Source organism: Delftia sp. WY8, assembly GCF_018437695.1.
GTDB classification, from domain to species: Bacteria; Pseudomonadota; Gammaproteobacteria; order Burkholderiales; family Burkholderiaceae_C; genus Comamonas; species Comamonas tsuruhatensis.
In genome coordinates, this window is sequence record NZ_CP049795.1 from 5034036 (window position 1) to 5091544 (window position 57509).

General features: G+C 67.3%; 46 protein-coding genes and 3 tRNA genes (2 of these 49 cut by a window edge). 30 read left to right on the forward strand and 19 right to left on the reverse strand.

The annotated features are described in order from the left end of the window. A protein-coding gene (locus G4D77_RS23145) for an inorganic phosphate transporter (protein ID WP_016445779.1) crosses the window boundary here: on the forward strand, nucleotides 1-1007 show its 3' portion. It extends 4 nt beyond the left edge of the window; the window shows 1007 of its 1011 coding nt (coding positions 5-1011); its start codon lies beyond the left edge, outside the window; it ends in the stop codon at nucleotides 1005-1007. Between the two features lie 76 nt (nucleotides 1008-1083). Here G4D77_RS23145 and G4D77_RS23150 read toward each other — a convergent pair whose 3' ends face one another. Together G4D77_RS23150 and G4D77_RS23155 are read right to left on the reverse strand one after the other, a co-directional pair. Next, on the reverse strand, nucleotides 1084-1587 hold the full coding sequence (locus G4D77_RS23150; RefSeq protein WP_047217410.1) for an NINE protein: 504 nt from the start codon (nucleotides 1585-1587) through the stop codon (nucleotides 1084-1086). A gap of 7 nt (nucleotides 1588-1594) precedes the next feature. After that, nucleotides 1595-2119 (reverse strand): GNAT family N-acetyltransferase, encoded by a 525-nt coding sequence (locus G4D77_RS23155; RefSeq protein WP_016445781.1) that lies wholly within the window; start codon nucleotides 2117-2119, stop codon nucleotides 1595-1597. Nucleotides 2120-2264: 145 nt separating this feature from the next. Here G4D77_RS23155 and rpsP point away from each other — a divergent pair, with 145 nt between their 5' ends. The 6 genes from rpsP to G4D77_RS23185 all read left to right on the forward strand — a co-directional run bounded on the left by rpsP (nucleotide 2265) and on the right by G4D77_RS23185 (nucleotide 6360). Further along, entirely contained in the window at nucleotides 2265-2519 is a 255-nt protein-coding gene (rpsP, locus tag G4D77_RS23160; protein ID WP_012207143.1) for a 30S ribosomal protein S16, read from the forward strand. Nucleotides 2520-2642: 123 nt separating this feature from the next. Further along, nucleotides 2643-3212, forward strand: a complete 570-nt coding sequence (gene rimM / locus G4D77_RS23165; RefSeq protein ID WP_016445782.1) for a ribosome maturation factor RimM — start codon at nucleotides 2643-2645, stop codon at nucleotides 3210-3212. 12 nt (nucleotides 3213-3224) lie between these two features. Continuing rightward, a complete protein-coding gene (gene trmD / locus G4D77_RS23170; RefSeq protein ID WP_154833657.1) occupies nucleotides 3225-3995 on the forward strand; it encodes a tRNA (guanosine(37)-N1)-methyltransferase TrmD in 771 nt (256 codons plus the stop codon). Between the two features lie 110 nt (nucleotides 3996-4105). After that, nucleotides 4106-4486, forward strand: coding sequence for a 50S ribosomal protein L19 (gene rplS, locus G4D77_RS23175; RefSeq protein WP_016445784.1), 381 nt, complete (start codon nucleotides 4106-4108; stop codon nucleotides 4484-4486). Nucleotides 4487-4573: 87 nt separating this feature from the next. Beyond that, nucleotides 4574-5302 carry a CoA pyrophosphatase gene (locus G4D77_RS23180; protein WP_016445785.1) on the forward strand — a complete coding sequence of 243 codons (729 nt, stop codon included), beginning with the start codon at nucleotides 4574-4576 and terminating at the stop codon, nucleotides 5300-5302. A 68-nt stretch (nucleotides 5303-5370) separates the two neighbouring features. Beyond that, complete coding sequence (locus G4D77_RS23185; protein WP_026062341.1) at nucleotides 5371-6360, forward strand: CobD/CbiB family protein; 990 nt, start codon at nucleotides 5371-5373, stop codon at nucleotides 6358-6360. Nucleotides 6361-6451: 91 nt separating this feature from the next. Here G4D77_RS23185 and rsgA read toward each other — a convergent pair whose 3' ends face one another. Genes rsgA through G4D77_RS23200 form a run of 3 tightly spaced genes read right to left on the reverse strand, consistent with a single transcriptional unit; the run spans nucleotide 6452 to nucleotide 9089 of the window. Then, a complete protein-coding gene (gene rsgA, locus G4D77_RS23190) occupies nucleotides 6452-7420 on the reverse strand; it encodes a ribosome small subunit-dependent GTPase A (RefSeq protein WP_016445787.1) in 969 nt (322 codons plus the stop codon). Between the two features lie 18 nt (nucleotides 7421-7438). Further along, the gene (locus G4D77_RS23195; RefSeq protein WP_016445788.1) at nucleotides 7439-7771 is read right to left on the reverse strand and encodes a 4a-hydroxytetrahydrobiopterin dehydratase; all 333 of its coding nucleotides are present in this window, start codon (nucleotides 7769-7771) and stop codon (nucleotides 7439-7441) included. Between the two features lie 16 nt (nucleotides 7772-7787). After that, nucleotides 7788-9089: a M48 family metallopeptidase gene (locus tag G4D77_RS23200; RefSeq protein ID WP_016445789.1), complete on the reverse strand. Its 1302-nt coding sequence runs from the start codon at nucleotides 9087-9089 to the stop codon at nucleotides 7788-7790. Between the two features lie 30 nt (nucleotides 9090-9119). Between G4D77_RS23200 and orn the strand changes: the two genes are divergently transcribed. The 3 genes from orn to G4D77_RS23215 all read left to right on the forward strand — a co-directional run bounded on the left by orn (nucleotide 9120) and on the right by G4D77_RS23215 (nucleotide 13728). Next, nucleotides 9120-9725, forward strand: coding sequence for an oligoribonuclease (gene orn, locus G4D77_RS23205; RefSeq protein ID WP_016445790.1), 606 nt, complete (start codon nucleotides 9120-9122; stop codon nucleotides 9723-9725). A 331-nt stretch (nucleotides 9726-10056) separates the two neighbouring features. Then, a complete protein-coding gene (locus tag G4D77_RS23210) occupies nucleotides 10057-12108 on the forward strand; it encodes a DEAD/DEAH box helicase (protein WP_016445791.1) in 2052 nt (683 codons plus the stop codon). 150 nt (nucleotides 12109-12258) lie between these two features. Continuing rightward, complete coding sequence (locus G4D77_RS23215; protein WP_016451114.1) at nucleotides 12259-13728, forward strand: sensor domain-containing diguanylate cyclase; 1470 nt, start codon at nucleotides 12259-12261, stop codon at nucleotides 13726-13728. A gap of 28 nt (nucleotides 13729-13756) precedes the next feature. On the opposite strand, the gene G4D77_RS23220 is transcribed toward G4D77_RS23215, so the two are convergent. Next, the gene (locus G4D77_RS23220; protein ID WP_016445793.1) at nucleotides 13757-14989 is read right to left on the reverse strand and encodes a multidrug effflux MFS transporter; all 1233 of its coding nucleotides are present in this window, start codon (nucleotides 14987-14989) and stop codon (nucleotides 13757-13759) included. Between the two features lie 267 nt (nucleotides 14990-15256). Between G4D77_RS23220 and G4D77_RS23225 the strand changes: the two genes are divergently transcribed. Next, nucleotides 15257-16255, forward strand: a complete 999-nt coding sequence (locus tag G4D77_RS23225; protein WP_213757742.1) for a TRAP transporter substrate-binding protein — start codon at nucleotides 15257-15259, stop codon at nucleotides 16253-16255. Nucleotides 16256-16291: 36 nt separating this feature from the next. Here the strand turns inward: G4D77_RS23225 and G4D77_RS23230 are convergent. From G4D77_RS23230 to G4D77_RS23245, 4 genes are all read right to left on the reverse strand, one after another. Continuing rightward, nucleotides 16292-16367 (reverse strand) — tRNA-Lys (locus G4D77_RS23230). A 47-nt stretch (nucleotides 16368-16414) separates the two neighbouring features. Further along, a tRNA-Lys gene (locus G4D77_RS23235) sits at nucleotides 16415-16490 on the reverse strand. A 55-nt stretch (nucleotides 16491-16545) separates the two neighbouring features. Further along, nucleotides 16546-16621, reverse strand: a tRNA-Lys gene (locus G4D77_RS23240). A gap of 178 nt (nucleotides 16622-16799) precedes the next feature. Beyond that, on the reverse strand, nucleotides 16800-17777 hold the full coding sequence (locus G4D77_RS23245) for a GMP reductase (protein WP_016445795.1): 978 nt from the start codon (nucleotides 17775-17777) through the stop codon (nucleotides 16800-16802). A gap of 318 nt (nucleotides 17778-18095) precedes the next feature. Between G4D77_RS23245 and G4D77_RS23250 the strand changes: the two genes are divergently transcribed. After that, entirely contained in the window at nucleotides 18096-20564 is a 2469-nt protein-coding gene (locus tag G4D77_RS23250; RefSeq protein WP_154836323.1) for a UvrD-helicase domain-containing protein, read from the forward strand. 24 nt (nucleotides 20565-20588) lie between these two features. Here G4D77_RS23250 and G4D77_RS23255 read toward each other — a convergent pair whose 3' ends face one another. The 5 genes from G4D77_RS23255 to G4D77_RS23275 all read right to left on the reverse strand — a co-directional run bounded on the left by G4D77_RS23255 (nucleotide 20589) and on the right by G4D77_RS23275 (nucleotide 26180). Next, the gene (locus G4D77_RS23255; protein WP_213757743.1) at nucleotides 20589-21221 is read right to left on the reverse strand and encodes a hypothetical protein; all 633 of its coding nucleotides are present in this window, start codon (nucleotides 21219-21221) and stop codon (nucleotides 20589-20591) included. Nucleotides 21222-21496: 275 nt separating this feature from the next. Continuing rightward, a complete protein-coding gene (locus G4D77_RS23260) occupies nucleotides 21497-23449 on the reverse strand; it encodes a PhoX family protein (protein ID WP_154833660.1) in 1953 nt (650 codons plus the stop codon). A 297-nt stretch (nucleotides 23450-23746) separates the two neighbouring features. Beyond that, nucleotides 23747-24580: a BPSS1780 family membrane protein gene (locus tag G4D77_RS23265; RefSeq protein WP_012207126.1), complete on the reverse strand. Its 834-nt coding sequence runs from the start codon at nucleotides 24578-24580 to the stop codon at nucleotides 23747-23749. Nucleotides 24581-24726: 146 nt separating this feature from the next. Then, nucleotides 24727-25683, reverse strand: a complete 957-nt coding sequence (locus G4D77_RS23270) for a homoserine kinase (RefSeq protein ID WP_097201524.1) — start codon at nucleotides 25681-25683, stop codon at nucleotides 24727-24729. Nucleotides 25684-25808: 125 nt separating this feature from the next. Further along, a complete protein-coding gene (locus G4D77_RS23275) occupies nucleotides 25809-26180 on the reverse strand; it encodes a hypothetical protein (protein WP_013800945.1) in 372 nt (123 codons plus the stop codon). 72 nt (nucleotides 26181-26252) lie between these two features. Here G4D77_RS23275 and polA point away from each other — a divergent pair, with 72 nt between their 5' ends. The 3 genes from polA to G4D77_RS23290 all read left to right on the forward strand — a co-directional run bounded on the left by polA (nucleotide 26253) and on the right by G4D77_RS23290 (nucleotide 31201). Next, on the forward strand, nucleotides 26253-29096 hold the full coding sequence (gene polA, locus G4D77_RS23280) for a DNA polymerase I (protein WP_154833661.1): 2844 nt from the start codon (nucleotides 26253-26255) through the stop codon (nucleotides 29094-29096). Between the two features lie 57 nt (nucleotides 29097-29153). Then, nucleotides 29154-30050 (forward strand): dienelactone hydrolase family protein, encoded by an 897-nt coding sequence (locus G4D77_RS23285; protein ID WP_016451120.1) that lies wholly within the window; start codon nucleotides 29154-29156, stop codon nucleotides 30048-30050. Nucleotides 30051-30367: 317 nt separating this feature from the next. Beyond that, nucleotides 30368-31201 (forward strand): ZIP family metal transporter, encoded by an 834-nt coding sequence (locus G4D77_RS23290; protein ID WP_034396735.1) that lies wholly within the window; start codon nucleotides 30368-30370, stop codon nucleotides 31199-31201. Nucleotides 31202-31229: 28 nt separating this feature from the next. Here G4D77_RS23290 and G4D77_RS23295 read toward each other — a convergent pair whose 3' ends face one another. Together G4D77_RS23295 and G4D77_RS23300 are read right to left on the reverse strand one after the other, a co-directional pair. Beyond that, complete coding sequence (locus G4D77_RS23295; protein WP_097201526.1) at nucleotides 31230-31892, reverse strand: response regulator; 663 nt, start codon at nucleotides 31890-31892, stop codon at nucleotides 31230-31232. Next, entirely contained in the window at nucleotides 31889-33301 is a 1413-nt protein-coding gene (locus tag G4D77_RS23300; protein ID WP_154833662.1) for a cache domain-containing protein, read from the reverse strand. The genes G4D77_RS23295 and G4D77_RS23300 overlap by 4 nt, the downstream gene beginning before the upstream one ends. 638 nt (nucleotides 33302-33939) lie before the next feature. Here G4D77_RS23300 and G4D77_RS23305 point away from each other — a divergent pair. Continuing rightward, on the forward strand, nucleotides 33940-34410 hold the full coding sequence (locus tag G4D77_RS23305; RefSeq protein ID WP_154833663.1) for a Rid family detoxifying hydrolase: 471 nt from the start codon (nucleotides 33940-33942) through the stop codon (nucleotides 34408-34410). Nucleotides 34411-34437: 27 nt separating this feature from the next. Then, nucleotides 34438-35922, forward strand: coding sequence for an aminotransferase class V-fold PLP-dependent enzyme (locus G4D77_RS23310; RefSeq protein ID WP_016445808.1), 1485 nt, complete (start codon nucleotides 34438-34440; stop codon nucleotides 35920-35922). Between the two features lie 173 nt (nucleotides 35923-36095). Here the strand turns inward: G4D77_RS23310 and G4D77_RS23315 are convergent, their stop codons facing one another. Both G4D77_RS23315 and G4D77_RS23320 read right to left on the reverse strand, forming a co-directional pair. Further along, complete coding sequence (locus G4D77_RS23315) at nucleotides 36096-36857, reverse strand: LytR/AlgR family response regulator transcription factor (RefSeq protein WP_154833664.1); 762 nt, start codon at nucleotides 36855-36857, stop codon at nucleotides 36096-36098. Beyond that, entirely contained in the window at nucleotides 36838-37992 is a 1155-nt protein-coding gene (locus G4D77_RS23320) for a sensor histidine kinase (protein WP_016451124.1), read from the reverse strand. Before G4D77_RS23320 ends, G4D77_RS23315 begins: the two co-directional genes overlap by 20 nt. Before the next feature lie 191 nt (nucleotides 37993-38183). Between G4D77_RS23320 and argH the strand changes: the two genes are divergently transcribed. The 13 genes from argH to G4D77_RS23385 all read left to right on the forward strand — a co-directional run. Beyond that, nucleotides 38184-39665, forward strand: a complete 1482-nt coding sequence (gene argH, locus G4D77_RS23325) for an argininosuccinate lyase (protein ID WP_016445811.1) — start codon at nucleotides 38184-38186, stop codon at nucleotides 39663-39665. Between the two features lie 25 nt (nucleotides 39666-39690). Continuing rightward, nucleotides 39691-40689, forward strand: coding sequence for a Bug family tripartite tricarboxylate transporter substrate binding protein (locus G4D77_RS23330; RefSeq protein ID WP_016451125.1), 999 nt, complete (start codon nucleotides 39691-39693; stop codon nucleotides 40687-40689). A gap of 450 nt (nucleotides 40690-41139) precedes the next feature. Then, nucleotides 41140-47202 carry an alpha-2-macroglobulin family protein gene (locus tag G4D77_RS23335; RefSeq protein WP_213757744.1) on the forward strand — a complete coding sequence of 2021 codons (6063 nt, stop codon included), beginning with the start codon at nucleotides 41140-41142 and terminating at the stop codon, nucleotides 47200-47202. A gap of 89 nt (nucleotides 47203-47291) precedes the next feature. Then, the gene (locus G4D77_RS23340; protein WP_154833666.1) at nucleotides 47292-47819 is read left to right on the forward strand and encodes a DUF2867 domain-containing protein; all 528 of its coding nucleotides are present in this window, start codon (nucleotides 47292-47294) and stop codon (nucleotides 47817-47819) included. 206 nt (nucleotides 47820-48025) lie between these two features. Beyond that, nucleotides 48026-50113 carry a BCCT family transporter gene (locus tag G4D77_RS23345; protein ID WP_026062436.1) on the forward strand — a complete coding sequence of 696 codons (2088 nt, stop codon included), beginning with the start codon at nucleotides 48026-48028 and terminating at the stop codon, nucleotides 50111-50113. A 95-nt stretch (nucleotides 50114-50208) separates the two neighbouring features. Then, the gene (locus G4D77_RS23350; protein WP_016445818.1) at nucleotides 50209-51153 is read left to right on the forward strand and encodes a helix-turn-helix domain-containing protein; all 945 of its coding nucleotides are present in this window, start codon (nucleotides 50209-50211) and stop codon (nucleotides 51151-51153) included. Nucleotides 51154-51284: 131 nt separating this feature from the next. Continuing rightward, nucleotides 51285-52685: an amidase gene (locus G4D77_RS23355; protein ID WP_154833667.1), complete on the forward strand. Its 1401-nt coding sequence runs from the start codon at nucleotides 51285-51287 to the stop codon at nucleotides 52683-52685. Between the two features lie 66 nt (nucleotides 52686-52751). Beyond that, nucleotides 52752-53819: an ABC transporter ATP-binding protein gene (locus tag G4D77_RS23360; RefSeq protein WP_154833668.1), complete on the forward strand. Its 1068-nt coding sequence runs from the start codon at nucleotides 52752-52754 to the stop codon at nucleotides 53817-53819. Nucleotides 53820-53910: 91 nt separating this feature from the next. Further along, nucleotides 53911-55206, forward strand: coding sequence for an ABC transporter substrate-binding protein (locus G4D77_RS23365; protein WP_154833669.1), 1296 nt, complete (start codon nucleotides 53911-53913; stop codon nucleotides 55204-55206). Nucleotides 55207-55227: 21 nt separating this feature from the next. After that, entirely contained in the window at nucleotides 55228-56124 is an 897-nt protein-coding gene (locus G4D77_RS23370) for a carbohydrate ABC transporter permease (RefSeq protein ID WP_154833670.1), read from the forward strand. Continuing rightward, nucleotides 56121-56969, forward strand: a complete 849-nt coding sequence (locus tag G4D77_RS23375) for a carbohydrate ABC transporter permease (RefSeq protein WP_012207102.1) — start codon at nucleotides 56121-56123, stop codon at nucleotides 56967-56969. The genes G4D77_RS23370 and G4D77_RS23375 overlap by 4 nt, the downstream gene beginning before the upstream one ends. 48 nt (nucleotides 56970-57017) lie before the next feature. Next, nucleotides 57018-57407, forward strand: a complete 390-nt coding sequence (locus tag G4D77_RS23380) for a VOC family protein (RefSeq protein WP_154833671.1) — start codon at nucleotides 57018-57020, stop codon at nucleotides 57405-57407. Further along, nucleotides 57404-57509, forward strand: partial view of an endonuclease/exonuclease/phosphatase family protein gene (locus G4D77_RS23385; RefSeq protein WP_154833672.1) — the 5' portion only. The gene runs 764 nt beyond the window's last position; 106 of the gene's 870 nt are visible here — the first part of the coding sequence; the start codon lies at nucleotides 57404-57406; the stop codon falls past the right edge of the window. Before G4D77_RS23380 ends, G4D77_RS23385 begins: the two co-directional genes overlap by 4 nt.

Below are 57509 nucleotides of genomic sequence, written 5' to 3' on the forward strand. Positions count from 1 at the left end.
AATCCGTACAAGCGGCCCTGTGGGTCGTGATCCTGCTGGTGGTGCTGGCCCTGCTGTTCGACTTCATGAACGGCTTCCACGATGCTGCCAACTCGATCGCCACCGTGGTCTCCACGGGCGTGCTCAAGCCCACGCAGGCCGTGGCCTTCGCGGCCTTCTTCAACGTGGTGGCGGTCTTTGTCTTTCACCTGAGCGTGGCAGCCACCGTGGGCAAGGGGATCGTGCAGCCCGGCATCGTCGACACGCATGTGGTCTTCGGTGCCCTGGTCGGTGCCATTGCCTGGAACGTGATCACCTGGCACTACGGCATCCCCAGCAGTTCCTCGCATGCGCTGATCGGCGGCATCGTGGGCGCGGTGATGGCCAAGGCCGGCGCAGGCGCGCTGATTGCCAGCGGCATCGGGAAGACCGTGGCCTTCATCTTCGTCTCGCCGCTGCTGGGCTACCTGCTGGGCTCGCTGATGATGGTGCTGGTGGCCTGGGTCTGCCGGCGCGCCGCGCCCAACAGGGTGGACCGCTGGTTCCGCAGGCTGCAGCTGGTCTCCGCCGGTGCCTATAGCCTGGGCCACGGCGGCAATGACGCGCAAAAGACCATCGGCATCATCTGGCTGCTGCTGATCGCCACCGGCTATGCCAATGCCGGCGACGCCGAGCCGCCGCTGTGGACCATCGTCAGCTGCTACCTGGCCATCGGCCTGGGAACCATGTTCGGCGGCTGGCGCATCGTCAAGACCATGGGCCAGAAGATCACCAAGCTCAAGCCCGTGGGCGGCTTCTGCGCCGAAAGCGGTGGTGCACTGACGCTGTTCTTTGCAACCTTCCTGGGCGTGCCGGTCTCGACCACGCACACCATCACCGGCGCCATCGTCGGCGTGGGCTCCACCCAGCGCGCCAGCGCCGTGCGCTGGGGCGTGGCAGGCAACATCGTCTGGGCCTGGGTGCTGACGATCCCTGCCAGCGCCTTCGTGGCATCGATTGCCTACTGGATCAGCCTGCAGCTGTATTGAGCCGGGGCTGCTGCCGCCAAAAAGAAAGACCGCCCATGGCGGTCTTTCTTTTTTCGGGGGAGGCGTTGGCTGCGCCTCACTGCGAAATCTTGCGCGCCTCCTCCACCTGGTGCTCGAAGTAGTGCTGGAAGCTGTAGGCAATGCTGGCCATGAGCACGGCGGCGCCCAGCATCAGCGACAGCGCAATGGCAAAGATGGCTGACCAGCCCGTGCGTCCGGCCTGCGCCTGCACGTCAATGCCGGGGTTGTGGCGCCGGTTCCAGGCTTCGGTATCGGTCAGCCCGTAGAGGATGGCGCGCAGCGCGCAGCCGGCGATGGTGAAGCCCAGCAGCGGAATCAGCAGCCAGCTGAGCTGGTCGTCCTGTCCCAGTTGCTGCACGCGTTCGATGCCGTACACGCCCAGCGCCGTGGGCACGGGCAGCAGCCAGCCCAGCCAGTCGCCGAGCCCATGCAGGTAAAAGCGATGCAGCCCCAGCGGCCCGCCCACAAAGGCCAGCCAGGCGGCCAGTGTCTTGTTCCTGGGGCGGGGAGCCCGGTCGGCGCCGGTGGTCTGGGGCAGGGGCGTGCTGGGTCGGTTCATGCGCCCATTATTCGGGCGAACTGCGGTCGCCGTCTCCCAGGGTCTTCTCCATGAGCACGATGTCCAGCCAGCGGCCGAACTTCCATCCCATGGAGCGCAGCGTGCCCGCAGGGGTGAAGCCTGCAGCGCGGTGCACCCCGATGGAGCCGGCATTGGCCGAGTCGCCGATCACCGCCAGCAGCTTGCGCACGCCGGCCGCCTCGCAGTCGTGCGACAGCGCATCGATCAACAGGCGGCCCACGCCCTGGCCGCGTGCCGCGTCATGCACATAGATGGAATCCTCGGCAGAAAAACGATAGGCCGGGCGCGGCTTGAACCAGTTGGCGTAGGCAAAGCCCAGCACCTGGCCCTGTGCGTCCACTGCGACCAAATAGGGCAGGCCCTTGGCCAGCACATCCGCGCGGCGCGTGGCCATGTCGGCTTCGGAAGGGGGATCGGTCTCGAACGTTCCTGTGCCATGCAGCACGTGGTGGCGGTAGATGGCGGTGATGGCAGCGAGATCGCTGTCCTGGCTTGGGCGGATGGTAGGCATGAGAAAAGAAGTTCGATATAATCGCTGGTTTTACGGCGTGTCGCTGGCCGGGTGGCCATGTCGCGTGTCTCAAACGCCGCAAAACTCTGTGCAGCCATTTATTGTGTGTTAATTACGTGGTGGCTGCGCCACCCGAAGGAAAATCATGGTCGTCATTCGACTCTCTCGCGGCGGTTCCAAGGCCCGTCCGTTCTACAACATCGTTGCTGCTGACAAGCGCGTTCGCCGCGATGGTTCGTTCATCGAACGTCTGGGCTTCTACAACCCCAACGCCCGTGGTGGCGAAGAGGGTCTGCGCGTTGCTCTGGACCGCGTGAACTACTGGAAGGGCGTTGGCGCGCAGGCTTCCGAGACCGCAGAGCGCCTGATCAAGCAGGCCACCCAGAAGACTGCTGCCTAATTCAGCACCCCTTCTGAAATCGGGTTCCGTTGGCTTGTCTGACGGGGCCCGTTTTTGTTTTCCCCCTCCGGATCGCCTTGCACCGATCTGCATTGACCGTCCACCTACTGCCTACCGACTGCCATGAGCCACATGCCTGAACTCGAAGCCAGCGTCCTGCCTGCCGATGCCGTGGAGGTCGGGCGCATCGCCGATGCCTGGGGCATCAAGGGCTGGTTCAAGGTGGCGGCCTTCAGTTCCGACCCCGAGGCCCTGTTCACGGCCAAGCAGTGGTATCTGCAGCCCGCCGAAAAAGGCGCCCGGCAGTTCACCGGAACCGTGCTGCTGCCGGTCAAGCAGGCGCGCGTGCACTCCGACTCCGTCGTCGCCACCTCGCCCGCCGTGAATGACCGCAACGCTGCCGAGGCCCTGCGCGGTGCGCGCATCTTCGTGGCGCGCAGCGATTTTCCGCAGCCCGAGGATGGCGAGTATTACTGGGTCGACCTGCTGGGCCTGTCCGTGGTCAACCGCGAAGGCGTGGCCCTGGGCATCGTCCGAGACCTGCTGTCCACCGGCCCGCAGACCGTGCTGGTGCTGGCCTATGAAGAGGATGGCAAGGAGCGCGAGCGCATGATTCCCTTTGTCGACGCCTATGTGGACAAGGTGGATCTGCCGGGCAAGACCATCGTTGCCGACTGGCAGCCCGACTACTGATCGCCGACATCCATGCGCTTCGACATCCTCACGCTGTTTCCCGAGCTGTTCACGCCGTTTCTCGAAAGCGGCGTGACGCGCCGGGCCTATGCCTCGGGCCAGGTCGGCGTGCACCTGTGGAATCCGCGCGACCATGCCCAGGGCAACTACCGGCGCGTGGACGATCGCCCCTTCGGCGGCGGTCCGGGCATGGTGATGATGGCCGAACCGCTGCAGCGCTGCCTGGAGGCGGCCCGGCAGGCGCGCCGCGAGGCCGGCGAGCCCGAGCCGGCTCCCGTGGTGCTGTTCTCCCCGATCGGCACCACGCTGCGCCATGCCGTGGTGGCCGAGTGGGCGCAGGGGCAGGGCGCAATCTTGCTGTGCGGCCGCTACGAGGGCCTGGACCAGCGCTTCATCGATACCCATGTCACGCACCAGTTGAGCCTGGGCGACTTCGTACTGTCTGGCGGCGAGATCGCTGCCATGGCCCTGCTGGATGCCGTCGCGCGGCTGCAGCCCGGCGTGCTCAATGACGAAGGCAGTTTCCAGCAGGACAGCTTCAATCCGGCGCTCGACGGCCTGCTCGATTGCCCGCACTACACCCGCCCCGAAGTCTGGGAAGGGCGTGAAGTGCCGGCGCCACTGTTGTCCGGCCACCACGCGCAGATCGAGCGCTGGCGCCGTGACCAGCGCCTGTCCATCACGGCCAGGCACCGGCCCGAGCTGATAGAGCAGGCGCGCGCCCAGGGCCTGCTCAACGCCAAGGACGAGGGGTTTTTGGCAAAAAACGTCTCCGGGCTATAATCCGCGATTCTTCGATCCTCTATCCGGCCGCTGCTACGAACAAAGCAGCCATGGCGCCAATCCCGGCGCTTGCCAATCCTGGCGCGGACAAGATCGATTGGATGTTGACCATGAATCTGATCCAGACCCTCGAGCAAGAGGAAATCGCCCGTCTGAACAAGACCATCCCCCAGTTCGCCCCCGGTGACACCGTCATCGTGAGCGTGAACGTGGTCGAAGGCAGCCGCAAGCGCGTGCAGGCCTACGAAGGCGTCGTGATCGCCAAGCGCAACCGTGGCCTGAACAGCGGCTTCACCGTGCGCAAGATCTCCAGTGGTGAAGGCGTGGAGCGTACGTTCCAGACCTACTCGCCCCTGATCGCCGGCATCGAAGTCAAGCGTCGCGGTGATGTGCGTCGTGCCAAGCTGTACTACCTGCGCGAGCGCAGCGGCAAGTCGGCCCGCATCAAGGAAAAGCTGCCGTCGCGTGTCAAGGTTTCTGCCGAAGCCTGAGCACCTGCGTCACAGCTGGAAAGCCGCTACAGTCGCCTGTAGCGGCTTTTTTGTTGCCCGGTCGTTTCTCACCACATTCCTTCATTCGTGTCCTCTCTGCCCGATACCGCCATACCCGTGCCGACCGGCGGCCCGACGCCAGCGGCCGTCGCCTCGGTCGCCGACCCGCGCATGGCGCAACTGGTGGGCAGGGACAGCCACCTGCCCGCCGTGCCTCTGGAGGCCCGCGCGCCGGATGCCCTGCGCCAGCGCTTTGCGCGGCCGCCCCGCTGGGCTCCCGAGGTGGTGCGCGAGAAACGCTTCAGTGATCGCCAGCCCACCGATGCCGCCGTGCTCGTGCCCATCGTGCTGCGCTCCGAGCCCACGGTGCTGCTGACCGAACGCACGGCCCATCTGTCCACGCATTCGGGCCAGGTGGCCTTTCCGGGTGGCAAGCGCGATCCTGAGGATGTGTCTGCCCAGGCCACGGCCCTGCGCGAGGCGCAGGAGGAAGTCGGGCTTGCTGCCGGCGATGTGGAAGTGTTGGGCACCCTGCCCATCTACACCACGGGCACGGCCTTTCTGATCACGCCGGTGGTGGCCCTGGTCGATCCTCGGGCGCGCCTGCATCCCAATCCCTACGAGGTGGCGGACGTGTTCGAGGTGCCGCTGTCCTTTTTGCTCGATCCTGCCAACCATGAGCGCCACGCCATGGTCTGGAACGGCGTGCCGCGCGAATGGTTTGCCATGCCCTACCAGGATGGAGACCGCCAGCGCTACATCTGGGGCGCCACGGCCGGCATGCTGCGCAATCTTTACCGATTCCTGTCGGCCTGATGCCCGGATGGGGTGCCGTGCCACCCCGGGGTCACGGGCCTGCCCGCATGCGCCAGTATGATGGCCGGATGAGTTTCTTTGCCATTCTGATCGCCTTGCTGATCGAGCAGGCGCGCCCCCTGACGCCGGCCAACCTGGTGCACACAGGCTACAGGGCCTGGACGGTTTCGGTGCGCCGCAACTTCGATGCCGGCCAGGCGCACCACGGCTGGCTGGCCTGGACCGTGGCGGTGGCGCTGCCCTGCGTGCTGGTGACGGGCATCTATCTGCTGCTGCTGTGGGGCGTGGGCTGGCCGCTGGCCATGGTCTGGAATGTGGCCGTGCTCTACGTCACGCTGGGCTTTCGCCAGTTCAGCCACCACTTCACGCGCATCCGCGATGCGCTGGATGCGGGTGACGAGTACGCGGCGCGCGAAGCCCTCGCCCACTGGCAGCAGGTGGACGCCAGCGAAGTGCCCCGCAGCGAGGTGGTGCGCCATGTGATCGAGTACTCGGTGCTGGCAGCGCATCGCCATGTGTTTGGCGTGCTGTTCTGGTTCTCTGCACTGGCGGCGCTGGGCCTGGGTCCGCTGGGCGCCGTGTTCTACCGCATGACCGAGCACCTGTCGCGCTCCTGGTCGCGCAAGGGCCTGCTGGGTGGCAGCCAGGTCAGCGTCCAGTTGCAGCACGCCTCACGGTTGGCCTGGACCGTGATCGACTGGCTGCCCGCACGGCTGACGGCTCTTTCCTTTGCCGTGGTCGGCAGTTTCGAGGAGGCCATCGAGGGCTGGCGCTTCCATGCCCAGCGCTTTCCCAACGACAACGACGGCGTGATCCTGGCCGCCACCTCGGGCGCCATCAACGTGCGCCTGGGCGGCGAGGCACTCAAGCGCCGCGAGGGCATCTCGGTGACCCGTGACGACGGCGAGGAGATCGACCTCGACGTGGACAGCGAAGCCACGCCGGGCCGTGAGCCCGAGATCGGCCACCTGCGCAGCGTGGTCGGCCTGGTCTGGCGCTCGGTCGTGGTCTGGCTGCTGCTGCTGGCGCTGCTGTCGCTGGCGCGCCTGTTGGGCTGAGTGCGGAGCCTGCGGGCGAGTCCTGGATGACGCCCCTTTGGAGGCGTCGTTTCCTCCCTCACGGAGCGGCCCGGTGGCGTTTGGGGGAGGCTCAATACTTCGTGGCCTGACTCAACTCATCAAACAGCTCGGCATAGATGCAGTACCGGTTGGCACTGATGTCATGGTCGGCGTCCATGCCGTGTTCCTCATCCTCCACGCGCGGCATGACCGCGCATCCGGGCTCGTGCAGGTGGGTGCAGTTGTAGAACTTGCATTCCTGCGCATGGGCGCCGATGTCGGGCATGCAGCGGGGCAGGTCGGTGGGTTCGATGTGGCGCAGGCCGAACTCCTGGAAGCCCGGCGAGTCGATCAGGGCTGTCGTGCGCTCCTCGTCCATCCAGTACCAGCTGGTCGTGGTGGTCGTGTGCTTGCCGGAGTTCAGTGCCTGCGAGATCTCGTTGGTGGCCGCGCGTGCGCCGGGCACCAGCAGGTTGATCAGGGTGCTCTTTCCCGAGCCGGAAGGGCCCAGCACCAGAGTGGCCTTGCCCTTGAGGTGCTTCATCAGCAGCTGCCGATCGGCCTCGCCCTCATTGGCCAGCGACAGCGACAGCACCTCGTAGTGCGGCTTTTCCTGGCCCAGGTACATCTCGCGATAAGGCTCCAGGCGCTCCCAGGCGTCGGCAAAGGGCTCGGCCAGGTCACGCTTGTTGAGGGCAATCAGGGGCTTGATGTGGGTGGCTTCGGCAGTGATCAGGGCGCGGGCCAGCTGGCTTTCGGAGAAGACTGGCTCGGCGGCGATCAGGATCAGCACCTGGTCGATGTTGGCTGCAAAGGACTTGGTGCGTATCTCGTCCTGCCGGTAGAACAGGTTGCGCCGCTCCAGCACCTTTTCTATGGTGCCTTCCTCCCCCTGGCCTGGGGGCGGAAGTTGCCAACGCACGCGGTCGCCCACCACGGTCTGGCTCTTCTTGCCGCGCGGGTGGCAGATGTGGCGCGAGCCGTCTTCGGTCTCGACCACGCAATGGCGGCCATGGCTGGAGACGACCAGGCCTTCGTGCAGTGCGGAGCGCTCAGCCATGGGTCAACGGGGTGCGATTCATGGGCGCGCCAGCAACGCATCGATACGCCTTGCGCACTCGATGTCGGTGGACGAGATGCCGTTCACGTCATGCGTGTTCAGGCGTACACCGCAGCGGCCGTAGCTGACGGTCAGGTCGGGATGGTGGTCCTGCTGGTGGGCGATCAGGGCCAGCGCATTCACGAAGGCCATGGTCTCGTAGTAGTTGGCGAAGGCGTAGCTCTTGGCGATGGCATCGCCATCGAGCTGCCAGCCCGGCAGGGCGGCCAGTGCGGTGTGCAGTTCGTCGGAAGTCAGCGCGCGGCGCTGCTGGTTGGACCAGTCCTGTTGTTGCAAGCGTTGTGTGCTCATGGTGAGTGCGTATGGTTCAGGTCGGAGAGGGCATGCGCGCCAGCCGGGCGAGGGCGGGCGGATGCGAGTAGTAAAAGCTCACGTACCAGGGATCGGGCGTGAGCGTTGAAGCATTGTCCTCGTACAGCTTGAGCAGTGCCGAGGCCAGGTGGGCGCCGCTGGCCTGTTGCATGGCGTAGGCATCGGCTTCGAACTCGTCGCGGCGCGACAGGGCCGAGAACAGTGGGGTGACAAAGAAGCTGAACACCGGCACGGCCAGCAGGAACAGCAGCAGCGCCACGGCCTCGTTGCCGGCGCCGATGCCGCTGTGTCCCAGCGCAAGGTCCAGACCCGGACGCACGCCCAGGCCCAGGTAGAACCACAGCTGCTGCGACAGCCAGCCCAGCAGCGCAAAGCCCGCCAGGCTGGCGGCAAACATCAGCAGCATGCGCTTGAGGATGTGGCGGTGCTTGAAATGGCCCAGCTCATGCGCGAGCACGGCCTCCACCTCGTCGGCGTCCAGCTGCTTGAGCAAGGTGTCGAAGAACACCACGCGCTTGGAGTGGCCGAAGCCCGTGAAATAGGCATTGGCATGTGCCGAGCGGCGGCTGCCGTCCATCACGAACAGGCCCTTGGCCGTGAAGCCGCAGCGCTGCATCAGTGCGCTCACGCGCTCCTTGAGCGGGCCGTCCTCCAGTGGATCGAACTTGTTGAACAGCGGTGCGATGAAGGTCGGGAAGATCCACATCAGCAGCAGGTTGAAGCCCGTCCAGACGGCCCATGCCCAGAGCCACCACAGGTCGCCGGCCGAACCCATGAGCCACAGGATCAGTGCCGCAATCGGAAGGCCGATGGCTGCGCCCATGGCCGTGGACTTGGCGGCATCGGCCAGCCACAGCCGCAGCGTCATCTGGTTGAAGCCGAAGCGCTGCTCCAGCACAAAGGTCTGGTAGAGCGACAGCGGCAGCTCCACCAGGCCGGAGATCAGTGCAAAGCTGGCCAGCAGCGCCAATTGCTGCCACAGGCCGGCGCCCATCCATTCCAGCAACTGCTGGTTGAGTGCATCCAGCCCGCCCAGCAGCGTCCATGCGAGCAGCACCACGGCGCCCAGCGTCATGTCGATCAGGGCAACGCGTGCCTTCGCCAGTGTGTAGTCGGCGGCCTTCTGGTGGGCGGCCAGGCTGATGCGCTGCGCAAAGGCCTCGGGCACCTGCGCTCTGTGGCCTGCCACATGGCGAACCTGGCGCGAGGCCAGCCAGGCGCGCAGCAGCCACTGGGCCAGCACGGCTGCGGCAAACAGCAGGGAAAGCGTCGAGGAAAAATCGGGGTTGAAGACCATGTGGCCGCAGTGTAGGCGACAATTTGGGCCATGTCCGAAGCCTCCAGCGCCTGCATTCCCGTCCCCGCCGAATCCGGCACGCCCGTCACCCTGAGCAAATCCGACCTCAATCTCGTCTGGCTCGACTGCGAGATGACCGGGCTGCAGCCCGACACCGATCGCATCATCGAGATCGCCGTGGTCGTCACCAGCCCGGACCTTGCCACGCGCATCGAGGGTCCTGTGTTCGCCATCCATCAAAGCGATGCCCTGCTCGACGGCATGGACGCCTGGAACAAGGGCACGCACGGCAGGAGTGGCCTGATCGAGCGCGTCAAGGCATCGACCACCACCGAGGCCGATGCGGAAGCCGCGCTGATCAAGTTCCTGGCGCAGTACGTTCCCAAGGGCAAGGCGCCGCTGTGCGGCAACAGCATTGGCCAGGACCGGCGCTTCATGGAGCGCTACATGCCCAAGCTCAACGACTTCTTTCACTACCGCAACGTTGATGTCAGCACCCTCAAGGAACTGGCCAGGCGCTGGAAGCCCGATGCCTACGCATCCTTCAAGAAGGCCCAGCGCCACACGGCGCTGGCCGATGTGCATGAATCCATCGATGAGCTGGCGCACTATCGCGCACGCCTGCTGAGCGTCTAGCTCCCGGAGCCGGGCCCTCCGGCCATTTTTGTGCAGGGGGGCTTGCGGGAAAACCCCAGGAGTGCGACAATCTACAGCTTGCCTCCATCAACAAGGGGCAATTTGCACATCTCCATCACACAAGGGCTCCTGCGCTGTGTGTCTGAGGTCGATGTCCACAGACATCCATGAAGGCTTTCATGGATGGCGGGACCATCGGTTTCGGACCAGCCGAAAACGCCCATCCGCCCTTTTGCGAAGGGCCGGTCAAGTCTGACGGTGGATGTTGACCCAACCGTCGAGAAAAGCGTGGCAGATCGCTGACTGCGCGTGCTTTTCGTTAGAGCCATTCATGAACGACATCTCTCAAGAGCAGGGCATCATTGCCGCTGCCGATTCCTCTTTTGCTTGCGCTGCCCAAGCCTCTTCCGTGCTGGACGCCGCCGTTGCCGGTGCCGAGCAGGCCGCCGAGTCGCAGGCCGCTGCTGAAACCGTCGAGGGCGCCGAAGCCGCTCAGGCAGCTCCCGAACTCCCCAACGCCTTCGTCGAGCTGGGCCTAGCTGAAGAGCTGGTCCGCGCCGTTGCCGATCTGGGCTACACCCAGCCCACGGCCGTGCAGGCGCAAGCCATTCCCCTGGCCATGGGCAGTGGTGATCAGGCCTTCATCGACCTGATGGTTTCCAGCCAGACCGGCTCGGGCAAGACCGCCGCCTTCCTGCTGCCCGTGCTGCACACGCTGATCCAGCAAAAGGCTGACGAGGAAGCCGCCATCCGCGCCGAATATGACCGCCAGTGCGCCGAGGCCACTGCCAGCGGCCAGCCCACGCCCAAGCGCAACAAGCGCAAGGACCCCACCAATCCCCGCAACTTCAAGGCGGCCGTTCCCGGCGCCCTGATCCTGTGCCCCACGCGCGAGCTGGCTCAGCAGGTGGCGCATGACGCCATCGAACTGGTCAAGCACTGCCGTGGCATCCGCATTGCCAACGTGGTGGGCGGCATGCCCTACCAGCTGCAGATTGCCAAGCTGCAGAACGCCAACCTCGTGGTGGCCACGCCTGGCCGTCTGCTGGACCTGCAGCGCTCGATGCAGATCAAGCTCGACCAGGTGCAGTTCCTGGTGGTCGACGAGGCCGACCGCATGCTGGACCTGGGCTTCTCGGACGATCTGGCCGAAGTCAACGACCTGACGGCCCAGCGCAAGCAGACCATGATGTTCAGCGCCACCTTCGCGCCCCGCATCCAGCAGCTGGCCATGCGCGTGATGCATGACGGCGGATCGGGCGTGAAGAAGGTCACCATCGACACGCCCCAGGAAAAGCACGCCAACATCAAGCAAGTGCTGTTCTGGGCCGACAACTCCCAGCACAAGCGCAAGCTGCTGGACCACTGGCTGCGCGACACCACCATCAACCAGGCCATCGTCTTCGCATCGACCCAGGTCGAGTGCGACGGCCTGGCCAACGACCTGCAGCAGGACGGCTTCTCGGCCGTGGCGCTGCACGGCGCCCTGAGCCAGGGCCTGCGCAACCGCCGCCTGATGGCGCTGCGCAGCGGCCAGGTGCAGGTGCTGGTGGCGACCGATGTGGCGGCACGCGGCATTGACGTGCCCTCCATCACCCACGTCTTCAACTACGGCCTGCCCATGAAGGCCGAGGACTACACCCACCGCATCGGCCGCACGGGTCGTGCCGGTCGCGAAGGCGTGGCCGTGACGTTCGCGGAATTCCGTGACCGCCGCCGCATTTTCGATATCGAAGGCTACAGCCGTCAGCAATTCAAGGCCGAGGTGATTCCTGGTCTCGAGCCTGCACAGCGCGCACCCAGCGGCAACGAAGGCCGTGGCGGCCGTCGTGGCGGCGGCTTTGAAGGCCGTGGTGGTGATCGCCGAGGCTCCGCCGGCGGTGGTCGTGGTGGTTTCGGCGGCGACCGCGGCTTCGGCGGTGGTGACCGCGAGCGCAGCTTTGGTGATCGCGGTGGCGACCGTGGCTTCGGCCCCCGCCGTGATTCGGAAGGCTATGGCCGCAAGGCCGGCTTCGGCAGCTTCGGTGGCGGCCAGCGTGAAGGCGGCTTCGGCCAGGGTCAGCGCGAAGGCGGCTTTGGCCAGGGCCAGCGTGAAGGCGGCTACAGCCAGGCTCCGCGTGAAGGCGGCTTTGGCCGTGGCGGCGAAGGCCGTGGCTTCGGCGGCGACCGTGGCGCTGCGCGCGGCGGCGACCGTCGTGAGGGTGCTCCCCGCGATGGCGGCCACCGCGATGGCGGCTTCCGTGGTGCATCCGGTGAATCGCGTGGCTTCGGCGGTGAATCCCGCGGCGGCTTCGGCGGTGGTGAGCGCCGTCCGGCCTTTGGCAAGAGCGCTCCCAAGCCTTACTCGCCCCAGGGCGGCGATCGCAAGCGCGCCGTGCGCTGATCGATTCCGGCTTTGCATGCAGACCGGCCCTTCGGGGCCGGTTTTTTTTGGGCAATCCGCCTGCCTGCCTGGCGCTGCCTGTGTTCGTGGCGCAGAACCTGCTGTCTGGCGGGCTCTGCGACTGCCATAATCGCGGCGCGGAGGTGCCCTGTGGAGTCTTTGATCGCGTCCAGTGTGGATTTTGAGCACATGTTCGAACTGGCCCCCGTCTCGCTATGGCTGGAGGACTACAGCGCGCTCAAGCGCCTGCTCGACCAGTGGCGAGCACAGGGCGTGACCGATCTGCAGGCGCATTTTTCTGCCCATCCGCAGGCACTGCAGCAGTGCAGTGCCGCGCTCAGGGTGGTTCGCGTCAACCAGCGCACGCTGGACCTGTTCGGCGCCGCGGACCAGCAGACCTTTCTCGACAGCCTGGGCCAGGTGTTCCGTGACGACATGCATGCTGGCCTGGCCTGCGAGCTGCAGGAGCTTTGGAAGGGCTCGCCGACTTTTGCCAACCGCACCGCCAACTACACGCTGGACGGGCGCCGGCTGGACGTGCAGATCCGTGGCCGCATCCTGCCCGGCCATGAGGAGCTTTGGGACTGCGTGCTGGTGTCGCTGGAAGACGTGACGGCCGAGATGCGCAGCACGCGGCAGCTGCACCGCAGCGAGCAGTACTCGCGCGACCTGTTCGAGTACTCGCCCGTGTCGCTGTGGGTCGAGGACTTCAGCTCCATCAAGCGCCTGCTCGACGATGTGCGCGCCCAGGGCATCAGCGATTTCGCCACCTTCCTCAAGGTGCATCCGGAATTCATCTCGCGCTGCATGCAGGAGATTCGCGTCATCGACGTGAACCGCCAGACGCTGCGCATGTTCGGTGCCACCGACAAGCTGCAGCTGCTGAGCCGGCTGGGCCGCATCTTCCGCGATGAAATGATCGACTCCTTTGCCGATCAACTCCAGGACCTGTGGAACGGCAAGCTCGTGCAGCACCGCGAAGTGGTGAACTACGCGCTGTCGGGCGACACGCTGCACATCCACATGCAGCTGGCCGTGCTGGACGGCCATGCGGACGACTGGGGGCTGGTGCTGCTGTCCCTGGTGGATATCACGGCACGCAAGAAGGCCGAGGCCTATCTGGAATACCTGGGCAAGCACGACGTGCTCACCCAACTGCGCAACCGCGCCTTCTATATCGAGGAATTGAACCGCCTGGCGCGCAAGGGGCCGTGGCCGCTGGCCGTGATCGCCATCGACATGAATGGTCTCAAGGAGGCCAATGACGAGCATGGCCATGCCGCAGGCGACGACATGCTTCGCCGCGTGGGCGAAGTGCTGACCAAGGCCGTGGATGCGCCCGCTTGTGCGGCACGCGTGGGCGGCGACGAATTCATGGTGCTGCTGCCAGCCTCGGACGAGCGCGGCGCCGAAGCCGTCAAGGAGCGCATCCTGTCCCTGCTGGAGCTCAACAACCAGTTCTATCCGGGTCAGCTGGTCAGCCTGTCCATGGGCGTGGCCTGTTGCAACGAGGGCAGCCAGCTGGAGGCCACCGTGTCACGCGCGGACCAGGCCATGTATGCCGAAAAGGCGCGCTACTACAAGGAAAAAATGCTGGACCGCCGCGCGGGCCGGGCATAGACGCCCGGGATCCCGGGAGCAGTGGCCTTCAGGCCTCCGAGGCATGCCGCCCGATTTCGGGCCAGCGGTGATGCAGGTAGATCCACGACGCCAGCCCGATCAGCATCATGCTGATCGAGCCCAGGGCCAGCAGCACCGTCGAATGCATCACCAGAGGCGCCAGCACGCCGGCCACGATGCCATTGGCCGTGGAGCCCACCACGGCCTGCAGCGATGAGGCCAGGCCGCGCCGCTCGGGATGGATGTCCAGCACCAGCAAGGTCACGACGGGCACCATCATGGCCCAGCCGAAGGCGAACACACCCACGGGAATCAACGCCCAGCTCACATGGGCAGGCCAGATCAGGTTGGCAACCAGGTTGACGATGGACACCACGAACATGATCACGAAGCCGTGGCGGATCTGGTGCTTGGGTGGAATGCGCCCGGCCAGCCGGCCGCTCACCCAGGCGCCGCCCATGATGCCCGAGATCGAAATCACGAAGAACCAGAAGAACTGCTGCGGCTGCAGGTGCAGCAGGTCGCCCAGGAAGGCGGGGGCCGACAGCACGTACAAAAACATGCCGTTGAACGGCACGCCGCTGGCAAAGGCCAGCAGCACAAAGCGCGGATCGCTGCACAGCGCCTTGTAGCCCTGCATCAGTGGCTTGAACCGGAAGGGCTGGCGCTGCGCCTGCGGCAGAGACTCGGGCAGAAAGCGCCAGTTGATGCTCCACAGCAGCACGCCCACCAGCGTCAGGAACCAGAATACGGCCGCCCAGCCCAGGTGCACGAACAGCCAGCCGCCCAGCACCGGCGCCAGCGCCGGGGCAATGCCGAAGAAGATGGTGATCTGGGCCATCACGCGCTGGGCCTGGGCAGGCGGAAACAGGTCGCGCACCACGGCGCGCGACACCACGATGCCGGCGCCCGTGGACAGGCCCTGCAGCGCCCGGAACAGCACCAGTTGCGTGATGTTCTGCGACAGCGCGCAGCCTGCCGAGGCCAGCGTGAACACGGCCAGTCCCCATAGCACCACGGGGCGACGGCCAAAGCTGTCGGCCATGGCGCCATGGAAAAGGTTCATGAAGGCAAAGCCGAACAGATAGGCCGACAGCGTCTGCTGCATCTGCAGCGGCGTGGCGTTCAAGGCCTGGGCGATGCCCGAGAAGGCCGGGATGTAGGTATCGATCGAGAACGGCCCCAGCATGCCCAGGATGGCAAGCAGGACGGCCAGGGCCCAGCGCGGGCCCTGCCAGAGCGGGGAAACATTTTGTGGCATGCAGGCGAGGCGGTTGTGCGCTGCAGGCGGGCCGCAGGCGCAGAAAAAGGCCGCGCGCCCTTGCGCCTGCGGCAGGGTGACACTGTAGCGGCTTGGCCGGAATCCGGTGTGACGGATGGCTTGGCGAATGACCTGGGCGATGGAATGGAGCGATAGTTTGTATCTAAATAATATAAATATCGATAGAATTTATCTTTTGCGCCAGCATGCACAGGTCCGCCGTGGGGTGGATGGCATGGTTCTGGGCGCTTTCGCCAAGGATCTTTCATGACTGTTTCTCGCCGCACGTTGATATCGGGTCTGGCCCCGGCTGCGTTGCAACTGACCGCAGGCGCTGCCTGGTCCAAGGGCCACCGACTGCAGCTGTCGGCGGCCTATGGCGATGGCATCTTCCACACGCAGAACCTGCGCAACTTCGCGGCGCGCGTGGGTGCCGATACCCAGCATGCGCTGGAGATCGATGTGGTGTCCAACTCGGCGCTCAAGCCCATGGCGCAGGTGCTTCCAGCGCTCAAGCGCAATGAAATCCAGTTCGGCGAAGTGCTCATGTCGTCCTATGTGGATATCCATCCGCTGCTGGCCATGGACTCGCTGCCTTTCATCGTGCGTGGCTTTGACGAGGCTGCGCGCCTGTGGCAACTGACCCGTCCCGTGCTGCAGGAGTTTTTGCTGGCTCAGCAGGGTGTGCGCCTGCTGTTTGCCGTGCCTTGGCCCGCGCAGGGCCTGTTCTGCCGGCGCCCGGTCAACAGCATCGTGGATCTCAGGGGGCTCAGGCTGCGTGTGCAAAGCGATGCGACCAAGCGGCTGGCGGAACTCTGGGGAGCGCAGCCGGTGGTGCTCGCGGCCGGTGATCTTGGCATGGTGCTGGAGCAGGGAGGTATTGACGCCATGGTTGCATCCAGTGCCACCGGCGTCGACAGCCAGGCTTGGAAGACCATGAAGGTGTTTCTGGACATCAAGGCCTGGATTCCCAAGAACATGTTGTGCGTCAGCGAACTTGCCTGGAAGGGCTTTGCCGAGCCGGAACGCCAGGCCATCAGCCGCGCCGCCGCGCTGGCCGAGAAAGAAGGCTGGGCGCTGGCCCAGCAGGCCGATGAGCTGGGCAAGAAGGTTCTTGTCGACAACAAGATGTCCGTCACCGCGCCATCGGCGGACCTGCGCCGCATGCTGGATTTGATGGGGGAGCGCTTTGGCCGGGAGTGGGTGGCCAAGGCTGGCAGCAGCAATATGTCTGTGCTGATGGAATACAACAAGAAAAGGCACTGAGCGCTGTCGCGCCGAGTGCCTTGTTCTGGGTATTGGTGGTGGGCCCTGAGTGATTCGAACACTCGACCAACGGATTAAGAGTCCGCTGCTCTACCAGCTGAGCTAAGAGCCCCACGTATTTCTGCGTGGCTGCCTGAAGAGATCAGGCAAAGGAATTCTTGGTGGGCCCTGAGTGATTCGAACACTCGACCAACGGATTAAGAGTCCGCTGCTCTACCAGCTGAGCTAAGAGCCCCCTCGGGTATTCCGAAGGAATCAGCCTGGATGAATCCAGGCTGAAAAGGAATTTTTGGTGGGCCCTGAGTGATTCGAACACTCGACCAACGGATTAAGAGTCCGCTGCTCTACCAGCTGAGCTAAGAGCCCCAAAAACAAGTCTGCGCTGCAAACGAGACCGCAATTATGCGGCATTTTTGGCATGCTTGCAGGAAGACACGCCAATTTTTTGGTTCATGGCGCGATCTCGGCATGCGCGGCCTGCGTGACGTCGGGAACGCAGGCACAAAAAAAGGCGGCCGAAGCCGCCTTGCCTTGGTGTCTGCGCTTACATCAGCAGATGTTCGCCTGCGTTGTCACCGCCCAGGATCACGTAGTTGACCTTGCGGATGTCCATCAGCTTCTTGCCGCCCGAGTAGCTGATGGAGCTTTGCACATCCTGCTCCATCTCGATCAGGGTGTCGGCCAGAAGTCCCTTGACGGGCTCGAGGATGCGCTTGCCTTCGACGTGCTTGTACTCGCCCTTGTTGAAGTCCGAGGCCGAGCCGTAGTACTCCTTGAAGCGCTGGCCGTTTTCCTCGACCGTCTGGCCCGGCGATTCCTCATGGCCCGCGAACAGCGAGCCGATCATCACCATGGTGGCGCCAAAGCGCACGCTCTTGGCGATGTCGCCGTGGCTGCGGATGCCGCCGTCGGCAATGATGGGCTTGGTGGCCACGCGCGCGCACCACTTGAGCGCCGACAGCTGCCAGCCGCCCGTGCCGAAGCCCGTCTTGAGCTTGGTGATGCAGACCTTGCCGGGGCCGATGCCGACCTTGGTCGCGTCGGCGCCCCAGTTCTCCAGGTCGATCACGGCTTCGGGCGTGCCCACGTTGCCGGCGATCACGAAGGACTTGGGCAGCTTTTCCTTGAGGTAGCCGATCATGTTCTTCACGCTGTCGGCATGGCCGTGGGCGATGTCGATGGTGATGTATTCGGGGCACAGGCCTTCGGCGACGAAGCGGTCCACGGTGTCGTAGTCGGGCTTCTTGACGCCCAGCGAGATGGAGGCGAAGCAGCCCTTGCCCTGCATCTCGCGCACGAACTGCACGTTGTCCAGGTCAAAGCGGTGCATCACGTAGAAGTAGCCGTTGCGGGCCAGCCAGGTGCAGATGCTTTCATCCACCACCGTCTTCATGTTGGCCGGCACGGCCGGGATGCGGAAGGACCGACCGCCCAGCTCCACGCTGGCATCACACTCCGAGCGGCTTTCCACGCGGCACTTGCGCGGCAGCAGCAGGATGTTGTCGTAGTCGAAGATTTCCATTTGATTCCAAGCTCCATGAAAGGTCGCGGCAGGAACATCCCTCCGCGATGGGGCGCTTGGCTTGGAGGCCGGTCTTGCGGGCGGCGCGGGCGGGCCGCGTCGCCAGGGCGGCTGTGGCCCGGGCACAAAAAACCGGACCGCAAGAAACTTGGGCCCGGTGATTGATTCTATACGTTGCCGGCGGCGGGCCCGGGCGCCCTGTCGATATAGCGGTTATAGCAATGGCGTTATGGACCGGGAAGATGCGCTGCATGTGTCGAATGCGGGAAATGCAGCATGGCTTTCCCCGCAGGCCAGGGCGCTTCCTACAATGCCGGGATGTTCCCGATCGATCTGCTCGACGGCGCCTCCGGTGCCGCACCCGCCTCCAACTCCCCTTTGCTGGCCAACCTCAACGAGGAGCAGCTCGCTGCCGTCACGCTGCCGGCCGGCCATGCGCTGATCCTGGCCGGCGCCGGCTCGGGCAAGACGCGGGTGCTGACCACGCGCATCGCCTGGCTGCTGCAGACGGGCCAGGCCACGCCGGGCTCCATCCTGGCCGTGACCTTCACCAACAAGGCGGCCAAGGAAATGCTGGCGCGCCTGTCGACCATGCTGCCCTACAACGTGCGCGGCATGTGGATAGGCACCTTCCACGGCCTGTGCAACCGGCTGCTGCGTGCCCACCACCAGGCGGCAGGGCTGTCGTCCACCTTCCAGATCCTGGACACGCAGGACCAGCTGTCGGCCGTCAAGCGCCTGTGCAAGCAGTTCAACGTGGACGACGAGCGCTTCCCGCCCAAGCAGCTGCAGTACTTCATTGCCGGCTGCAAGGAAGAGGGCATGCGCCCCGGCGACGTGGTGGCCAATGACCCGGACACGCGCAAGAAGGTCGAGATCTACCAGCTCTACGAGGAGCAGTGCCAGCGCGAAGGCGTGGTCGATTTCGGCGAGCTGATGCTGCGCTCCTTCGAGCTGCTGCGCGACGATGCCGCGCTGCGCGCCCACTACCAGCGGCGCTTTCGCCACATCATGGTCGACGAGTTCCAGGACACCAACAAGCTGCAGTACCAGTGGCTCAAGCAGCTGGCGGGCGACATGGTGGATGGCCGCCTGCAGGCCACGGGCAGCGTGATCGCCGTGGGCGACGACGACCAGAGCATCTACGCCTTTCGCGGTGCGCGCGTGGGCAACATGCAGGACTTCGTGCGCGAGTTCGACGTGCGCCAGCAGATCAAGCTGGAGCAGAACTACCGCTCCTACAGCAACATCCTCGACTGCGCCAACGCGCTCATCAGCCACAACAGCCAGCGCCTGGGCAAGAACCTGCGCACCACCCAGGGCCCGGGCGAGCCCGTGCGCATCTACGAAGCGCCCACGGACATGGCCGAGGCGCAGTGGATGGTCGAGGAAATCCAGCAGCTCGTGAAAAAGGACGGCTGGCAGCGCCAGGAAATCGCCGTGCTCTACCGCAGCAATGCGCAAAGCCGGGTGATCGAATCGCAGCTGTTCAATGCCGCCATTCCCTACCGCGTGTACGGCGGCCTGCGCTTTTTCGAGCGCGCCGAAATCAAGCATGCGCTGGCCTACCTGCGCCTGCTGGAGAACCCGCACGACGACACCAGCTTTCTGCGCGTGGTGAACTTCCCGCCGCGCGGCATCGGCGCGCGCAGCGTGGAGACGCTGCAGGACGCGGCGCGCAGCGCGGGCTGCTCGCTGCACGATGCCGTCTCGGCGGTGCCGGGCGCGCCGGGCACCAAGCTCGCAGGCTTTGTCGCCAAGATCGACGTGCTGCGCGAGCAGACCCAGGGCCGCACGCTGCGCGAGATCATCGAGGCCATCGAGGAAGAAAGCGGCCTGCTCGAGCACTACCGCAACGAAAAGGAAGGCGCCGACCGCATCGAGAACCTGCAGGAACTCGTGAACGCGGCCGAGAGCTTTGTCACCCAGGAGGGCTTTGGCCGCGACGCCGTGGCCCTGCCGCTGGACGAGCACGACGGCGCCAGGGCGCTGACGCAAAGTCCCGCCAGCCAGGGCCTGGACCCTGCGCTGCCGCTGCTGGACACGCCGCTCACGCCGCCGGCCGGCACCGTGGCCGGCATGGTCGATGCCGATACCGGCGAGACACTGTCGCCGCTGGCCGCCTTCCTGACGCACGCGGCGCTGGAGGCTGGCGACAACCAGGCCCAGGCCGGCCAGGACGCCGTGCAGCTGATGACCGTGCATGCCTCCAAGGGGCTGGAGTTCGACGCCGTCTTCATCGGCGGCGTGGAAGAGGGCCTGTTCCCGCATGAGAACGCCATGATGGACCGCGGCGGCCTGGAGGAAGAGCGCCGCCTGGCCTATGTGGCCATCACCCGCGCGCGCAAGCGCCTGTACCTGAGCCATTCGCAGACGCGCATGCTGCACGGGCAGACGCGCTACAACGTCAAGAGCCGCTTCTTCGACGAGCTGCCCGATGAGGCGCTCAAGTGGATCACCCCCAAGCAGGGCGGCTTTGGCAGCTACGCGCCCCGCCCCGGTGGCGGCGGTGGTGGCGGCTATGGTTCACGCGATCGCGGCGGCTTCGGCAACAAGGCCGAAGGCTGGCGCAGCGAGGTCTTCGCCAGCCCGCCCGTGCCGCCGCAAAAGGCCGCTCCGGGCCACGGCCTGCGCGTGGGCCTGAACGTGTTCCACAACAAGTTCGGCGAAGGCAAGGTGCTGGCCCTGGAAGGCACGGGCGACGACGCGCGCGCCCAGGTCAGCTTTGGCCGCCACGGCACGAAGTGGCTGGCGCTGTCCATTGCCAAGCTCACGGTCGTGGAGTGAGGCGCGGGCTGCCGCGCCCGGCGCTCAGGGCTTGACTTCGAAGCTCAGCGTCGTGGTGTGGCGCACGTCGGTGTACTTCTTGCCGTCCAGCGTGACTGAGCCGTTGTCCACGCGCGCCGTCACCTCCAGCACGTACAGGCCCGGGAAGTAGGGCTTGAAGCTCACCGTGCCGTCCTGCGATGGCGTGAGCGTGCGGTACCAGCCCTCGCTGGTCTGCACGTTGACCTGGCTGGCCGCGACCTTGCGGCTCTTGAACACCAGCTGGAACGTATCGCCTCCCGCCGTGGTGGGCACCAGCTCCAGGTCGTTCACGGCCTTGGTGTCGTTGCGGCCGAAACGGGCCTGGTAGTAGGTCAGCACGCCATTGGCGCCGGGGCGCGTGGCGGCGATGCGCACATCGCCCTGGCCTGCGTCCGCGGTGAAATGATTGGCGTCGGCCTTCAGGGGAAGGCTCTTGCCGTCGGGCAGGACCTGCTTGGCGTCTTCCAGGGCCGGCAGCTGTTCCAGCGGCTTGCGCAGCTCTCCGGCATAGGCCCGGGCCTGTCCTGCGTCCTGCTGCAGCCAGAGATAGTCGGCATGCGCGGCCGGCACCGCCAGTGCGGCGGCGGCGGCCAGCCACGCGGCGGTGCTGCGAAGGATGCGGGAAGGTTCGGTCATGGAGTCTCTCCTGTAGTGTGGCTCTGCGTGCGCCTGCCGGGCCTTGAGGGGCGTGATCCGGCGGGGCTGAAGATGGTGCGATGGCGGGCGAGCGACGCCGCAATGCATCAGAAATTATAGCGATCAGGTGAGAATGACTCTTGTTTTGCACGCTAAGAGTCGGGTTCATGACATCCATGCAATTGCGGCGCAGACATGCAAAAAGGCCATGGAAATCCATGGCCTTTTTGTGGCTGCGCCACTCGCCGCAGGGCGGCGGAGCGCTGGGGCAGCGGTCAGGCCGACAGCTTGGGCTGGGCAGCGGTGCCCGTCAGGTAGCCGACGGCGGCGCCGAACTTGCCACGATAGTTGGCGCTGATCAGCGGGTCCAGCGTGGGCTTGACCACGTTGTGGATGGCGCCCCAGTCACCGGCGTGCTGGAAGTTGCTCATGATGTAGGTCCAGCCGTTGATCTCGTCCACGGCATGCAGGCCGGTGGATTCGCCGCCGGCGGGAATCGACATCAGGCGCGACAGCTGCTTGGTGTCGATGTTGTAGGCCCACAGGAAGTTGTTCACGTGCTGGCCGCTGTCCTCGCCGATGAACAGGGTGCGCATCTTCTCCGAGAACTTGAGGTTGTCGGGGTTGCAGATCTTGTTCGGGTTGCCGGTGTTGCCCAGCGCGTCGGCGCTGATGTCTTCGCCGGCCAGCAGGGCCTTGGTGTCCACGGGCATCCACTCGCTGTTGATGGCGGCGCCTGCCGTGTCCTTCTGGCCGCCGCGCAGGTTCAGTGCCATCACGGCGCCGGCCTTGAGCTGCTTGGGGATGGACACGCCGTTGCCGGCCACGTTCAGCGCATCACCGGCCACCATGGACTTTTCGCAGTTCTGCAGGGCCGAGTAGGCCACCTTGTCCTTGGCGTTGACGGTCGTGCCTTCCATCTTGGTGAAGCCCATGCTTGCGCCCTTGAAGGCGGCGTAGCGGTGGGTTTCCAGGAAGGCGGCAGCCTTGTCCATGCCGGGGTTGATCTTGATCCACTCGACCTTGCCGTTGGCCGTGATCTTGGTGTAGCTGGCGTCGCCCGGATCGGTCTTGGCCACGGTCATGATGTCCGTGGGCTTGAGCGTGTTGGCCAGTTGCTCGATCTCGGCGCTGGTGGCCGAGCCCAGCTTGATCCAGGTCAGCGCGGCGGCGCTGCCCGATGCGGGGTCGATGGAGAAGCCCGCGCCCACCTTGGCCACGTACAGCGAACCCGAGGACAGGTCCTTTTCCTTGTCGGCCACGAAGACGAAGTAGCCGCTGTTGGTGGCGTCGTCGCCCATCAGCGCCGTGCGCTGGTCGGGCATGACCTGGACCAGCTCGTGCGAGATGCGGCCCATGCAGAAATGCTTCTTGATGCTGGCCGTGCCGTCCACGTTGACCGTCACTTCGGGCATGTGGCCGTAGTGGTAGGGGTTGGCCTTGTTCTGGTCGCCATACAGGTTCTGGCTGAAGGCCAGCAGCTGGGCATTGCCGGTGGTGAAAGCGTCGGGCTCGTACTCTTCGCTGGACAGGTGGGTGCCCCAGGGCGACAGGCTGGCGCCGCAGGTGATCCACAGGCCGTGCACCTTGGAGGTGTCCACGTTGTGGTACTTGACCAGGCTGAGCTTGCCGGTGGTCTGGTCCTGGTCCAGCGTCAGCACGGCGATGGGCGAGGGCAGCTTGCCGTACATGTCGGTCTTGCCGTCCTGCGCCCAGGTGGTGTATTCGAACTGCACCACGGCGAACACGGGCTTGCCCTTGACGCCGTCCACCTTGGCATTGGGCACGGTCAGCAGCGAGGTGCCGTCGGGCGAATCGGAGAAGAAGTGGCGCTCGCTGCCGGCCACGGTGCGGTCGATGATCTTGTTGTTGTTGATGTCGTAGTAGCCGCCGGCCAGGATCTTGCCGCCCTTGCCGTCGGACACTTCATCGCCGGTGACGAAGAAGGGCTGGTAGCCCAGGTCGAAGCTCTGCTCGCTGTTGTCGCTGAACTGCACCTTGAGCTGCGAGGCCACGGTCATCCTGGCCATGGCCTGGGGGTTGGCCAGCGTGGGCGCTGCCATGGAGGTGAAGCTGGCCGCCACATAGTTCTTCGCGGGGCCGTCGTCACCGCCGCCGCAGGCGGTCAGCAGGCCGGTGGCGGACACGGCGGAGCCGAGCGGCAGCAGGGGGGCGCCGGTCAGGAATTGCAGCGCCTTGCGGCGGGAGAGCATCGTGGATTGGGACATGGGGCTTCCGTTATGGGTTTGTCAGCGTCAACCCATCGGGGGCGGGATGGGCCGGGATGCTGCCGCGCACTCGCTGGCTTGACATCCGCACGGCATGCTAGGCAGCCGGTGTGACACAGCGATGGCATCCGCATGACGGAACAGTGACAGCGTCATATGACAGCCGCCAGGCGAGGGGTGCCAGGCGATCGATGCGGCCAGTCAAAAAAACAAAGAAGAGGTGCGAAGAGGGGGCCGAAGAAAGGTCCAAAGAAAAAGCCCCTTGAAAGGGGCTTTGGGGGTGCAGTGGCGAAGCGCTCAGCCGGACAGTCCGGGCGGCGCAGGCGGCTCGGTGCCAATGGCGTCGCTGCCATCGCTTTCATCGGGCGCTGCAAAGCAGTCGCGGAAGGTGAAGACGATGGAGGTGAAGAACATGGCGGCCAGCAGCATGGCCGTGCCGATCATCAGGCCGTTGGCAATGCTGCCCAGCACCTGGGCCAGCACGGCCGAGATCAGGGCCATCACGATGCCGGCCACGATGAACACGCCCATCCAGCTCAGGCCGAAGACCACCAGCGCGCCGATGTTGCGCACACAGGCCACCAGGCTGAAGAACACGGCCTTGACCGGGGGCACGTTGTGCCAGTGCACCAGCCCCGGCGCGTGCCAGAACAGCAGGGACAGCGGCAGGTACAGGCCCATGCTCAGCCACATGGCGGCCTGGAAGTCGGGCGACTCGGCGATCTCGCGCGTCAGCGGCTCGCCGCCCAGGTAGACGTTGGCAAACTGGCCGTCGTCCACCAGCATGGACAGGCCCATGATCAGCAGGAAGCCTGCCGCATACATGGCGCCCAGCGTGAGCATGGAGTTCAGGCGCTGGCGCCCGGTGCGAAAGGCCACCAGCAGCAGGGCCGGCGTGGGCGCACGCCCGTGCGATGCCTCGGCCGCCGCCACCATCATGGCCAGCGAGGTGGCCGGCAGCAGGCCCAGCGCGATCACGGGGCCGATCAGCGGCAGCACCGTGACCAGCGACATGGCCGCCATCGACAGAAAGAACAGCGCCGCCAGTGCCAGCGGCTGCTGGCGGAAGGTGCGGATGCCCTGCTGCACCCATTGCAGGCCGGTACGGGCGGGAACGATGAGAAGTTTCATGGGGTGAGGAAGTCGGGGCGCCTGGATGGGGCATGGCCTCTGGCATGGGCCGCGCCGCTGGCGCCCGAACGGGGACTGTACCCGAGGACGCGCGGCCCGTGGACCGCAAAGCCCTCTGTCGGCCGCGCTGTGGCGGTCTTCGGACGTCAGTCCAGCGCCACCGGGTGGGCCAGGCGCTGGCGCAGCACGCGCTCGAAATGGGTGGGGTCGTGAGGCACGAGCATGGAGGCCTCGCGCGGCAGGTGGAAATCCCACAGGCGGGAAATCCAAAAGCGCAGCGCGCCCGCGCGCAGCATGGGGTTGAACAGCTCGCGCTCGGCGGCGGTCAGGGGGCGTACCGATTGATAGGCATCAATCATGGCCTTGGCCTTGGTGGCGTCATGGGCGCCGGTGGCGTGTTCGATGCACCAGTCGTTGAGGCACACGGCCAGGTCGAACAGCCAGCTGTCCACGCCTGCGAAGTAGAAGTCGAAGAAGCCGGTCAGGCGCTCGCCATCGAACATCACGTTGTCGCGGAACAGGTCGGCGTGCACGGGGCCGCGTGGCAGCGCCGCATAGGCGGGCGAGGCGGCCACATGGTTCTGGAAGGCCAGCTCGGAGCGCAGCAGGTCGGCCGTGGGGGCGTCTATGTGCGGGATGACCGTGGGCACGGTCTCGTTCCACCAGGGCAGGCTGCGCAGATTGGGCTGCTGGCGATCGTAGTCGCGTCCGGCCAGGTGCATGCGCGCCAGCATCTCGCCCACGGCGGCACAGTGCGCGGGCTGGGGCGCCAGCTCGCTCTTGCCGGGCAGGCGGTTGACGATGGAGGCCGGCTTGCCGCACACGCTCAGCAGGATGTCGCCGCTGCGCGTCTCGGCCTGCGGGTCGGGCACGGGAATGCCGGCCTGCGCCAGGTGCTTCATCAGGTACAGGTAGAAGGGCAGTTGCTCGGCCGTCAGGCGCTCGAACAGCGTCAGTACCCACTCGCCCTGTTCGGTGGTGAGAAAGTAGTTGGTGTTCTCTATGCCGCCCTGGATGCCGCGCAGCTCCTTGAAGGAACCCAGGGACATGCGGCGCAGCAGCTCGCGCGCGTCTTTGTCGGAGACTTCGGTGAAAACGGCCATGTTGCATTGCCGGCCTTCAGGGCGCGGCGGAAATCGTTGTCGTCAGATATGGAAAGAGGGCAGCGCCGTCAGGTGCTGCCCCCTGGGATGCCGCCGGGCCGGGGGCCCGGACAGTCCGGTGAGGATCAGAACTTCTTGAGGTTCCAGACGCGCGTGCCGTTGGTGCCGTCGCCATCGCCGCGGTTGCGCGAGGAGCGGGCGCCGTCGTTGGACTGCACTTCATACGAAGGCATGTCGCCGACCTTGGGCTGCACGGTGATGCTGCGGGTCTGGCCGCCCACGCGCAGCTCGTCAACGCGGCTGCCGCCATCTTCCACATGGATGTGTTCCACGCGCTGGTTGGTTCGATCGCGCCCCTCGGGCTTGGCCGTGTCCGGCGCGGTCTGCTCGGTCGCCGCCGCAGGAGCGGTGGAGGCAGCCGGGGCAGGCGTGGGGTTCTGGGCCAGCACGGAGCTGGCGGCCAGGGTCAGGAAGATGAAAAGTGGAGCGGCGCGCATAGGCTCCATTGTAGAACTTGCAGCGGGCGCTGTCCCGCCCTGTCACCCTGCCGGCGCGTGCACAATCGGCGCATGAGCAATTCCAAGACCCTGGTGCTGATCGACGGCTCCAGCTACCTCTACCGCGCCTACCACGCCATGCCGGACCTGCGCGCCGAGCCCGGCAACCCGGAAAGCCCTGCCACGGGCGCCATCCGCGGCATGATCAACATGCTCCAGGCGATCAGGAAGGAAGTGGCGGCCGACTACGCCGTCTGCGTGTTCGATACCAGCGGACCCACCTTCCGCGACACGCTCTACCCCGAATACAAGGCGCACCGCTCGCCCATGCCCGACGATCTGCGCTCGCAGATCGAGCCCATCCATGAAGTGGTCCGCCTGCTGGGCTGGCCGGTGCTGGCCATCCAGGGTGTGGAGGCCGACGACGTGATCGGCACCCTGGCCAAGACGGCCGCCGCCCAGGGCGTGAACGTGGTGATCTCCAGTGGCGACAAGGACCTGTCCCAGCTGGTGGACTCCCACATCATGGTGATGGACACCATGAGCGGCAAGCGCCGCGACGTGGCCGGCGTGACGGCCGAGTTCGGCGTGCCGCCCACGCAGATGATCGACTACCAGGCCCTGGTCGGCGATGCCGTGGACAACGTGCCCGGCGTGTCCAAGGTGGGCCCCAAGACGGCCGTCAAGTGGCTGGCCGAGCACGGCTCGCTCGACGGCCTGATTGCTGCGGCCGACGGCATCAAGGGCGTGGCCGGCCAGAACCTGCGCGATGCCATCGCCTCGGGCCAGCTGGCGCTGAGCCGCCAGTTGGTCACCATGAAGACCGACTGCGACCTGAGCGCCGAAGTGCCCACCCTGCCGGTGCTCGACGCGCTGGCGCCGCGCGAGCCCGATACCGCGCCGCTGCGCGACTTCTATGAGCGCTACGGCTTCAAGGGCCTGGCGCGCATGCTCGGCGGTGCCGCGCCCGAGCCCGATGCGCTGGAGGCCGTCAAGGCCGGCCGCAAGCCAGCGGCCAAGCCGCGTGCCGACCAGTCCACGGGCGACATGTTTGCCCAGGAGCAGGCCGAATCCGACGAAGCCACCACCGAGGCCGAGGCCGTCCAGCAGCGTCCGCTGGACTATGACGTGGTGCTGACCTGGGAAGCGTTCGACCAGTGGCTGGCCAAGATCAACGCCGCCGAACTCACGGCCCTGGATACCGAAACCACCTCGCTGGACGAGATGCGTGCCGAGATCGTGGGCATCTCGCTGAGCGTGGAGCCCGGCGCCGCTGCCTACATCCCCCTGCGCCATGCCGGCCCCGACGCGCCAGAGCAACTGCCTGCCGACGAAGTGCTGCAGCGCCTCAAGCCCTGGCTGGAGGATGCGGCCCGGCCCAAGCTGGGCCAGCACGTCAAGTACGACCGCCATGTCTTCGCCAATGCCGGCATCGAGGTGCACGGCTATGTGCACGACACCATGCTGCAAAGCTATGTGCTGGAAGTGCACCGCCCGCACGGCCTGGCCAGCCTGGCGCTGCGCCACACCAACCGCACGGGCATCAGCTATGAAGACCTGTGCGGCAAGGGCGCCCACCAGATCCCGTTCGCCCAGGTGCCCGTGGACAAGGCTGCCGCCTATGCCTGCGAGGATGCCGACCAGACCCTGGACGTGCACCGCGTACTGTGGCCGCAGCTGCAGGCCAACGACGGCCTGCGCGGCGTCTACGAGCTGGAGATCGCCACCAGCGAGGCCCTGTTCCGCATAGAGCGCAACGGCGTGCTCATCGATGCCGCCACGCTGGCCAAGCAGAGCAACGACCTGGGCCAGCGCATCGTGCAGCTGGAGCAGGAGGCCTACGACATCGCGGGCCAGCCCTTCAACCTGGCCAGCCCCAAGCAGCTGGGCGAAATCTTCTTCGACAAGCTGGGCATGCCCGTGGTCAAGAAGACGGCCACCGGCGCACGCAGCACCGACGAAGAGGTGCTGGAGAAGCTGGCCGAGGACTATCCGCTGCCCGCCAAGCTGCTGGAGCACCGCAGCCTGTCCAAGCTCAAGGGCACCTATACCGACAAGCTGGCCCAACTGGCGCTGCCGCGCACGGGCCGCGTGCACACGCACTACGCCCAGGCCGTGGCCGTGACGGGGCGCCTGTCCAGCAACGACCCCAACCTGCAGAACATCCCCATCCGCACGCCCGAAGGCCGGCGCGTGCGCGAGGCCTTCATTGCCGCGCCCGGCCATGTGATCGCCAGCGCCGACTACTCGCAGATCGAGCTGCGCATCATGGCCCACCTGTCGGGCGACGAGTCCCTGCTGCGCGCCTTCCACGAAGGCCGCGACGTGCACCGTGCCACGGCATCGGAAGTCTTCAACGTGGAGCTGGAGCAGGTCAGCAGCGAGCAGCGCCGCTATGCCAAGGTCATCAACTTCGGGCTGATCTACGGCATGAGCAGCTTTGGCCTGGCCAAGAACCTGGGCATAGAGACCAAGGCTGCGGCCGCCTACATCGACCGCTATTTCCAGCGCTATCCGGGCGTCAAGCGTTACATGGACGAGACGGTGGAATTCGCGCGCGACCACGGCTACGTGGAAACCGTCTTCGGCCGCCGCCTGTACCTGGTGGACATCAACGGCGGCAGCGGCCCGCGCAAGAAGGCGGCCGAGCGCCAGGCCATCAACGCGCCCATGCAGGGCACGGCGGCCGACCTGATCAAGAAGGCCATGGTGGCGGTGCAGGCCGAGCTCGATGCCAGGCAGTCCGAGGTCCGCGTCATCATGCAGGTGCACGACGAACTGGTGTTCGAGCTGCCCGAAGGCGAGTCGGACTGGGTGCGCACCGAGATCCCGCGCCTGATGGCCGGCGTGGCGGAACTGAAGGTTCCCTTGCTCGCCGAAGTGGGCGTCGGCCCCAACTGGGACAAGGCACATTGAGCTTCACGCGCGCATCGTAGACTTGGCCGGTTCTCAAACACCACCAAGGAGAGATGCATGCGTGACGATCAGCAGCAAGACCTGAAGGCCCTGGTTCCGGGGCGCAGCAGCGAAGAGGGGCCCACGCGGCGCCTGGCATTGCAGACGGCCCTGGGCCTGGGCTATGCCGCAGCGGCCACGCCGCTGATGGCGCAGACCGCCATCTCCACGCCGGCCGACGGCCTGACGGCCGGCGAGGTGCATTTCACCGTGAACGGCTTCAAGGTGCCGGCCTACCGCGCCGCACCCGCCGGCAAGAAGAATGTGCCCGTGGTGCTGGTGATCTCCGAGATCTTCGGCGTGCACGAATACATTGCCGACACCTGCCGCCGCCTGGCGCGTGCCGGCTACCTGGCCATCGCCCCCGATCTGTATGCACGCCAGGGCGATCCCAAGACCTATACCGAGATCGCCAAGCTCATGAGCGAGCTGGTCTCCAAGGTGCCCGACGAACAGGTCATGGCCGACCTGGACGGCGCCGTGCAATGGGCGGGCACGCAGGGCGGCGATACTGCGCGCGTGGCCATCACGGGCTTTTGCTGGGGCGGGCGCATCACCTGGCTGTATGCGGCCCATGGCCCGGTCAAGGCCGGCGTGGCCTGGTACGGCCGGCTGGAAGGCGCCAAGACCGCGCTGCAGCCACGCCATCCGCTGGAGCTGGTCTCCAGCCTCAAGGCGCCGGTGCTGGGCCTGTATGGCGGGCAGGACACGGGCATTCCGCTGGAATCCGTGGAGCGCATGCGCGAGGCGCTCAAGCAGGGCTCGGCAGCGGCCAAGGCCTCGGAGTTCGTGATCTACCCGGAGGCACCACACGCCTTCCATGCCGACTACCGGCCCAGCTACCGCGAGCAGGCTGCGCGCGACGGTTGGCAAAAAATGCTGGCCTGGTTCAATAAGCATGGGGTGACCCCCTGAGCGGCTGCGCCGCTTCCCCCTCTCTCGCTTCGAGGGAGGGGGACGACACCCTCGGTGCGGGGCGGCGCGGCCGGCGTAGGCCCTTCCTCGGTGTCCCTGGTATGAGGACGCGCCAGTTTTTAAGGTATTGCTGACTGGCTTTCAACTTTATTCGCGCAGGGGGGCTTGACAGCTTCTGTAGGCTGAAACCGAGGGCACCCGACACCGTGGCCTGCTTCCTTCATGGGATCGCAGGCCACGGCTGCGATGGGGCCTGTCTTTCTGCGAGAATTCGCGGGTTTCGCCTGCAAGGGCATACGGTTGAAGCACAAATCGCTATGACATTGGTAGCAATCATTCTGGCCACCCTGGCCGCCGGTATTGGCAGCGTCTGGGTGGCCGCGTTGTTGATGGGGCTGGGAGGCAATCGCTCGCCGGGCATGATGCCGCAGCGGCTGTTGAGCCTGGCGGCGGGCGCGCTGCTGGCCACGGCCTTCATGCACCTCTTGCCCGAAGCCTTCGAGAGCGAGGCAGGCGCGCATGACCTGTTCGTGACGCTGCTGGTGGGCCTGGTGTTCTTTTTCCTGCTGTCCAAGGCCGAGCTGTGGCACCACGGGCATGAGCACGGCGCGCCGCCGGCCCATGAGCACGATCACCACGAACATCACGATCACCAGGGCCACGCCCATGACCATTCCCATGATCACCACCACGGCCACCGCCACGGCGGCTGGGCCGTGCTGACCGGCGACAGCGTGCACTGCTTTGGCGATGGCGTGCTGATCGCCTCCGCCTTCATGGCCGACATGCGCCTGGGGCTGATCGCGGCGGTATCGGTGCTGGCCCACGAAGTGCCGCACCACATGGGCGACATCGTGGTGCTGCGCCAGTCCAGTTCCAACCGGCGCGTGGCCCTGATCAAGGTGTCCATGGCCGGGGCCGTGACCACGCTGGGTGGCATTGGCGGCTATTTTCTGGTGGGACAGCTGCAGGAACTGCTGCCGTACTTCCTGGCCGTGGCCTCCAGCAGCTTCATCTACGTGGCGCTGGCCGACCTGATTCCCCAGCTGCAAAAGCGCCTGAGCGCGCGCGAGACCGTGGCCCAGGTGGGCTGGCTGATGCTGGGCATCGTACTGGTCACCGTGGTCAGCCGCGCGGCGCACGCGCACTGAGGCTGATGTTGAGGCTGAGGCGCGGGTCCTAGCCTGCGCGGGCCTCCTGGGGTGCCGTCCCCAGCAGGTCGGCGTAATCCACCGCGTACTTGATGAAGGCCGCATGGCCGTCGATGCGCAGCTTGCGGCGCAGGTGCAGGCGGTGGGTTTCCACGGTGCGCACCGAGGTGCCCATGAGCGCGGCGATTTCCTTGTTGGAGCGGCCCTCCGAGATCCACTGCAGCACGCTGGCCTCGCGCGGCGTGAGGGCGCGCCGGGGCCCGGACGCGCTGCCGTCTTCCTCGGCCACGGGCTGCAGGCCGGGGCTGAAATACAGGCCGCCGGCGTAGACCCGGTCTATGGCCTCGATGAGCTGCTGTGCAGGCGCGTCCTTGAGCACATAGCCGCGCGCGCCCAGCGCCACGGCGCGGCGCACGTACTCGGGATCCTCATGCATGGACAGCACCAGCACGCGCACCAGCGGGAACTGATCGCGGAACAGCGCGGCCAGGTCGATGCCGCTGGCGCCCGGCATGCGGATGTCGGTGACCACCAGGTCGGGCGACAGCTCGCGGGCCAGCGGCAGGGCCTGGTCCACGCTGGCGGCCTCGCCCACCACACGGATATGGTCCGTGGCCTGCAGGCGCATGGACACGCCGTCGCGCACGAGAGGGTGGTCGTCCACCAGGAGGATGCGGATCATGGGGTTCATGCAGCGGCCCGTGGGAGTTCGAATTCCGGTGAGGGAGACAGCGGCATGCCGCCATCGCGGTAGAGCACGGCGACCAGCCGGGTGCCCCGGCGCCCCGAACTGATGGACAGGTGGCCGCCCAGGCCTTCGATGCGCTCGCGCATGTTGCGCAGGCCGATGCCGCCCTGGCGGTCGCGCTGCACGCGGCGCATGTCGAAGCCCTGGCCGTCATCGCTGACCTGCAGCACCACGCGGCGGCGCTGAAAGTGCAGGCTGACATCGATGCGCGTGGCCTGTGCATGGTTTTGCGCATTCGTCACGGCCTCCTGGGCCACGCGGAACAGGGCCGTGGCGTGGCTGGGCGGGAGAAAGCGGGTCTCGCCGCGGCAGCCGAACTGCATGCGCAGGCCGTCCTCGGCCTGCATCTGCTGGCTCATCAGCGCCAGGGCCGGGGCCAGGCCCAGGTCGTCCAGCAGGGCGGGGCGCAGGCCGTGGGAGACGCGCCGTATCTCCACCAGCGCGTGGTTGAGCTGCTCCAGGCCCTGGTCCACCATGCGCTGGGCCGTGGCCGGGTCCTGCGCGGCCAGCCGCCTGAGCTGGGCCTGGGCCGTCTCCAGCAGGAACTTGGAGGAGACCAGCACCTGCACCACGCCGTCATGCAGGTCGCGCGCCACGCGCGTGCGTTCCTCTTCCTGCGAATGCACCACGCGCTGGGCCAGCCGCTGCAGCTTGTTGCTGGACACGCGGTGATCGCTGAGATTGAAGACCAGCCCCGCCACGCCGATGAGAACGATGCACAGCGCCGCAATGCCGAAGATGCGCCAGCGCGTGGCCGCGATGTTGGCCTGGGCGCTTTCGTCGATCTGGCGCAGCGCCTGCTCCACATCGTCCAGGTACAGGCCCGTGCCCAGCGACCAGCCCCATTCGGGCACCGTGGCCACGTAGGCGAGCTTGGCCTCGGTACGCAGCGATGACGGTTTTTGCCACTGGTAGCGCACCAGGCCACCGCCGCTGCGCGCAGCGTCCAGGATGATCCTGGCGGGTCCTGCGCCGCCGGGGCTGTTGGGATCGCACAGGTCCACGCCCGACAGGCCCATCTGGCGCGCATCCAGCAGCACGTTGCCGTGTTCGTCGTAGACAAAGAAGTAGCCGTCCTCGCCGAACTGCATGCGCGCCAGCGTATCCAGCGCCTGGCGCCGCTGCAGGGATGGCTCCTCGCCGCTGGACTGGATGCGCGCCAGCGCCGTGGTCGCCAGCTGCACGTAGTGCCGCAGCTCGGTCTCCTTGCTGTGCAGGTAGGCGGTCTCGACCAGCTCTCGTTCCTGACGGGCCAGCTCCAGTGTCTGGTGTTGCACGGTCACCGCGACCAGGCCCAGGGCCAGCGCGATGGCGGCAATCGACAGAAGCGCAAGTTTCAGCGGAAGTTGCATGGGAGCCTGTGTGGGGTGCACCGACGATCTTTTCCGCCCAGTGCACGGACCTTGTCAACAGGGCTTGCGCGCATGGCGCCGGGGCCCGGCAGCGGACCTTGAATGGCGGGCGTCGTATCTGCCAATAGCCTGTGCGCGCTGCATATCCACGCGCGCAGGAAAAGGAATTTGAATATCCCAAGGAAAATGCCATGGATAATATATTTCGCGCACGAAAGAATATCCCATTGACATAGGGAATCCGATATGCATTTTCTTGGTGCGTTGTCCCCTTTTTGGGGTCTTGAATAATGGTTTTGCCGTATTGTGGTGCGCCGTCCCTCATCTGTCTGACATGCCTGGCTACGGTTGAGCAGGTTCCGTGCCAAGCCGTTGTTTCAGAAGAGAGTTATCCTGCTGCGTAGCACTGCGCAAGCGGTCCTGCGTAGTGGTGCGTAGGGGAAAATTCATTATCGAATGCTCCAGATCCCTGCCTAGAATTTCTCTGTGAAATCACTGATTCGAATCATTTTGTGTCAATGATTCATGTCGCCTTCGATGACCCAATTAAATGGTGACGAAGTGTTTCCGGGGCGCCGTTGCAGTAATGCGCGGCACGGCAGTGGCAGTTTGTATTCTTGTTTCAGAAAGGCAATACCATGGATATTCGATCGAACCTGCGGCGCGTGGCGCTGGCATGCGGTGTGGCGGCGGCGGTAGCGACGCTGGCGGGCTGCGCCGCGCCCCACAAGCGCGATGTGCTGTCCACCACGCAGATCTATCCGGCCATCGGCCCGTATTCGCAGATGGTGGCGCATGGCAACACGATCTACTTCTCGGGCGTGCTGCCGCTGAACGCGCAGGGCACGGCCATCCAGGGCACGACCATCGAGGAGCAGACGCGCGCCGTGCTGGACCACATCGGCGCCAAGCTCAAGTCCCAGGGACTGGGCTATGAGGATGTGCTGTCCACCTCGGTCTTCATGAAGGACCTCAACGAGTTCGCCGCCATGAACAAGGTCTATGGCGAGTACTTCAAGACCGGCGCCCCCGCTCGGGCCACGGTGGAGGTGGCGCGCCTGCCGCGCGATGTGAAGATCGAAATCTCGGCCATCGTCGGCCGCCGCTGACCGCTTGGGCAACGACAGGAGGACCGCATGAACGCACGACACCCCCAGATCGCGGCCGAGCAGGCCACATCCCTGACCGCCACCGCGGCCGCCGGCGAATCCGGCTATCCCGCGCGCTGGACTTCCAAGCGCCGCGACTTCCTGCGCATGCTGGGCTACGGCACCGGCGCAGCCACGCTGGGCCCACTGCTGGCTGCCTGTGGCAGCGGCAATGCCCAGACCTCGGCCGCTGCGCTGCGCGAGCAGCTCATGCGTGACGAGGCCTTCTGGACCGACGTGCAGAGCATGTTCATCCTCAAGCCCGAGAAGACCTACATGAACATCGGCACGGCGGGCTCCATGCCCAAGCTGGTGCTCGATGTGTTCGATACCGAAAACCGCAAGAAGGCCGCCGACTCGGGCAACGGCTACAGCAACCTGCTGGACCTGCGCAAGCAGGTGGCGCCGGGCTTTGGCGTGGATGCCGACGAGCTGGCCTTCTCGGCCAACACCTCCTCGGGCATGTGCCACGCCATCCTGGGCATCGACTGGCAGCGTGGCGACGTGGTGGTGACCACCAACCACGAGCACGGCGGCGGCGACACGCCGCTGAAGATCGCCCAGGACCGCTACGGCATCGAGGTCTCGCGCATTGCGCTGCCCGTGGGCAACAACCAGACGGCCGCCACCTACGTGAACCTGTTCGACGAGCGCATCCGCGCGCTCAAGGCCCAGGGCAAGCGCGTGCGCGCCATGATGTGGTCCTCTCCCACCTACAAGACCGGCACCATGCTGCCCATTGCCGACCTGATGGGCGTGGTCAAGGCGCACGGCCTGATCAGCATCGTGGACGGCGCCCACCTGCCGGGCATGATGGCCTACAACTATGCGGAGCTGGGCATGGACTTCATGTCGGGCGCGGGCCACAAGTGGCAGTGCGGCCCGGGCTCCACGGGCATCCTCATCATCCGCAACAAGATCCGCGCCTCCAACCCGCTGCCCCTGCCCAAGTGGTACCCGGTGCACACCAGCGCCTACCCGGCGCTGGAGCGCACGACCACGGCCAAGGAGACCTACGACATCGCCGCCTCGGTCACTTCCTGCGGCAGCGTGCACACGCCCATGTTCATGGCGCTGGCCCAGGCCTGCGCGCAGTGGGACAGCATCGGCCGCAAGAAGATCGAGACCTATGACCTGACGCTGTCGTCCTACCTCAAGGAAAAGATCGTCGAGCGCTGGGGCGTGGACTCGCTGTACTCGCCCAAGGACGATCCCAAGCTGCTGTCGGCGCTGACCTGCTTCAACCCGTTCCAGAACAAGGACGACGTGATGAACGGGACCAAGTCCTCAACCTTTGTGGCGCGCATGCTCAGCGACTATCCGCAGGGCTTCGTGATCCGCAACTCCAACTTCCCCGTGATCGGCGCGGCGGCAGACCACTACGGCGTGCGCGTGTCCACGCACCTGTGGCATGACGCGCGGGACATCGATCTGCTGGTGGATGCGATGTGGGATCTGTCTAGAAAAATGTAGCCCCCTGAGGCGCTGCGCGCCTTCCCCCCGAGGGGGACGACACCCTCGCTGCGGGGCGGCGCGGCCGGCATAGGCCCTTGCTCGGTGTCCCTCGCGTTGGGCCATGCTTGTGTTGGGGGCGTGCTTTCTGGCGCAGGGGGCTGTCTTGGGCCGGGCTTCTTGAGCCCTGCGCCTCAGCCGGGCTGTCCTTCGTCGCGGATGGCGGCGCGGACCTGGGGGAGCTGGCGGCGCGAGACCATGAGCAGTTCGGGGATGCCGTGCAGGCGCAGGGCCCAGCCTTCGCCTTCGGTGGGGTCGTCGTGGCGCTCCAGGCTGCGCAGGGCGCTGCGTGCCACGAGGGCGTTGCGGTGCACGCGCAGCAGGTGGTCGGCGTGGCGGGCCTCCAGTTCGGCCAGGGCGCCGTCGAGGATGTAGCTGCGGCCCACGGTGCGCACGGTCACGTATTTCTGTTCGGCCTTGAGGTAGAGCACTTCGGACAGGGGCAGGCGCACGGTGGCGCCCCGGTCCTGTATCAGCAGCACGGGGCCGCCGTCGCGTTCGGCCGTCTGGTGCGCGGCCGTGCGCGCGGCCTTGGCCAGGGCCTGCTGCAGGCGTTCGCGGCGCACGGGCTTGGTCAGGTAGTCGGCAGCATCCAGGTCGAAGGCCTCGACCGCGTGGCCGGCATGGGCGGTGACGAAGACCACGGCAGGCGGCAGCGGCAGGCGGCGCAGCATATGGGCCAGGGCCAGGCCGTCCTGGCCGGGCATGTGGATGTCCAGCAGTGCCAGCTCCACGGGGCGCGGGCCCGGTGCCTGCAGCACGGCCATGGCCTGGCGGGCGTCCGCCGCCTCGCTGACCTGGTGCGGGCCGCTGCCCGTGCATGCCTGCACGTCGGCCAGCAGGGTGCGCAGCCGCGCGCGGGCCAGGGCTTCGTCGTCAACGATCAGGATGTGCATGGTGCTTCTTCTTCGATAAAGCCTTCGTGGGTTGGCTGGCAGGCGGTGCCAGCGGCAGGCTGATGCGCACCACGAAATGCCCGTTGAGCGTGCGCGCCGTGAGGTGGGCCTGCAGGTCGTGCAGCAGCGACAGCCGGGCGCGCACATTGGCCAGCGCAATGCCGTTGCCGCGCGTGCCGGCTGCGCTGGCGGAATCGATCTCGGAGGGCAGGGTGTTGGTGATGCGCACCTCCACCAGATCGCCACGGCGCTCGGTGCGCACCTGCAGCTTGCCGCCGCGTGCGCTGGGCTCCACGCCATGGCGTATGGCGTTTTCCACCAGCGGCTGCAGCAGCAGCGGCGGCAGCAGGGCGCCGTGGGCGGCAGGGTCCAGTTGCCAGCGCACCTGCAGCCGTTCGCCAAAGCGCACCTGCTCGATGGCCAGGTAGCGCTGGGCCAGCTCGATCTCCTCGGCCAGCGTGGTCGTGCTGTGTGGCTCGGCCAGCGCATAGCGGAACAGGTCGCTGAGGTCCTCCAGCAGGGCCTCGGCCTTGGCGGGCTCGGCGCGCACCAGGGCGATGGCGCTGTTGAGCGTGTTGAACAGGAAATGCGGGCGTATGCGCGACTGCAGCTCGGCCAGCCGCGCCTGCGTGTCGGCGGGTGCGTGGCCGCGTGCGCGCAGCACCAGGGCTGCGACCAGCAGGGCTGCCAACAGTCCGCCGGACACGGCGCTGGCCAGCCAGGGGGCGCTGGTGCCGCCGGCCAGGTGCAGCATGGCGCAGGCATACAGCCCGGCCGCCATGCCCAGCAGCACGCCGGCCGCGTACTGGCCGGAGGCGGGCAGCCGCTGCAGCGGGTGCTTGAGCAGGCAGGCGGCCACCAGCCAGACCAGCGTGCCGGGCAGGCAGGCGCCGGTCAGCAGGGCCATGCCCTGCAGCCACTGCAGGGGCGAGTCGGCGCCGAACATCGAGGCCGTTGCCACCACGGCCTGCACAAACAGCACGGCGCGCAGCACCACGCCTACGTTGCAGGCGTCAAAGACCAGCGCCGCGGGCAGGGGCGGGGGGGCAGTGGTGGGGGGCGGCTGGGTCGGCAAGGGGCGGCAGGTAGTGTTTCGGCGGGTGGGGTTCGCGCCGCATGCCCGGATTATGGTCATGCCGGGCGGGCCTGCACAGCGGTCACACCGCCCATGCACACCCATGCACGCCCATGCAGGCCCGTGTAGGCCCCTGCACGGGCGTGGCGCCGCCCAGGTCGATAGAATCTTCGCTTCCTGCCTGCGCCGGGGGGCGATGCCGCCCGCCGCCTGCGCTGCCTGCACAGCCCCATCGAAGATCGCGTCCTCACATGTCTGCCAATCAACCAACGTCCGCCTCGCACAACCAGCTCGATACCAAGGCCCAGGCCTGGTCCGCTCTCTTCGAAGAGCCGATGAGCGATCTGGTCAAGCGCTATACCTCCAGCGTGTTCTTCGACAAGCGCCTGTGGCAGGCCGACATCACGGGCAGCCTGGCGCATGCCGAGATGCTGGCGGCCCAGGGCATCATCGCCGCCGCCGACCATGAAGCCATCCGCAAGGGCATGGCGCAGATCACGCAGGAGATCGAGTCCGGCCAGTTCGAGTGGAAGCTCGACCTGGAAGACGTGCACCTGAACATCGAGGCCCGCCTGACCCAGCTGGTCGGCGACGCCGGCAAGCGCCTGCACACGGGCCGCAGCCGCAACGACCAGGTGGCCACCGACGTGCGCCTGTGGCTGCGCGGCGAGATCGACCTGATCGAAGGACTGCTGGGCGAGCTGCAGCTGTCCCTGGTCGAAGTGGCCGAGAAGAATGTGGACGTGATCCTGCCCGGCTTCACCCACCTGCAGGTGGCCCAGCCCGTGAGCTTTGCCCACCACCTGCTGGCCTATGTGGAAATGTTCAAGCGCGACGCCGAGCGCATGCTGGACCTGCGCCGCCGCGTCAACGTGCTGCCGCTGGGCAGCGCCGCCCTGGCCGGCACCACCTACCCGCTGGACCGCGAGCGCGTGGCCCGCACCCTGGGCATGGAAGGCGTCTGCCAGAACTCGCTGGACGGCGTCAGCGACCGCGACTTCGCCATCGAATTCACCTCGGCCGCCAGCCTGTGCATGGTGCACGTGAGCCGCCTGTCCGAAGAGCTGATCATCTGGATGAGCCAGAACTTCGGCTTCATCCGCATCGCCGACCGCTTCACCACCGGCTCGTCGATCATGCCGCAGAAGAAGAACCCCGACGTGCCCGAGCTGGCACGCGGCAAGACCGGCCGCGTGGTCGGCCACCTGATGGGCCTGATCACCCTGATGAAGGGCCAGCCCCTGGCCTACAACAAGGACAACCAGGAAGACAAGGAGCCGCTGTTCGACACGGTGGACACCCTGAAGGACACGCTGCGCATCTTCGCCGAGATGATCGGCGGCCAGGCCGACCCGGCCACGGGCGGCAAGAAGGGCGGCATCACCGTCAACGCCGAAGCCATGCGCGCCGCCGCACTCAAGGGCTACGCCACCGCCACCGACCTGGCCGACTACCTGGTCAAGAAGGGCCTGCCCTTCCGCGACGCGCACGAGACCGTGGCCCATGCCGTCAAGCTGGCCTCGCAAAAGGGCGTGGACCTGACCGAGCTGCCGCTGGCCGAACTGCAGGCCTTCAATCCCGGCATCGAGGCCGACGTCTTCGAGGCGCTCAGCCTGGAAGGCTCGCTCAATGCGCGCAACACCCTGGGCGGCACGGCGCCGGCCCAGGTGCGCAAGCAGCTGGCAGGCCACCAGGCGCGCTTGAATGCACGCCTGAACGCGCGCCTGGGCTGATCCCCCCGTTCGCCGGAGCCACGCCATGACATCCTCCCGCCGCCAACTGCTGACGGGGGCGCTGCGCGCCGCCGGCGCAGTGACCGCCGTTGCCGCCTCGTCCGCCCTGGCTCCGCTGGCCTGGGCCCAGCCGGGGCAGGCCATTCGCATCCTCGTGGGCTTTCCGCCGGGCGGCGGCACCGATGCCATCGCACGCCTGCTGGCCGACCGTCTCAAGGACGTGCTGGGCACCACGGTGCTGGTGGACAACCGCCCCGGCGCGGGCGGCCAGATCGCGGCGCAGCAGCTCAAGGCGGCTGCGGCCGATGGCCACACGCTGTTCCTCACGCATGACCACACCATCTCCATCCTGCCCCAGGTGGTGAAGAAGCCGGGCTTCGACCCGGCCCATGACTTCGTTCCCGTGGCCGGCTTTGCCACCTTCGTGAACGCGCTGGCGGTCTCCGCCAGCACGCCGGCGCGCAACCTCGCCGAGTATGTGGAGTGGGTGCGCCAGGGCGCAAAGCGCGGCAGCATCGGCATACCCGCGCCCGCGTCCACGCCGGAATTCCTGGTCAGGCTGCTGGGCGAGCACTACAGGCTGGACCTGGTGGCCGCGCCCTACCGGGGCAGCGCGCCCATGCTGGCCGACATGCTGGGCAACCAGATCCCGGCCGGCATCGCCTCGGTGCAGGACTTCATGGAAAACCACAAGGCCGGCAAGCTGCGCGTGATCGGCGTGCTGGGCACGCGCCGCCAGGCCACCATGCCCGAAGTGCCCACGCTGGCCGAGCAGGGCGTCAAGGGCTTCGAGGACACGCCCTACTACGGCATCTACGCGCCGCGCGGCACGCCCCAGGCCTTCATCGACCGCTTCTCCGCCGCCGTGGCCACCGTGCTCAAGCAGCCCGACGTGCACGAGCAGCTCACCGCCCTGGGCCTGACCGTGGGCCACATGCCGCCCGCCCAGTTGGCCGAGCGCGAGCAGGCCTATACCCAGGTCTGGAAACGCATCATCCAGACCAGCGGCTTCCAGCCGCAGTAAGACAGGCGGACTGCGGGGCGACAGCCTCCGCGGCCGGCAGGCGCTGTGAACCGGCAAGCGCTGTGTCTTGGTGCTGCCATCGCCGGGGTTGGCAGCGCGGCGTGTGGCGCGAATCCTTGTGATCAGACATATATGACGCCCTTGTGCGCCGATGTCTTACAGATGGATACACCGCAGACCCGGTTCCGGGCACCCGCAGCAGGGCCTGCAGCGGATGCGGCCCGGTATCATCCCGCGCAGTGGTTTTCAGCCGCAGCGGATGCGGCCCTGCATTCGGCGCATGCGGGCGGCGGGCATCTGCCTCGTTGCAGCCCTTGCCGCCGAGCCCTGCCGCAGCGCAGGGCTTTTCATTTGCAGCCTGTGCACCGTGCACGGCGCGCGCCGCAGCGCTGAAAGCCTGCTCATTCCAAGAAAACACCGGGCCATCTGAGCCCGACAGAAGGGATTGCCATGGGGGTGCTTCGCACGACAGCGATCAAGGGGTTCCAGAGTCCGCCGGCGCACGGCCGGCCCTGGAGCCGGTGGGGGTTGGGGCTGCTGCTGGGATCGGTGGCGCTGACGGCGCAGGCCGTGGGCGTGCGCCAGTTCAGCCCGCAGGGAGAGGTGGCCAAGGTCGAGCAGGTGGTGGTGCAGTTCGATGGCACGGCCGTGCGCTTTGGCGACCCCAAGGCGGCCGCGCCGGTCACGCTCAGCTGCAGCGATGCGGCGGCCACTCAGGGCACGGGCCGCTGGAACAGCGACCGCGAATGGGTGTTCGACTTCAAGCAGGCCCTGCCGCCCGGCGTGCGCTGCACGGCCCAGCTCGTGGCCGGCTACAAGTCGCCTGCGGGCACGGCCGTGACGGGCGCTGCCAGCTACCAGTTCCAGACCGGCGGCCCGGCCGTGCTGGACATGGCACCCGACACCTATGAACAGATCGACGAGGAGCAGTACTTCGCGCTGCGCCTGTCGGGCCCGGCCACCGTGCAAAGCCTGCAGCAGCACATGTGGTGCACGGCCGAAGGCGTGGGCGAGCGCATTCCCGTGCGCCTGATCGAAGGCAAGGAGCGCGACGAGCTGCTCAAGCACCGCGGCTGGGACAAGGCCGCTGCCAAGAACCCGCTGCAGTACGCCACGCTGGCCTGCAACCGCCGCCTGACGGCGGGCACGACCATGAAGCTGGTCTTCGGCGCCGGCATTGCCACGCCCAACGGCGTGGCCAGCCGCCAGGACAAGCGCTTCGAGTACCGCGTGCGCGAGCCCTTCGCCGCCGAGTTCAGCTGCGAGCGCGAGAACGCCCAGGCCGCCTGCCTGCCGATCCGTCCCATGCGCCTGCGCTTCAATGCCCCCGTGCCGCGCAAGCTGGCCGAGGGCATTCGCCTGAGCAGCGGCGCCTCCAAGGTGGCGCCCGTGATCGACAGCGAATACGGCGAAAAGCTCAGCGAGGATTCGCTGGTGCAGAACCTGAGCTTCCCGGCCACCATGCAGGCCCAGGCGCGCTACACGGTGGAGCTGCCTCCGCAGTTCAAGGACGCGGCAGGCCGCAGCCTGAGCAATGCCGACATGTTCCCGCTGCAGGTGGCCACGGGCGCGCTGCCGCCGCTGGCCAAGTTCGCGGCCTCGCCCTTCGGCATCGTCGAGCGCTATGCCGAAGGCCCGGACGGCCCGGCCCTGCTGCCCGTGACGCTGCGCAATGTGGAGTCCGAGCTGGCCACCAGGTCCCTGGATGCCAGCCGCGTGAGCACCAAGCAGCCCGGCAGCGATGCCGAGATCATCGCCTGGATGCGCCGCGTGGCCGACTACGAGTCCTCCGACATGGACCGCAAGCGCGCCTCGCGCGACATCAAGGGCCCGCTGCCGCCCGTGATCGACAACGAAAACCGTGACTATGTGCAGACGCGCATGCTGTCGCTGCTGGCCGGCCAGGGCGACGTCAAGACGCTGGAGCTGCCCAAGCCCGTCAAGGGCGATCCGCGCCCCTTCGAGGTGGTGGGCATTCCGCTCACGCCGGGCTTTCACGTGGTCGAGATCGCCTCGCCGCTGCTGGGGCAGTCGCTGCTCGATGAGCGCTACGGCTCGGCGCGCAGCATGTATGTGCGCACCTCGGCCCTGGTGACCAACCTGTCCGTGCACTTCAAGCTCGGCCGCGAGAACGCGGCCGCCTGGGTCACCACGCTGGACAAGGGCCAGGCCGTGGCCAATGCCAGGGTCCAGGTCTCCGACTGCAATGGCAAGGTGCTGACCTCGGCCACCACCGATGCCAGCGGCGTGGCGCGCCTGGACGGCCTGTCGCCCGAGCCGCCCCAGTGCACGGGCGGTGTCGGCTACCGCTCGCCGGCCTACTTCGTCAGCGCACGCGCCCAGGGCAAGGACGGCCAGCAGGAGCTGGCCTTCACCTGGAGCGACTGGCAGCGCGGCATCGAGTCCTGGCGCTTCAACGTGCCCACCAGCCGCAGCGCCCAGCGCGACGAGGTGGCCCACACCATCTTCGACCGCACGCTGCTGCGCGCCGGCGAGACCGTGTCCATGAAGCACCTGATGCGCACCCAGACCGGCATCGGCCAGGGGCAGGGCGGCTTTGCGCTGCCCGAGCAGCGGCCCACGCAACTGGTCATCACCCATGAAGGCAGCGGCCAGCAGTACACGCAGCCGCTGCAGTGGCGTTCCACGGGCACGGGCGGCCTGAGTGCGGAAAACAGCTTCTCCGTGCCCAAGGGCGCCAAGCTGGGTTCGTACTCCGTGGAGCTGCGCGGCGAGGGCAACGGCTCGCGCGGGCGCAACAACCGCTTCGGCACGGGCAGCTTCCGTGTCGAGGAATTCCGCCTGCCCGTGCTCGAAGGCCGTGTGGGACCCGAAGGCAAGCAGGCCCTGGTCGGCGTCTCCAGCCTGCCGGTGCAGGTGCAGGTGAACTACGTCTCCGGCGGCCCGGCCGCCAACCTGCCGGTGCGCGTGTCCGCCCTGGTGCGCTCCACCTGGATGGACCGCAGCGACTGGCAGGGCTTCAGCTTCTCGGCACCGCGCAGCGCCCAGGACACGGGCCAGAGCGATGACGAGGAGGCCACGGCCTCCCAGGACAGCAAGGTGGTGGCCGACAAGCTGCCCGTGACGCTGGACCGTGAAGGACTGGGCAAGCTCAAGATCGAGAACCTGCCCAAGCTGCGCGAGCCGCGCGAGCTGCTGATCGAGGCCACCTATGCCGACCCCAATGGCGAGGTGCAGACCCTGCGCAGCACGCAGATGCTGTGGCCCGCGGCCATCGTGGCCGGCGTGCGCGCCGAAAGCTGGATCACCACGGGCCGCAAGCTCCAGTTCCAGGCGCTGGCCCTGGGCGTGGACGGCAAGCCCCAGGCCGGCGTGCCGGTCAAGGTGGAGGCCATCTCCCGCGTCACCACCAGCAGCCGCAAGCGCCTGGTGGGGGGCTTTTACAGCTACGACAACCAGACCGCGCTCCAATCCATGGGCACGGTGTGCACGGGCAACAGCGATGCCCAAGGCATGGTGCAGTGCGAGGCCCAGCTGTCGCAGCCCGGCGAGGTCGAGCTGATCGTCACCGCCTCCGACAAGGACGGCCGGCCCGCCCAGGCCGCCTCCAGCGTCTGGGTCACGCGCCAGGGCGAGCTGTGGTTCGGCGGCGAGGACCATGACCGCATGGACGTGCTGCCCGAAAAGCGCAGCTACGAGCCCGGCGAGACCGCGCGCTTCCAGGTGCGCATGCCCTTCCGCTATGCGACGGCCCTGGTCGCCGTGGAGCGCGAAGGCATCGTCAGCACCCAGGTCATGCAGCTCAATGGCCAGAACCCCACCGTGGAGCTGAAGGTCCAGCCCGACTGGGGGCCCAACGTCTACGTGAGCGTGCTGGCCCTGCGCGGGCGGCTGCGCGAGGTGCCCTGGTACAGCTTCTTCACCTGGGGCTTCAAGGCGCCGCGCGAGTGGTGGAATGCCTTCTGGCACGAGGGCAAGGAATACATCGCGCCCACGGCCCTGGTCGATCTGTCCAAGCCCGCCTACCGCCTGGGCATGGCCGAGATCCGCGTGGGCACCAAGGCCCACCGCATCGACGTCAAGGTCACGGCCGACCAGGCCAGCTACCAGGTGCGCGGCACCGCCAAGGTCACCATCAGCGCCACGCTGCCCGACGGCAAGCCCGCCGCTGGCGCCGAGGTGGCGCTGGCGGTCGTGGACCAGGCCCTGCTGGAGCTCATGCCCAACACCAGCTGGCAGCTGGCCGACGCCATGCTGCGCCGCCGCGAGTGGGGCGTGCAGACCTCGACCGCGCAGATGGAGGTGATCGGCAGGCGCCACTACGGCCGCAAGGCCGTGGCCGCTGGCGGCGGCGGTGGCCGCAGCCAGACGCGCCAGCTGTTCGAGACGCTGCTGCTGTGGAATCCGAGCGTGGTGCTCGATGCCCAGGGCAAGGCCCAGGTCAGCGTGCCGCTCAACGACTCGCTGACCACCTTCCAGGTGGTGGCGGTGGCCGACCATGGCGTGTCGATGTTCGGCACGGGCCAGGCGCCCATCCGCACGGCCCAGGACCTGCAGATCATCAGCGGCCTGCCGCCGCTGGTGCGCGAGGAGGACCAGTTCCGTGCCATGGTCACGCTGCGCAACACCTCGGCCAAGGCCATGAAGGTGCAGGTCACGCCGCGCGCCACGCTGCTGGAGCTGGCAGCGCAGACCGTGGAGATTCCCGCGGGCGAGGCGCGCGAGGTGGGCTGGAACGTCACCGCCCCGGCCCAGCTGGGCCAGACCCGCGCCGAGTCGCTGATCTGGGAGATCGAGGCCCGCGACACTGCGGGTGGCGACAAGCCCGCCAGCGACAGGCTGAAAGTCAGCCAGCGCATCATCCCGGCCGTGCCGCTGACGGTGCAGCAGGGCACGCTGATGCAGGTCGATGGCAACATCAACCTGCCCGTGCAGCTGCCGGCCGACGCGCTGGCCGGCCGCGGCGGCCTGCGCATGTCGCTGGCGCCCAAGCTGGCCGAAGGCCTGCCGGGCGTGCGCGACTGGTGGGCGCGGTATCCCTACAGCTGCCTGGAGCAGGTCACCAGCAAGGCCGTGGGCATGAGTGACGCCACGCTGTGGCAGTCCACCATGGGCCAGCTGCCCAGCTACCTGGACAGCGACGGCCTGGCCAGCTACTTCCCGCTGGCCGGCGACGGCTCGGGCCGTGCGGCCCGCGGCAGCGATACGCTGACGGCCCACCTGCTCAACCTCTCGGCACTGGCGCAGGGCGTGGACAAGCGCTTCGTGCTGCCGGCGGCCGAGCGCGAGCGCATGGAAAACGGCCTGATCGCCTTCGTCGAAGGCCGCATCCAGCGCAGCTTCTGGAGCCCGCGCAAGGACCTGGACATGCGCAAGCTGGCCGCCATCCAGGCGCTGGCGCTGACGGGCCGCGCCAATCCGCGCATGCTCGACAGCATCACCATCGCGCCCAACGACTGGCCCACGCATGCCGTCATCGACTGGGTGGCCCTGCTCAAGCACATGCGCGAGCTGCCCCAGCGCGAACAGCAGCTGGCCCAGGCCCAGCAGATCCTGCGCGCCCGCCTGAGCTACCAGGGCACGCGCGTGGCCTTCAGCAACGAGCAGGACGACCAGTGGTGGTGGCTGATGCAGGGCCCCGAGGTCAACCTGGCCCGCCTGATGCTGGTCAACATGGACGACCCGACGTGGAAGGAAGAGCTGCCGCGCCTGGCCAACGGCTTCATCTCGCGCCAGAGCAACGGTGCCTGGGGCACGACCACGGCCAACCTGTGGGGAGCGCTGGCACTGCAGCGCTTCTCGCAGCAGTTCGAGGCCACGCCCGTGACGGGCGCCACCCAGGCGGCTTTGGGCGCGTCCCAGGCCCGCGTGGAGTGGAGCCAGGTCACGCGCATGCGCGCCAGCGACAGCGAGGGCGCGGCGCACCAGGCGTCCAGCTTCGGCGCGACCACGGTGGTCGGCGGCCTGCGCAACAACACCATGTTCCTGCCCTGGAGCGCGGTGGGTGATGCCCGCAAGGGCCAGCTGACGGTGACCCAGCAGGGCACCGGCAAGCCCTGGCTCACGCTGCAGTCCGTGGCGGCCGTGCAGCTCAAGGCGCCGTTCAGCGCCGGCTACACCGTCACGCGCACGGTCAAGCCCGTGGAGCAGGCCGACAAGAGCCTGCCCGCAGGCCAGTACTCGCGCGGCGACGTGCTGCGCGTCACGCTGGAGGTGCAGGCCCGCACCGACATGACCTGGGTGGCCATCACCGACCCCGTGCCCACGGGCGCCACCATCCTGGGCGGCGGCCTGGGGCGCGACTCGGAGATCGCCTCGGGCGGCGAGCGCGCAGAAGGCGCGGGCTGGCTGGCCTATGAGGAGCGCAGCTTCGAGGCCTACCGCGCCTACTACCAGTACCTGCCCAAGGGCAATACGCGCGTGGAGTACACCGTGCGGCTGAACAATGCCGGCGACTTCGCGCTGCCGCCCACGCGGGTGGAGGCACTGTATGCGCCCGAGATGTTCGGCGAGGCTCCCAACGCCCGCATCAAGGTGGGCGACAAGCGCTGATGCAGCGTTGATGGCGCCCTGACAAGGGGGCGGCCCTGCGGCCTATGATGGCTGCAGGACCGCCCCCTTTTTTCATCACCCTCCGCTCCATGGCACAAGTCATCCTCTCCCCGGTTCCCGCGGGCAGCGCCCTGCAGGACCGCCTCAAGACCGCCTATTTCCACGACAGCTACCAGCTGCAATTGCCGGACGACGGCAGCAGCCCCATGGCGCTGTACCTGCGCTGCGTGGGCCGCACGCCGGGCTGGATCGACTTTCTGATGCGCCTGCGCAACCGCGTGGTGGCGCCCTTCGGCATCAAGGACCTGGGCACGCTCAGCGGCGTCGATGCGCAGCGCCAGCCATCGAGCTACCGCGTGGGCGACCGCGCCGGCATCTTCCGTGTCCATGCCCTGAGCGACAGCGAAGTGGTGCTGGGCGACAGCGACAGGCACCTGGACGTGCAGGTCTCCCTCATGCGGCTGCCCGGCCCCGAGGGCACGCCGTCCGCCACCTTCACCGCCGCCATGTCCACCGTGGTCCATGTGCACAATGCCTTGGGCCGTATCTACATGCTGGGCGTGGCGCCGGCCCACCGCGTCATCGCCCCGGCCGTGGTGGCCAGGCTGGCCGGCTGACCTGGCCTGAAGGCATCACGTCAGCAAAACGGAAGCCTTCAGGGCCTGCGTCCGACGCGGGCAGACGCGAAGAGTCACGATACTTGCGGCCTTTGCCCGGCGGACATACCCCGAGCAGGGAACGCGGCCCGCCCCACAAGGGCAAGGCCGCCACCATTGCGAATCGGTTCCCGGGCACACCATTGATCACAAGAGAGAGAGGGTCTATGCCAGACATGAACACCGATCCCCGCACGGCGCCACCGGCGGCTCCGCCACCGGATGCGCCGCAGGCGGCCACGCCATCGCCTGCAGAGCCTGCACCGCGCATCACGTTCTCGGGCCCCGTCGTCATTCCTTCCCTGCTGGTGCTGGGCCTGCTGCTGCTGTACTGCGGCTTCATGCCCGACAGCGCCGACCGGCTGTTCTCCAGCGCCCAGGCCTGGGTGGTGGGGCACATGGACTGGTTCTATGCCGTCTCGGTCACGCTGTTCCTGGTCTTTCTGATCTTCGTCGCGTCCAGCCGTTTCGGTGATATCCGCCTGGGTCCCGATGATGCGGAGCCCGAGTTCAGCTTCATCTCCTGGACCGCCATGCTGTTCGCCGCCGGCATGGGCATCGGCCTGATGTACTTCGGCGTGGGCGAGCCGCTGCAGCATTTCCTCAAGCCGCCCACGGCCGTGCCTTCCACGCCGGCCGCCGCGCGCGAGGCCCTGCAGTCCACCTTCTTCCACTGGGGCTTCCATGCCTGGGCCGTCTACGGGACCATGGGCCTGGTGCTGGCCTACTTCGGCTTTCGCTACAACCTGCCGCTGACCATGCGCTCGGGCCTGTACCCGCTGCTGGGCAAGCGCATCAACGGCCCCATCGGCCACAGCGTGGATGCCTTCGCGCTGGTGGGCACCATCGCGGGTATCGCCACCACGCTGGGCTACGGCGCGCTGCAGCTGGCCGCCGGCCTGCACACCCTCACGGGCTGGGACACCTCTGCGGCGGCTTTCCGCATCGCGGTCATCGTCATCGTGGTCTGCCTGGCCGGGCTGTCGGCCGTCTCGGGCCTGGACAAAGGGGTGCGGCGCCTGAGCGAGTTCAACCTCATGCTGGCCTTCATCCTGCTGGCCTTCGTCATCGTCGCCGGGCCCACGGTCTTCCTGTTCGAGGCGCTGAGCGAGAACATCGGCAACTACGTGTCTGGCCTGGTGCAGCTGTCGTTCCGCACCTTTGCCTACGAGCCGCCCAGCCAGGAAGGCTGGTTCGGCGGCTGGACCATCCTCTACTGGGCCTGGTGGATCTCCTGGTCGCCCTTCGTGGGCATGTTCATCGCGCGCATCTCGCGCGGGCGCACCATCCGCCAGTTCGTGACCGGCGTGCTGCTGGTGCCCACGGCCTTCAACCTGCTGTGGATGACGGCCTTCGGCAACAGCGCCATCTGGATAGACACCCACGTGGCCATGGGCGCGTTGGGGCAGACGGCCTCGAACGTGGATGCGCTGCTGTTCCGCTTCTTCGAGTACCTGCCCTGGTTCAAGCCCGTGGCCTGGCTCACCATCGTGCTCATCGCGGTGTTCTTCGTCACCTCGGCGGACTCCGGGGCCTTCGTGGTGGACAACATCGCATCGCGCGGCCATGCGCGTTCGCCGGTCTGGCAGCGGCTGTTCTGGGCTGCCGTGCTGGGCGCGACGGCCATGGTGCTGATGCTGGCCGGCGGCCTCAAGGCGCTGCAGGCCATGACCCTGGTGGCGGCCCTGCCGGTGGCCGTCATCATGCTGGCGCTGTGCTACGGGCTGTGGCGCGGCCTGCTGGCCGACCGCGCGCACTTCTCGCCCGACCTGGCTCCGGCCACCAGCTTCTGGAGCGGCCAGCACTGGCGCAAGCGCCTGGAGCAGATCGTGCACCAGCCCTCGCGCGCCGATGTGCGCAGGTTCCTGGCCGGCGTGGTGCTGCCCGCCATGAACGAGGTGGCAGCCGAAATGCACAAGCGCGGCGTCGAGGCGGTGGTCACCGAGGACCTGGACGGCGAGGGCGCCGTGCGCCTGACCGTGCCCGATCCCTCGCTGCGCGACTTCGTCTACGGCGTGCGCGCCACGCGCCGCACGGTGCCCACCTTCCTGGTGAGCGAGGCGGCCAACGAGCAGGAGCGCCGCCATGTCTACGAGCCCATCACGTTCTTCGAGGACGGACGCCTGGGCCACGACATCCAGTACCTGCGCAGCGAGGAAGTCATCGCCGACATCCTGCGCCACTACGAGCGCTACCTGTCGCTGAGCGCCGACCAGCGCACGCATCTGCTGAACCGGGCGCCGGGCCACAGCTGAGCCGTGCTTGGCAGCGCCGCCGTCGCGGCACCCCGGGCCTTTGGGTAAACACCGGGGTGCCAGCCGGCGGCAGCCTGCGGATACTGGGCGCTGCCATGCAGCTCGAATACTCTACCCATTCGCAGGAGCCACGCCATCGTTTCGACTACTGGCACGAGGTGGTCTGCCGCCACTGCATCCCGGCCGACAGCCACCGCGCGCAGGGGGATGGTGCAGGTCCCGGCGGCTTCGGGGCCACGCTGTCCGTGCGGTCCCTGGGACTGCTGGAGATCAGTGCCATGTCGGCGCCCAGCCACCGCTGGGTGCGCAACGCAGCCCACCTGCGCCTGCATGCCCGCGACGAGCTGTGGCTGGGCTATCTGCTCCAGGGCCAGGCCGAGGTGCGCCAGGGCGGGCAAGTGGCCCGGCTGAGTGCGGGCAATCTGGTGCTTTATGACGCTGCGCAGCCCTTCGAATTCTCGGTGGCGCCCCGCGATATCCTGCTGATGCGCATTCCGCGCAGCGAATTGTTGAATCGCTTTGCCCGTGCACCCTTGCACGCGGGACGGGCGCTGCATGGCCATGCCCCGGCCGTGGCGCCGCTGCGGGCCATGCTCGGCGAGGCCATGGCCATGCCGCCTGCGCCGCACGGTGATGCCTTGGCGCAGCGCTTTGGCATGGCGCTGCTCGACGTGCTGGCCCTGGCGCTGGAGATGCAGGAAATGGCCGTGCAGCCCCGCGCGGAAAGGGACCTGCATGGCCGCATCCAGGCGTTCATCCAGGACAACCTGGGCTCGCCCGAGCTGTCGCTGCAATGGCTGGCGCAGCAGCACAACGTCTCGCCCCGTACCGTGACGCGGGCCTTTGCGCGGCACAACCAGACGCCCATGGGCCTGGTATGGCAGCTGCGGTTGCAGGCCAGCCGCCAGGCCCTGATGCAGGGGCGCTGCTCCAGCGTGACCGAGGCGGCCTTCGCGCATGGGTTCTCCGATGCGGCGCACTTCAGCCGAGCCTTTCGCAAGGCGTTCGGCTGCACGCCCCGCAGCCTGCTGGCCGCCTGAGCAAGGTCGCTGACCCTCACGAACAAGCGTCGGCGCCGCCGGCTCCCTAGCATGGGCCTGCCGTGCGTCCCGTGCGGCTTTTCCAGTGCAACAACGGTGGCGCCCCGGAGCCGGGCGCCGGGAGACATGCCATGAACGACAGCGAACTGCACCATCTCGAACTGCTGGAGGTGGGGCGCGAGATCCAGTCCCGCCGCATTTCGTCGGAAGAGGTGACCCGCCACATGCTGGCGCGCATCGAGGCCGTGGACGCGCGGCTGCACAGCTACGTGACGGTGATGGCGCAGCAGGCGATGGAGGACGCCCGCCGCGCCGACGCCGAGATCGCGCAGGGCCGCCGCCGCGGTGCGCTGCACGGCGTGCCGCTGGCGCTCAAGGACCTGCTGTGGACCCGGGGCGTCCCCACCACGCATGGAATGACGCTGCACCGCGACCATCGCCCCACGGAAGATGCCACCGTGGTGCGCAGGCTGCGCGAGGCCGGCGCCGTCATCCTGGGCAAGCTGCAGCAGACCGAAGGCGCCTTCGCCGACCACCATCCCGAGATCACTGCCCCCGTCAACCCCTGGAGCGCCCAGCTATGGCCCGGGGCCTCGTCCAGCGGCTCGGGCGTGGCCACGGCGGCGGGGCTGTGCTTCGGATCGCTGGGCACGGACACCGGGGGCTCCATCCGCTTTCCATCGGCCGCCAACGGCATCACGGGGCTCAAGCCCACCTGGGGCAGGGTGAGCCGCCACGGCGCCTTCGAACTGGCCGCGTCCCTGGACCACATAGGCCCGATGGCGCGCAGTGCTGCCGATGCCGCAGCCATGCTCGCGGCCATCGCCGGGGCGGACCCGCTGGACCCTACGGCCAGCCAGTGCAGCGTGCCCGACTATCTGGCCATGATGACGCGCGGATTCTCCGGCCTGCGCCTGGGCATGGACCGGCAATGGGCACTGGACGGCGTGGATGCCCCCTCCCGCCAGGCGGTGGAGCAGGCCCTGGCGGTGGCGCAGCGCCTGGGGGCCAGCGTGCAGGAGGTCCGCTTTCCCGATGCCACCCAGGCGGTGGAGGACTGGCCGGCGCTGTGCGCGGTGGAGACCGCCGTGGCGCACGGCGCCACGTTCCCTGCACGGCGCGAGGCCTATGGCCCCGGGCTCGCCGGGTTGATCGACCTGGGGCTGGGCCTGTCCGCCACCGACTACCAGCGGCTGCTGCTGCGCCGCGCGGACTTCACGGGCCGGGTGCGTGCACTCTTCGCGCAGGTGGATCTGCTGCTGGTCCCCGCCACGGCCTTTGCGGCCCCCACGCTGCAACGCATGGCGCATTTCGGCTCCGATGCCGAGCTGTTCTCGGGCATGCTGCGCTACACCTGCCCGTTCGACCTCACGGGCAGCCCCACGATCACGCTGCCCGGCGGACGCACTTCTGAGGGCGCGCCCGTGGCCTTCCAGTTCGTGGCCCCCGACTTCCGCGAAGACCTGCTGGTGCGCGCGGGCTGGGCGTTCCAGCAGGCCACGGACTGGCACAGACAGCACCCTGCTGCCTGAGCTGCCTGAGCCGCCAGGCCGGTGGCGCGACACGGGCCTGTCACACAGCCTTCCTAGACTGGCGTGATGTCCTTGATCGAGATGGAAGGTGTCGCCAAGTCCTGGGGCGGCACCACGGCGCTGCAGGCGCTGGATCTGCGCATTGAACCCGGATCCTTTTGCGTGCTGCTCGGTCCCTCGGGCTGCGGCAAGTCCACCACGCTGCGCATCCTCGCGGGCCTGGAAAGCGCCACCTCGGGCCGCGTGCGCATCGATGGCCAGGACGTCACCCACCTGCCGCCCGCTCGGCGCGGCATTGCCATGGTGTTCCAGAACTACGCGCTGTTCCCGCACCTGACGGTGGCGCAGAACATCGGCTTCGGCCTGTCCGTGCGCAAGGTCCCGGCGGCCGAGGCGCGCCGGCGCATCGACGAGGCCGCCGCGCTGCTGGGCCTGGACGCGCTGCTGGCGCGCCGGCCCGGCCAGCTGTCGGGCGGCCAGCAGCAGCGCGTGGCGCTGGGCCGTGCCCTGGTGGCCCGCGCCCGCGTCTGCCTGATGGATGAGCCGCTGTCCAACCTCGACGCCCAGTTGCGCCAGGAAATGCGCACCGAGCTGCGCGAGCTGCAGCGGCGGCTGGGCCTGACCGTGGTCTATGTCACGCACGACCAGGCCGAGGCCATGGGCATGGCCGACCAGGTGGTGCTGCTCAGCCAGGGGCGCGTGGAGCAGTGCGCCGCGCCCCAGGAGATCTACAGCCGGCCCGCCACCACCTTTGCCGCGCGCTTCATCGGCACGCCGGCCATGAACATCGCGCGCCTCGACGGTCTGCACATCGCGGGCAGCCATGCCAGCGCCGCGCCCGCCGGCCTGCAGCAGCCGGGCCAGGCGCGCTGGCTGGGCGTCAGGCCCGAGGACATGCGCCTGTCGCTCCATGGCGATGTCGGCAGCGGCCCCGTGGTGGCTGCCGACATCGAAAGCCTCGAATACCTGGGCGCCGACCTGGTGCTGCGCTGCCGCGTGGGCAGCGAACAACTGATGGTGCGCACCGCTGGCAGCCAGCTCGGCGGCCTGCAGCCGGGCCAGCTCGTGGGCCTGCGCTGGGCGCGCGAGGCCACGCATTTCTTTGACGAACAGGGGCGGCGCTGCGCGGCCTGAGGCCGTGGCACCGCTCCTATCTTCCTCCGCAGTTCCACCGTTTCAGCCATTCCGGCTTTCGCACCCGAAGCACCTTCCAGGAGAGTCCGCCATGCAACGCCATGCCTTCCTCAAAACCCTCGCAGCCGCTGCCGCCCTGGCCGCCACGGGCCTGCTGCACACCGCCAGCGCACAGACGCCGCTGGAAGTGCCGTTCTACTTTCCCGTGGCCGTGGGTGGCCCCATCACCAAGGTGATCGACGGCTATGCGGCCGAGTTCAACAAGGCCCATCCGCAGTACCGGATCACGCCCGTCTATGCGGGCACCTACCAGGAGACCATCGTCAAGGCGCTGACGGCCCACAAGTCGGGCAAGCCGCCGGCCACCTCGGTGCTGCTGTCCACCGACATGTTCACGCTGATCGACGAGGACGCCATCGCCCCCATCGACGACTTCGTGAAGACCGATGCCGACCGGGCCTGGCTCAAGGGCTTCTACCCGGCCTTCATGGCCAACAGCCAGACGGGCGGCAAGACCTGGGGCGTGCCCTTCCAGCGTTCCACCGTGGTCATGTACTACAACAAGGAAGCCTTCAAGGAAGCCGGCCTGGACCCGAACAAGGCGCCGCAGAACTGGAAGGAGCTCAAGGAAGCCGCCCACAGGCTAACGAAGAAGGACGCCAGCGGCAAGGTCGTGCAGTACGGCATACAGATCCCGTCCACCGGCTTTGCCTACTGGATGCTGCAGACGCTGACCACGCCCAATGACGTGCTGCTGGCCAACGAGGCAGGCACCCAGGTCACGCTGGACAGCCCCAAGGTAGTGGAGGCGCTGGACTTCTGGGTGGGCCTGGTCAAGGAAGGCGTGCACCCTGCCGGCGTGGTGGAGTGGGGCACGACGCCCAAGGACTTCATGGAAAGGAAGGCCGCCATCATCGTCACCACCACGGGCAACCTGACCAATATCCGTGCCAATGCCAAATTCGACTTCGGCGTGGGCCAGATCGCAGGCAACGTGCGCAAGGGCTCGCCCACGGGCGGGGGCAACTTCTACCTGTTCAAGAAGGCGCCCCGGGAGCAGCAGGAGGCGGCCTTCCAGTTCATGAAGTGGGTCACCCAGCCCCCGCTGGCCGCGCAGTGGAGCATGGACAGCGGCTACGTGGCCGTCTCGCCCGCCGCCTATGACACGCCCGCGCTCAAGAAGTACGGCCAGGACTTCCCGCAGGCCCTGGTGGCGCGCGACCAGCTGCCCGTGTCGGTGGCCGAGTTCTCCACGCATGAGAACCAGCGCGTGACCAAGGTGCTCAACGACGCCGTGCAGGCCGCCCTCAACGGCAGCAAGACCTCGGCCCAGGCCCTGCAGGATGCGCAAAGGGAGGCCGACCGCATCCTGCGCCGCTACAAGTGATGGCCTCGCGCCGTTGACCGCATGAGCCACGCTTCCTCCTCTTTTGCGAGCGGCCGCCAGGCCGTCCATGCCTGGCTGATGCTGCTGCCGGCGCTGGTGCTGCTGGTGGCCTTCACGCACTGGCCGGCCGTGGCCACGCTGATCGACAGCCTGCGTGCCACGCCGCGCGGCGGCCAGCCGGGGCCGTGGGTGGGGCTGGAGAACTACGCCGTGATGTTGGACGACCCGGTGTTCTGGCAGGCCGTGCGCAACAACCTGTGGTTTGCGGCGGCCACGATTCCGCTGTCCATAGCGCTGGCGCTGGCCATGGCGCTGTGGGTCAACGAGAGGCTGGCCGGCCGCGCCTTCGTGCGCATGGCGTACTTCACGCCCACGGTGTTGCCCATGATTGCCGTGGCCAACATCTGGCTGTTCTTCTACACGCCGCAGTACGGGCTGCTGGAGCAACTGCGAGGCGCAGTGGGCCTTCCCGCGCACAACTGGCTGGGCGACCCGTCCACGGCGCTGGCCTGCGTGACCGTGGTGGCGGTGTGGAAGGAGGCGGGCTTTTTCATGATCTTCTACCTGGCCGCGCTGCAGACGCTCAATCCCAGCCTCAGGGAAGCTGCGGCCATCGAGGGGGCCTCGCGCTGGTACTTCCTGCGCCGCGTGCAGTGGCCGCTGCTGATGCCGACCACGCTGTTCGTGCTGGTCAACGCGGTGATCAATGCCTTTCGCCTGGTGGACCATCTCTTCATCCTCACACGCGGCGGGCCGGACAACGCCTCCACGCTGCTGCTCTACCACCTGTACGAGGTGGGCTTCAAGTTCTGGGACACGGGCTATGCGGCGGCCATCACCGTGGTGCTGGTCGTGGTGCTGGCGGCCGTGGCGCTGCTGCAGTTCTTCGTGCTCGACAAAAAGGTGCACTACCAATGAGCGCCGCACCCATTGCCCCGCGCCATGCGCCGCCCGCGCTGTACGGCGCCACCTGGCTGGACACGCTGGCCGCCTGGCTGCTGGCCCTGCTGTGGATACTGCCGCTGGCCTATGCGTTCTGGACGGCCTTCCATCCGCCCGAATACTCGGCACGCTTCGACCTGGCCGCGCCCTGGACGCTGGAGAACTTTCGCCGTGCCTGGCAGGCCGCGCCCTTTGCGCGCTATTTCCTGAACACGGCCGTGCTGGTGGTCATGATTTTGGCGGCCCAGCTGGTGCTGGGCACGCTGGCCGCCTATGCCTTTGCGCGCTACCGCTTTCGCGGCCAGGGCCTGGCCTTTGCCCTGGTGCTGGTGCAGCTGATGATCATGCCGGACATCCTGCTGGTGGCGAACTACCAGACCCTGTCGCGCCTGGGCGCCGTCGATACGCTGCTGGGCATCGGCCTGCCGTACTTCGCATCGGCCTTTGCCATCTTCCTGCTGCGCCAGACCTTCCTGGGCATTCCCCGGGAACTGGACGAGGCCGCGCGGGTGGAGGGCGCCAGCACCCTGCAGATCCTGTGGCGCGTCTACGTGCCGCTGGCGCGGCCCGTGTACCTGGCGTTTGCGCTGGTGTCGGTGAGCTTTCACTGGAACAACTTCCTGTGGCCGCTGATCATCACCAACAGCGTGCAGGCGCGCCCGCTCACCGTGGGGCTGCAGGTGTTCTCCAGCGTGGAGTCGGGCGTGGAATGGGCCACCATCACGGCCGCCACGCTGATGAGCTCGGGCCCGCTGCTGGTGGCCTTCGTGCTGTTCCAGCGCCAGTTCGTGCAGAGCTTCATGCGTGCGGGGATCAAGTGAGGGCGGTGCTAAAGTTCCTTGTCCCAGCCTTTCACCCCGAGGTCCACCATGTCCGGTCCCGCATCCGCAGGTCTGTTCATCTACGCCAAGCAGCCTGACCGGCTGGCGCTGTTCTACATGGAGGTGCTGGCCATGCGCATGCTGCACCACACCCGCGAGCTCATGGTGCTGCAGTCGCCGGACCTGCAACTGGTGCTGCACGCCATTCCCGAGGCGATTGCGCGGCACATCACCATCACCGAGCCACCCCAGCCGCGCGAGAACGTGGCCCTCAAATTCTTTGCCACCGTGGCCAGCTTCGCGGCCGTTCGTCCCCTGGTCATCGCCCATGGCGGCCAGCTGTGGGAGCAGTCCTGGCAGGGTCCGGGCTTTCGCGTCTGCAACGCCATGGACCCCGAAGGCAACCTGTTCCAGCTGCGCGAGCCGCTGCCCGCATGATGCAGATCCTCACCTGGAACACCCAATGGTGCCTGGGCCTGGACGGCCGCATGGACCCGCAGCGCATCGTGGCGCATGCGCTGTCCATGGCCGATATCGACG

Coding starts and splice junctions, on each gene's coding strand:
- G4D77_RS23150 (WP_047217410.1), bottom strand. CDS start 1,587: ATGAACCGACCCAGCACGCCCCTGCCCCAGACCACCGGCGCCGACCGG.
- G4D77_RS23155 (WP_016445781.1), bottom strand. CDS start 2,119: ATGCCTACCATCCGCCCAAGCCAGGACAGCGATCTCGCTGCCATCACC.
- rpsP (WP_012207143.1), top strand. CDS start 2,265: ATGGTCGTCATTCGACTCTCTCGCGGCGGTTCCAAGGCCCGTCCGTTC.
- rimM (WP_016445782.1), top strand. CDS start 2,643: ATGAGCCACATGCCTGAACTCGAAGCCAGCGTCCTGCCTGCCGATGCC.
- trmD (WP_154833657.1), top strand. CDS start 3,225: ATGCGCTTCGACATCCTCACGCTGTTTCCCGAGCTGTTCACGCCGTTT.
- rplS (WP_016445784.1), top strand. CDS start 4,106: ATGAATCTGATCCAGACCCTCGAGCAAGAGGAAATCGCCCGTCTGAAC.
- G4D77_RS23185 (WP_026062341.1), top strand. CDS start 5,371: ATGAGTTTCTTTGCCATTCTGATCGCCTTGCTGATCGAGCAGGCGCGC.
- rsgA (WP_016445787.1), bottom strand. CDS start 7,420: ATGGCTGAGCGCTCCGCACTGCACGAAGGCCTGGTCGTCTCCAGCCAT.
- G4D77_RS23195 (WP_016445788.1), bottom strand. CDS start 7,771: ATGAGCACACAACGCTTGCAACAACAGGACTGGTCCAACCAGCAGCGC.
- G4D77_RS23200 (WP_016445789.1), bottom strand. CDS start 9,089: ATGGTCTTCAACCCCGATTTTTCCTCGACGCTTTCCCTGCTGTTTGCC.
- orn (WP_016445790.1), top strand. CDS start 9,120: ATGTCCGAAGCCTCCAGCGCCTGCATTCCCGTCCCCGCCGAATCCGGC.
- G4D77_RS23210 (WP_016445791.1), top strand. CDS start 10,057: ATGAACGACATCTCTCAAGAGCAGGGCATCATTGCCGCTGCCGATTCC.
- G4D77_RS23220 (WP_016445793.1), bottom strand. CDS start 14,989: ATGCCACAAAATGTTTCCCCGCTCTGGCAGGGCCCGCGCTGGGCCCTG.
- G4D77_RS23225 (WP_213757742.1), top strand. CDS start 15,257: ATGACTGTTTCTCGCCGCACGTTGATATCGGGTCTGGCCCCGGCTGCG.
- G4D77_RS23245 (WP_016445795.1), bottom strand. CDS start 17,777: ATGGAAATCTTCGACTACGACAACATCCTGCTGCTGCCGCGCAAGTGC.
- G4D77_RS23250 (WP_154836323.1), top strand. CDS start 18,096: ATGTTCCCGATCGATCTGCTCGACGGCGCCTCCGGTGCCGCACCCGCC.
- G4D77_RS23255 (WP_213757743.1), bottom strand. CDS start 21,221: ATGACCGAACCTTCCCGCATCCTTCGCAGCACCGCCGCGTGGCTGGCC.
- G4D77_RS23260 (WP_154833660.1), bottom strand. CDS start 23,449: ATGTCCCAATCCACGATGCTCTCCCGCCGCAAGGCGCTGCAATTCCTG.
- G4D77_RS23265 (WP_012207126.1), bottom strand. CDS start 24,580: ATGAAACTTCTCATCGTTCCCGCCCGTACCGGCCTGCAATGGGTGCAG.
- G4D77_RS23270 (WP_097201524.1), bottom strand. CDS start 25,683: ATGGCCGTTTTCACCGAAGTCTCCGACAAAGACGCGCGCGAGCTGCTG.
- G4D77_RS23275 (WP_013800945.1), bottom strand. CDS start 26,180: ATGCGCGCCGCTCCACTTTTCATCTTCCTGACCCTGGCCGCCAGCTCC.
- polA (WP_154833661.1), top strand. CDS start 26,253: ATGAGCAATTCCAAGACCCTGGTGCTGATCGACGGCTCCAGCTACCTC.
- G4D77_RS23285 (WP_016451120.1), top strand. CDS start 29,154: ATGCGTGACGATCAGCAGCAAGACCTGAAGGCCCTGGTTCCGGGGCGC.
- G4D77_RS23290 (WP_034396735.1), top strand. CDS start 30,368: ATGACATTGGTAGCAATCATTCTGGCCACCCTGGCCGCCGGTATTGGC.
- G4D77_RS23295 (WP_097201526.1), bottom strand. CDS start 31,892: ATGAACCCCATGATCCGCATCCTCCTGGTGGACGACCACCCTCTCGTG.
- G4D77_RS23300 (WP_154833662.1), bottom strand. CDS start 33,301: ATGCAACTTCCGCTGAAACTTGCGCTTCTGTCGATTGCCGCCATCGCG.
- G4D77_RS23305 (WP_154833663.1), top strand. CDS start 33,940: ATGGATATTCGATCGAACCTGCGGCGCGTGGCGCTGGCATGCGGTGTG.
- G4D77_RS23310 (WP_016445808.1), top strand. CDS start 34,438: ATGAACGCACGACACCCCCAGATCGCGGCCGAGCAGGCCACATCCCTG.
- G4D77_RS23315 (WP_154833664.1), bottom strand. CDS start 36,857: ATGCACATCCTGATCGTTGACGACGAAGCCCTGGCCCGCGCGCGGCTG.
- G4D77_RS23320 (WP_016451124.1), bottom strand. CDS start 37,992: ATGACCATAATCCGGGCATGCGGCGCGAACCCCACCCGCCGAAACACT.
- argH (WP_016445811.1), top strand. CDS start 38,184: ATGTCTGCCAATCAACCAACGTCCGCCTCGCACAACCAGCTCGATACC.
- G4D77_RS23330 (WP_016451125.1), top strand. CDS start 39,691: ATGACATCCTCCCGCCGCCAACTGCTGACGGGGGCGCTGCGCGCCGCC.
- G4D77_RS23335 (WP_213757744.1), top strand. CDS start 41,140: ATGGGGGTGCTTCGCACGACAGCGATCAAGGGGTTCCAGAGTCCGCCG.
- G4D77_RS23340 (WP_154833666.1), top strand. CDS start 47,292: ATGGCACAAGTCATCCTCTCCCCGGTTCCCGCGGGCAGCGCCCTGCAG.
- G4D77_RS23345 (WP_026062436.1), top strand. CDS start 48,026: ATGCCAGACATGAACACCGATCCCCGCACGGCGCCACCGGCGGCTCCG.
- G4D77_RS23350 (WP_016445818.1), top strand. CDS start 50,209: ATGCAGCTCGAATACTCTACCCATTCGCAGGAGCCACGCCATCGTTTC.
- G4D77_RS23355 (WP_154833667.1), top strand. CDS start 51,285: ATGAACGACAGCGAACTGCACCATCTCGAACTGCTGGAGGTGGGGCGC.
- G4D77_RS23360 (WP_154833668.1), top strand. CDS start 52,752: ATGTCCTTGATCGAGATGGAAGGTGTCGCCAAGTCCTGGGGCGGCACC.
- G4D77_RS23365 (WP_154833669.1), top strand. CDS start 53,911: ATGCAACGCCATGCCTTCCTCAAAACCCTCGCAGCCGCTGCCGCCCTG.
- G4D77_RS23370 (WP_154833670.1), top strand. CDS start 55,228: ATGAGCCACGCTTCCTCCTCTTTTGCGAGCGGCCGCCAGGCCGTCCAT.
- G4D77_RS23375 (WP_012207102.1), top strand. CDS start 56,121: ATGAGCGCCGCACCCATTGCCCCGCGCCATGCGCCGCCCGCGCTGTAC.
- G4D77_RS23380 (WP_154833671.1), top strand. CDS start 57,018: ATGTCCGGTCCCGCATCCGCAGGTCTGTTCATCTACGCCAAGCAGCCT.